The sequence below is a fragment of the Pararobbsia silviterrae genome, from assembly GCF_003628125.1.
Taxonomy (GTDB): Bacteria; Pseudomonadota; Gammaproteobacteria; order Burkholderiales; family Burkholderiaceae; genus Pararobbsia; species Pararobbsia silviterrae.
This window is the reverse complement of the sequence record NZ_RBZU01000001.1, coordinates 402,554-458,365: the sequence shown is the minus strand read 5'-3', so window position 1 is coordinate 458,365 and position 55,812 is coordinate 402,554. Positions and strand designations below refer to the sequence as shown.

At 66.2% G+C, this 55,812-nt stretch carries 58 protein-coding genes and 1 riboswitch (2 of these 59 only partly in view); of the genes, 28 read left to right on the top strand and 30 right to left on the bottom strand.

Annotated features, from left to right (window positions below):
- From bioD to D7S86_RS02035, 5 genes are all read left to right on the top strand, one after another.
- A protein-coding gene (bioD, locus tag D7S86_RS02055) for a dethiobiotin synthase (protein WP_121082788.1) crosses the window boundary here: on the top strand, positions 1-500 show its 3' portion. The gene continues 298 nt to the left of window position 1, outside the view; 500 of the gene's 798 nt are visible here — the last part of the coding sequence; its start codon lies beyond the left edge, outside the window; its stop codon occupies positions 498-500.
- Complete coding sequence (bioB, locus tag D7S86_RS02050) at positions 490-1,539, top strand: biotin synthase BioB (RefSeq protein ID WP_121082785.1); 1,050 nt, start codon at positions 490-492, stop codon at positions 1,537-1,539. Before bioD ends, bioB begins: the two co-directional genes overlap by 11 nt.
- A 195-nt stretch (positions 1,540-1,734) precedes the next feature.
- On the top strand, positions 1,735-2,661 hold the full coding sequence (locus D7S86_RS02045) for a hydroxymethylglutaryl-CoA lyase (RefSeq protein WP_276313250.1): 927 nt from the start codon (positions 1,735-1,737) through the stop codon (positions 2,659-2,661).
- 25 nt (positions 2,662-2,686) lie between these two features.
- On the top strand, positions 2,687-3,178 hold the full coding sequence (locus D7S86_RS02040; RefSeq protein WP_121082779.1) for a YbaK/EbsC family protein: 492 nt from the start codon (positions 2,687-2,689) through the stop codon (positions 3,176-3,178).
- A 251-nt stretch (positions 3,179-3,429) separates the two neighbouring features.
- The gene (locus D7S86_RS02035; protein ID WP_121082777.1) at positions 3,430-3,876 is read left to right on the top strand and encodes a MaoC family dehydratase; all 447 of its coding nucleotides are present in this window, start codon (positions 3,430-3,432) and stop codon (positions 3,874-3,876) included.
- A gap of 474 nt (positions 3,877-4,350) precedes the next feature.
- On the opposite strand, the gene D7S86_RS02025 is transcribed toward D7S86_RS02035, so the two are convergent.
- Complete coding sequence (locus tag D7S86_RS02025; protein ID WP_240647958.1) at positions 4,351-5,103, bottom strand: alpha/beta fold hydrolase; 753 nt, start codon at positions 5,101-5,103, stop codon at positions 4,351-4,353.
- A 388-nt stretch (positions 5,104-5,491) separates the two neighbouring features.
- On the opposite strand from D7S86_RS02025, the gene D7S86_RS02020 reads away from it, so the two are divergent.
- Complete coding sequence (locus D7S86_RS02020; protein WP_121082771.1) at positions 5,492-6,454, top strand: NAD(P)H-dependent flavin oxidoreductase; 963 nt, start codon at positions 5,492-5,494, stop codon at positions 6,452-6,454.
- A gap of 186 nt (positions 6,455-6,640) precedes the next feature.
- Here D7S86_RS02020 and D7S86_RS02015 read toward each other — a convergent pair whose 3' ends face one another.
- The 3 genes from D7S86_RS02015 to D7S86_RS02005 form a co-directional block, all read right to left on the bottom strand.
- Positions 6,641-7,204: a YggT family protein gene (locus D7S86_RS02015; protein WP_121082769.1), complete on the bottom strand. Its 564-nt coding sequence runs from the start codon at positions 7,202-7,204 to the stop codon at positions 6,641-6,643.
- Between the two features lie 416 nt (positions 7,205-7,620).
- On the bottom strand, positions 7,621-8,649 hold the full coding sequence (locus D7S86_RS02010; RefSeq protein WP_121082766.1) for a porin: 1,029 nt from the start codon (positions 8,647-8,649) through the stop codon (positions 7,621-7,623).
- Positions 8,650-9,031: 382 nt separating this feature from the next.
- Positions 9,032-9,322: a hypothetical protein gene (locus D7S86_RS02005; protein ID WP_147432198.1), complete on the bottom strand. Its 291-nt coding sequence runs from the start codon at positions 9,320-9,322 to the stop codon at positions 9,032-9,034.
- 413 nt (positions 9,323-9,735) lie between these two features.
- Here D7S86_RS02005 and D7S86_RS02000 point away from each other — a divergent pair, with 413 nt between their 5' ends.
- Both D7S86_RS02000 and D7S86_RS01995 read left to right on the top strand, forming a co-directional pair.
- A complete protein-coding gene (locus D7S86_RS02000; RefSeq protein WP_121084206.1) occupies positions 9,736-10,743 on the top strand; it encodes a bile acid:sodium symporter family protein in 1,008 nt (335 codons plus the stop codon).
- Positions 10,744-10,915: 172 nt separating this feature from the next.
- On the top strand, positions 10,916-11,668 hold the full coding sequence (locus D7S86_RS01995; RefSeq protein WP_158601838.1) for a PIG-L deacetylase family protein: 753 nt from the start codon (positions 10,916-10,918) through the stop codon (positions 11,666-11,668).
- Between the two features lie 73 nt (positions 11,669-11,741).
- Here the strand turns inward: D7S86_RS01995 and D7S86_RS01990 are convergent, their stop codons facing one another.
- From D7S86_RS01990 to D7S86_RS01965, 6 genes are all read right to left on the bottom strand, one after another.
- A complete protein-coding gene (locus D7S86_RS01990) occupies positions 11,742-11,951 on the bottom strand; it encodes a hypothetical protein (protein WP_121082756.1) in 210 nt (69 codons plus the stop codon).
- A 237-nt stretch (positions 11,952-12,188) separates the two neighbouring features.
- Positions 12,189-13,106 (bottom strand): flagellar brake protein, encoded by a 918-nt coding sequence (locus tag D7S86_RS01985; protein WP_121082753.1) that lies wholly within the window; start codon positions 13,104-13,106, stop codon positions 12,189-12,191.
- A gap of 37 nt (positions 13,107-13,143) precedes the next feature.
- On the bottom strand, positions 13,144-14,349 hold the full coding sequence (locus tag D7S86_RS01980; protein ID WP_420813200.1) for an ROK family transcriptional regulator: 1,206 nt from the start codon (positions 14,347-14,349) through the stop codon (positions 13,144-13,146).
- Positions 14,350-14,557: 208 nt separating this feature from the next.
- Positions 14,558-15,400 (bottom strand): ATP-binding cassette domain-containing protein, encoded by an 843-nt coding sequence (locus D7S86_RS01975; protein ID WP_121082750.1) that lies wholly within the window; start codon positions 15,398-15,400, stop codon positions 14,558-14,560.
- A 24-nt stretch (positions 15,401-15,424) separates the two neighbouring features.
- Positions 15,425-16,411: an ABC transporter permease gene (locus D7S86_RS01970; RefSeq protein WP_121084202.1), complete on the bottom strand. Its 987-nt coding sequence runs from the start codon at positions 16,409-16,411 to the stop codon at positions 15,425-15,427.
- A gap of 113 nt (positions 16,412-16,524) precedes the next feature.
- A complete protein-coding gene (locus D7S86_RS01965; protein WP_121082747.1) occupies positions 16,525-17,493 on the bottom strand; it encodes a sugar ABC transporter substrate-binding protein in 969 nt (322 codons plus the stop codon).
- Positions 17,494-17,834: 341 nt separating this feature from the next.
- On the opposite strand from D7S86_RS01965, the gene D7S86_RS01960 reads away from it, so the two are divergent.
- Positions 17,835-18,854, top strand: coding sequence for a GlxA family transcriptional regulator (locus tag D7S86_RS01960; protein WP_121082745.1), 1,020 nt, complete (start codon positions 17,835-17,837; stop codon positions 18,852-18,854).
- A 7-nt stretch (positions 18,855-18,861) separates the two neighbouring features.
- Here D7S86_RS01960 and hutC read toward each other — a convergent pair whose 3' ends face one another.
- The 5 genes from hutC to D7S86_RS01935 all read right to left on the bottom strand — a co-directional run bounded on the left by hutC (position 18,862) and on the right by D7S86_RS01935 (position 22,843).
- Positions 18,862-19,629: a histidine utilization repressor gene (gene hutC, locus D7S86_RS01955; protein ID WP_121082743.1), complete on the bottom strand. Its 768-nt coding sequence runs from the start codon at positions 19,627-19,629 to the stop codon at positions 18,862-18,864.
- Positions 19,626-20,522 carry an amino acid ABC transporter ATP-binding protein gene (locus D7S86_RS01950; protein WP_420813185.1) on the bottom strand — a complete coding sequence of 299 codons (897 nt, stop codon included), beginning with the start codon at positions 20,520-20,522 and terminating at the stop codon, positions 19,626-19,628. Before D7S86_RS01950 ends, hutC begins: the two co-directional genes overlap by 4 nt.
- Positions 20,523-20,558: 36 nt before the next feature.
- On the bottom strand, positions 20,559-21,224 hold the full coding sequence (locus D7S86_RS01945) for an amino acid ABC transporter permease (protein WP_121082740.1): 666 nt from the start codon (positions 21,222-21,224) through the stop codon (positions 20,559-20,561).
- A gap of 9 nt (positions 21,225-21,233) precedes the next feature.
- Complete coding sequence (locus D7S86_RS01940) at positions 21,234-21,884, bottom strand: amino acid ABC transporter permease (RefSeq protein WP_121082737.1); 651 nt, start codon at positions 21,882-21,884, stop codon at positions 21,234-21,236.
- A gap of 122 nt (positions 21,885-22,006) precedes the next feature.
- Positions 22,007-22,843, bottom strand: a complete 837-nt coding sequence (locus D7S86_RS01935; protein ID WP_121082734.1) for a transporter substrate-binding domain-containing protein — start codon at positions 22,841-22,843, stop codon at positions 22,007-22,009.
- A 275-nt stretch (positions 22,844-23,118) separates the two neighbouring features.
- Between D7S86_RS01935 and D7S86_RS01930 the strand changes: the two genes are divergently transcribed.
- From D7S86_RS01930 to D7S86_RS01915, 4 genes are read left to right on the top strand one after another with little or no spacing between them, the layout of a single operon-like run.
- On the top strand, positions 23,119-24,099 hold the full coding sequence (locus D7S86_RS01930) for an isopenicillin N synthase family dioxygenase (RefSeq protein WP_121082731.1): 981 nt from the start codon (positions 23,119-23,121) through the stop codon (positions 24,097-24,099).
- On the top strand, positions 24,096-25,493 hold the full coding sequence (locus D7S86_RS01925) for an FAD-binding oxidoreductase (protein ID WP_121082728.1): 1,398 nt from the start codon (positions 24,096-24,098) through the stop codon (positions 25,491-25,493). Before D7S86_RS01930 ends, D7S86_RS01925 begins: the two co-directional genes overlap by 4 nt.
- A gap of 21 nt (positions 25,494-25,514) precedes the next feature.
- The gene (pip, locus tag D7S86_RS01920) at positions 25,515-26,600 is read left to right on the top strand and encodes a prolyl aminopeptidase (RefSeq protein WP_121082725.1); all 1,086 of its coding nucleotides are present in this window, start codon (positions 25,515-25,517) and stop codon (positions 26,598-26,600) included.
- Between the two features lie 44 nt (positions 26,601-26,644).
- Positions 26,645-26,887 (top strand): hypothetical protein, encoded by a 243-nt coding sequence (locus D7S86_RS01915; protein WP_121084198.1) that lies wholly within the window; start codon positions 26,645-26,647, stop codon positions 26,885-26,887.
- 175 nt (positions 26,888-27,062) lie between these two features.
- On the opposite strand, the gene D7S86_RS01910 is transcribed toward D7S86_RS01915, so the two are convergent.
- The 5 genes from D7S86_RS01910 to D7S86_RS01885 all read right to left on the bottom strand — a co-directional run bounded on the left by D7S86_RS01910 (position 27,063) and on the right by D7S86_RS01885 (position 33,174).
- On the bottom strand, positions 27,063-27,800 hold the full coding sequence (locus tag D7S86_RS01910; protein WP_121082722.1) for a DNA-3-methyladenine glycosylase I: 738 nt from the start codon (positions 27,798-27,800) through the stop codon (positions 27,063-27,065).
- Positions 27,801-28,029: 229 nt separating this feature from the next.
- Entirely contained in the window at positions 28,030-29,043 is a 1,014-nt protein-coding gene (locus D7S86_RS01905; RefSeq protein ID WP_121082720.1) for a sodium:calcium antiporter, read from the bottom strand.
- Between the two features lie 2 nt (positions 29,044-29,045).
- Positions 29,046-29,221, bottom strand: a riboswitch (yybP-ykoY riboswitch).
- A gap of 321 nt (positions 29,222-29,542) precedes the next feature.
- The gene (map, locus tag D7S86_RS01895) at positions 29,543-30,328 is read right to left on the bottom strand and encodes a type I methionyl aminopeptidase (RefSeq protein WP_121082716.1); all 786 of its coding nucleotides are present in this window, start codon (positions 30,326-30,328) and stop codon (positions 29,543-29,545) included.
- Positions 30,329-30,423: 95 nt separating this feature from the next.
- On the bottom strand, positions 30,424-32,457 hold the full coding sequence (locus D7S86_RS01890; protein WP_240647956.1) for an AI-2E family transporter: 2,034 nt from the start codon (positions 32,455-32,457) through the stop codon (positions 30,424-30,426).
- A gap of 285 nt (positions 32,458-32,742) precedes the next feature.
- Complete coding sequence (locus tag D7S86_RS01885; RefSeq protein ID WP_121082713.1) at positions 32,743-33,174, bottom strand: surface-adhesin E family protein; 432 nt, start codon at positions 33,172-33,174, stop codon at positions 32,743-32,745.
- A gap of 158 nt (positions 33,175-33,332) precedes the next feature.
- Here D7S86_RS01885 and D7S86_RS01880 point away from each other — a divergent pair, with 158 nt between their 5' ends.
- Positions 33,333-33,821 (top strand): hypothetical protein, encoded by a 489-nt coding sequence (locus tag D7S86_RS01880; protein ID WP_121082710.1) that lies wholly within the window; start codon positions 33,333-33,335, stop codon positions 33,819-33,821.
- 96 nt (positions 33,822-33,917) lie between these two features.
- Complete coding sequence (locus D7S86_RS01875) at positions 33,918-35,144, top strand: low temperature requirement protein A (RefSeq protein WP_121082706.1); 1,227 nt, start codon at positions 33,918-33,920, stop codon at positions 35,142-35,144.
- A 52-nt stretch (positions 35,145-35,196) separates the two neighbouring features.
- On the opposite strand, the gene D7S86_RS01870 is transcribed toward D7S86_RS01875, so the two are convergent.
- Positions 35,197-35,433: a hypothetical protein gene (locus D7S86_RS01870; RefSeq protein WP_121082703.1), complete on the bottom strand. Its 237-nt coding sequence runs from the start codon at positions 35,431-35,433 to the stop codon at positions 35,197-35,199.
- A 286-nt stretch (positions 35,434-35,719) separates the two neighbouring features.
- On the bottom strand, positions 35,720-36,889 hold the full coding sequence (locus D7S86_RS01865) for a TIGR03364 family FAD-dependent oxidoreductase (protein ID WP_240647955.1): 1,170 nt from the start codon (positions 36,887-36,889) through the stop codon (positions 35,720-35,722).
- 144 nt (positions 36,890-37,033) lie between these two features.
- On the opposite strand from D7S86_RS01865, the gene D7S86_RS01860 reads away from it, so the two are divergent.
- Positions 37,034-37,789: a DeoR/GlpR family DNA-binding transcription regulator gene (locus D7S86_RS01860; RefSeq protein ID WP_121082700.1), complete on the top strand. Its 756-nt coding sequence runs from the start codon at positions 37,034-37,036 to the stop codon at positions 37,787-37,789.
- Between the two features lie 354 nt (positions 37,790-38,143).
- Here D7S86_RS01860 and D7S86_RS29745 read toward each other — a convergent pair whose 3' ends face one another.
- Complete coding sequence (locus D7S86_RS29745; protein ID WP_166444076.1) at positions 38,144-38,464, bottom strand: hypothetical protein; 321 nt, start codon at positions 38,462-38,464, stop codon at positions 38,144-38,146.
- Between D7S86_RS29745 and phnS the strand changes: the two genes are divergently transcribed.
- From phnS to D7S86_RS01820, 7 genes are all read left to right on the top strand, one after another.
- Positions 38,391-39,482, top strand: coding sequence for a 2-aminoethylphosphonate ABC transporter substrate-binding protein (gene phnS / locus D7S86_RS01850; protein WP_121082694.1), 1,092 nt, complete (start codon positions 38,391-38,393; stop codon positions 39,480-39,482). The two genes, D7S86_RS29745 and phnS, sit on opposite strands and share 74 nt — an antisense overlap.
- A gap of 34 nt (positions 39,483-39,516) precedes the next feature.
- Positions 39,517-40,632 carry an ATP-binding cassette domain-containing protein gene (locus tag D7S86_RS01845; protein ID WP_420813184.1) on the top strand — a complete coding sequence of 372 codons (1,116 nt, stop codon included), beginning with the start codon at positions 39,517-39,519 and terminating at the stop codon, positions 40,630-40,632.
- Positions 40,610-41,548 carry a 2-aminoethylphosphonate ABC transporter permease subunit gene (locus D7S86_RS01840; protein ID WP_121082687.1) on the top strand — a complete coding sequence of 313 codons (939 nt, stop codon included), beginning with the start codon at positions 40,610-40,612 and terminating at the stop codon, positions 41,546-41,548. The genes D7S86_RS01845 and D7S86_RS01840 overlap by 23 nt, the downstream gene beginning before the upstream one ends.
- Positions 41,526-42,377, top strand: coding sequence for a 2-aminoethylphosphonate ABC transport system, membrane component PhnV (gene phnV, locus D7S86_RS01835; RefSeq protein WP_121082685.1), 852 nt, complete (start codon positions 41,526-41,528; stop codon positions 42,375-42,377). The genes D7S86_RS01840 and phnV overlap by 23 nt, the downstream gene beginning before the upstream one ends.
- A 264-nt stretch (positions 42,378-42,641) precedes the next feature.
- A complete protein-coding gene (gene phnA, locus D7S86_RS01830; protein ID WP_121082682.1) occupies positions 42,642-43,904 on the top strand; it encodes a phosphonoacetate hydrolase in 1,263 nt (420 codons plus the stop codon).
- Positions 43,904-45,355: a phosphonoacetaldehyde dehydrogenase gene (gene phnY, locus D7S86_RS01825; RefSeq protein WP_420813183.1), complete on the top strand. Its 1,452-nt coding sequence runs from the start codon at positions 43,904-43,906 to the stop codon at positions 45,353-45,355. The genes phnA and phnY overlap by 1 nt, the downstream gene beginning before the upstream one ends.
- A gap of 53 nt (positions 45,356-45,408) precedes the next feature.
- Entirely contained in the window at positions 45,409-46,002 is a 594-nt protein-coding gene (locus tag D7S86_RS01820; protein WP_121082676.1) for a phosphonate degradation HD-domain oxygenase, read from the top strand.
- A gap of 192 nt (positions 46,003-46,194) precedes the next feature.
- On the opposite strand, the gene pyrE is transcribed toward D7S86_RS01820, so the two are convergent.
- Positions 46,195-46,710, bottom strand: a complete 516-nt coding sequence (pyrE, locus tag D7S86_RS01815) for an orotate phosphoribosyltransferase (protein WP_121082673.1) — start codon at positions 46,708-46,710, stop codon at positions 46,195-46,197.
- Positions 46,711-46,877: 167 nt separating this feature from the next.
- Here pyrE and D7S86_RS01810 point away from each other — a divergent pair, with 167 nt between their 5' ends.
- From D7S86_RS01810 to D7S86_RS01800, 3 genes are all read left to right on the top strand, one after another.
- Positions 46,878-47,645 (top strand): CDP-diacylglycerol diphosphatase, encoded by a 768-nt coding sequence (locus tag D7S86_RS01810; RefSeq protein ID WP_121082670.1) that lies wholly within the window; start codon positions 46,878-46,880, stop codon positions 47,643-47,645.
- Between the two features lie 415 nt (positions 47,646-48,060).
- Entirely contained in the window at positions 48,061-49,377 is a 1,317-nt protein-coding gene (gene shiA / locus D7S86_RS01805) for a shikimate transporter (protein WP_121082667.1), read from the top strand.
- 194 nt (positions 49,378-49,571) lie between these two features.
- Complete coding sequence (locus D7S86_RS01800; protein ID WP_121082664.1) at positions 49,572-51,647, top strand: FUSC family protein; 2,076 nt, start codon at positions 49,572-49,574, stop codon at positions 51,645-51,647.
- A gap of 21 nt (positions 51,648-51,668) precedes the next feature.
- On the opposite strand, the gene D7S86_RS01795 is transcribed toward D7S86_RS01800, so the two are convergent.
- The 4 genes from D7S86_RS01795 to D7S86_RS30065 form a co-directional block, all read right to left on the bottom strand.
- Positions 51,669-52,076: an FKBP-type peptidyl-prolyl cis-trans isomerase gene (locus D7S86_RS01795; protein ID WP_121082661.1), complete on the bottom strand. Its 408-nt coding sequence runs from the start codon at positions 52,074-52,076 to the stop codon at positions 51,669-51,671.
- A 240-nt stretch (positions 52,077-52,316) separates the two neighbouring features.
- On the bottom strand, positions 52,317-52,619 hold the full coding sequence (locus D7S86_RS01785; RefSeq protein WP_240647954.1) for a transposase: 303 nt from the start codon (positions 52,617-52,619) through the stop codon (positions 52,317-52,319).
- Positions 52,620-52,771: 152 nt separating this feature from the next.
- A complete protein-coding gene (locus D7S86_RS01780; RefSeq protein ID WP_240647953.1) occupies positions 52,772-53,128 on the bottom strand; it encodes an ArsR/SmtB family transcription factor in 357 nt (118 codons plus the stop codon).
- Between the two features lie 12 nt (positions 53,129-53,140).
- Positions 53,141-53,578: a hypothetical protein gene (locus D7S86_RS30065; RefSeq protein ID WP_121082653.1), complete on the bottom strand. Its 438-nt coding sequence runs from the start codon at positions 53,576-53,578 to the stop codon at positions 53,141-53,143.
- On the opposite strand from D7S86_RS30065, the gene D7S86_RS01770 reads away from it, so the two are divergent.
- Positions 53,573-54,475, top strand: a complete 903-nt coding sequence (locus tag D7S86_RS01770; protein WP_121082651.1) for a cation diffusion facilitator family transporter — start codon at positions 53,573-53,575, stop codon at positions 54,473-54,475. The genes D7S86_RS30065 and D7S86_RS01770 overlap by 6 nt on opposite strands.
- Before the next feature lie 256 nt (positions 54,476-54,731).
- On the opposite strand, the gene D7S86_RS01765 is transcribed toward D7S86_RS01770, so the two are convergent.
- Entirely contained in the window at positions 54,732-55,001 is a 270-nt protein-coding gene (locus D7S86_RS01765) for a GlsB/YeaQ/YmgE family stress response membrane protein (RefSeq protein ID WP_121082649.1), read from the bottom strand.
- Between the two features lie 252 nt (positions 55,002-55,253).
- Here D7S86_RS01765 and D7S86_RS01760 point away from each other — a divergent pair, with 252 nt between their 5' ends.
- Positions 55,254-55,676 (top strand): hypothetical protein, encoded by a 423-nt coding sequence (locus D7S86_RS01760; protein WP_121084192.1) that lies wholly within the window; start codon positions 55,254-55,256, stop codon positions 55,674-55,676.
- A gap of 29 nt (positions 55,677-55,705) precedes the next feature.
- Here the strand turns inward: D7S86_RS01760 and D7S86_RS01755 are convergent, their stop codons facing one another.
- Positions 55,706-55,812, bottom strand: partial view of a diguanylate cyclase domain-containing protein gene (locus tag D7S86_RS01755; protein ID WP_121082646.1) — the 3' end only. The gene runs 1,894 nt beyond the window's last position; 107 of the gene's 2,001 nt are visible here — the last part of the coding sequence; the start codon falls outside the window, past its right edge — the gene reads right to left on this strand; its stop codon occupies positions 55,706-55,708.

Genomic DNA, 55,812 nt, shown 5'->3' with positions numbered 1-55,812 from the left:
TCGCCGCGCGCGAGGGCGCGACGCTCGACATCGCGCGTATCGTCGCGTGTCACGACGATGCGCAGGCGCGCGCCGACTACGTCGTCGTCGAAGGCGTCGGCGGGTTTCGCGTGCCGCTCGACGAGCAGCTCGACACAGGCGATCTCGCGGTCGCGCTCGGCTTGCCCGTCGTGCTCGTCGTCGGCATGCGGCTCGGGTGCCTGAGCCACGCGCTGCTGAGCGCCGAAGCCATCGTCGCGCGCGGACTCACACTCGCGGGCTGGGTCGCGAACCGCATCGACCCGGACTTCGCGCTCGCCGACGCGAACATCGACACGCTGCGCCGCCGCTTCGCGTCGCCGGGCGTCGCGAGCGGGCCGGGCCGCCTCCCCTATGCCGTGCCGATGCTCGGCATCGTGCCGTTTCTGAAACCGGCGCAACCGCGTATCGCGGCCGCCAGCCTCGACGTCGCACCGCTGCTCGCGGCGTCCGATCGTGAAGGAAGACCTGATGACGCTTGACACCTCCATCCCCACGCGCCCGGCCGACGCCGGCCATACGACCCGCGGATCCGCCGCCCACGCTCAGACCGCGCACGCCACGCCGAACGCCTCGACCGCGCGCTGGACCGTCGCGTCCGTCGTCGCGCTTTTCGATCTGCCGTTCAACGATCTGCTCTTCAGGGCGCAGCAAGTCCATCGCGCGCACTTCGATCCGAACCTCGTGCAGCTTTCGACGTTGTTGTCGATCAAGACGGGCGGCTGCCCCGAGGACTGCGCGTATTGCCCGCAGTCCGCGCATCACGATACGGGCGTGGACGCCGACAAGCTCATGCCGCTCGACGACGTGCTCGACGCCGCGCGCAACGCGAAAGCGCACGGTGCGACACGCTTCTGCATGGGCGCCGCATGGCGCAGCCCGAAGGACCATCATCTCGAACAGGTCGCGCAGATGGTGCGCGGCGTCAAGGCGCTCGGCCTCGAAACGTGCGTGACGCTCGGCATGCTTCGCGAGGACCAGGCGCACTCGCTCAAGCAAGCCGGACTCGACTACTACAACCACAACCTCGACACGTCGCCCGAGTTCTACGGCCAGATCATCAGCACGCGGACGTATCAGGATCGGCTCGATACGCTCGAACACGTGCGCGACGCGGGCATCAACGTCTGTTGCGGCGGCATCGTCGGCATGGGCGAATCGCGGCGCGAACGCGCGGGTCTCATCGCGCAGCTCGCGAATCTCGATCCGTATCCCGAGTCGGTGCCGATCAACAATCTCGTACAGGTCGAAGGCACGCCGCTCGCGGGCACCGCCGCGATCGATCCGTTCGAGTTCGTCCGTACGATCGCGGTCGCGCGGATCGCAATGCCGCGCGCGATGGTGCGTCTGTCGGCGGGTCGCGAGCAGATGGACGAGGCGCTGCAGGCGCTGTGCTTCGCCGCGGGCGCGAACTCGATCTTCTACGGCGACAAGCTGTTGACGACGGGCAATCCGCAGGCCGACGCGGATCGCCGATTGCTCGAACGGCTCGGCATGCGCTCGGAGACTGCGGCGAACTGAGCGGCACGAACGATGCGGGACGCGCTGAGCATGACGATCTGAACGCGATGGTCCGCATCCGGGGGCCTGAGCGCGATGAACTGAGCGCGACGGCTCAAGCCGGGTCGATCGAGTGCGGCCCGCGCGCAGTGGGCCTACAATCGAGCCTGTTCATCCCGTGCCGCGTCCGGCATGCGGATCGAGGAGGAGACAGTCATGCTGCCGCGCAAGGTCAAGCTCGTCGAGGTCGGTCCGAGAGACGGCTTGCAGAATGAAAAGGCGTTCGTCTCGACCGAGGTCAAGGTCGAACTCGTGAACCGTCTGGCCGACGCGGGGTTTCCGAACGTCGAATCCGCGTCGTTCGTCTCGCCGAAGTGGGTGCCGCAGATGGCGGACGGCGCCGACGTCATGCGCCGCATCGGACGGCGCGACGGCACGCTCTACTCAGCGCTGACGCCCAATATGAAAGGCCTCGAAGCGGCGCTCGACGCGCGCGTCGGCGAGATCGTCATCTTCGGCGCGGCGAGCGAGCCGTTCTCGCAGAAGAACATCAATTGCAGCATCGCCGAGAGCGTCGAGCGCTTTCGGCCCGTCGCGCGCGCCGCAAAGGATGCGGGCGTGCGCGTGCGCGGCGCGATCAGTTGCGCGCTCGGCTGCCCGTATCAGGGCGACGTGCCGGTCGCGTCGGTCGTCAGCGTCGCGCAGATGCTCGACGAACTCGGCTGCGACGAAATCGACGTGGCCGACACGATCGGCGTCGGCACCGCCGGCCGCGTGCGCGCCGTGTTCGACGCGGTCTCGCGCGTGATCGATCGCTCGCGTTTATCGGGTCACTTTCACGACACCTACGGTCAGGCGCTCGCGAACATCCTCGCGTCGCTCGAGGCCGGCATCACGATTTTCCATGCATCGGTCGCCGGGCTCGGCGGATGTCCGTATGCGAAGGGCGCGACGGGCAACGTCGCGACCGAGGACGTGCTGTATCTGCTCGACGGTCTCGGCATCGAAACGGGTGTCGACCTCGCGAAGGTCGTCGCAGCCGGCGCCTTCATCTCCGAGGCGCTCGGTCGACCGAACGGATCGCGCGCCGGCAAGGCGCTGTCGACCCAACACCGGGCCGCGCGCGAAGCGGCCCTCTCCTGACACGCCTCACACATTGAGCATCACGATGGAAGCCACACCGCACGACGCATTGCCCGACGCCGCACGCCGCGTCGCCGAACTCCTCGAAACGCACGGTTGCGCGAAGCCGATCGTCATGCTGCCCGCGACGGGCAAAACGTCGGCCGAAGCCGCCGCGGGCCTCGGTTGCGAAGTCGCGCAGATCGCGAAGTCGATCATTTTTCGCCGCGTGACCGATAATGCGCCGGTCCTCGTCATCGCGAGCGGCGCGAACCGCGTCGACGAAACAAAGGTCGCCGCGCATGTCGGACCGCTCGGCAAAGCCGATGCGCGCTTCGTGCGCGAGCAGACCGGCTATGCGATCGGCGGTGTCTGCCCGATCGGACACGCGACGAAGCCCGTGACGCTGATCGACGCGGATCTGCTCGGACTCGACAGCCTCTGGGCCGCCGCCGGGCACCCGCATGCGGTGTTCAATCTGTCGCCGCAGGAACTCGTCGCGTTGACGGGCGCGCCCGTCGTCGACGTCAAGGCATAGGCGGGTAGCGACGAAGGCGTGGCGAAGTCGCGGTATCGAAGCAGTCGCATCGCAGTGTGGAAGGACCGGTCGACATCGGGAGACCGATGCACGCGCGGGGAAACGCGTGCGCGACCGGCGGACCCTCGGATAGGGTCGACGTATGCAGCAGCAGGAACCGGTGCAGTCAAGGGCGTAGCGAGTGCAGTAAGCGTGTCGAGGGCGCGGATCGTGCGCGGCCTCATCCCTGTGTATCAGATGGTTCGACGACAATGACAACACATTCCAGTTTCGCGCCGAAGATCGTACGCACCGGCGAAATCCTGCATCACACGTTTCAACTCACGCCCGAGAACGTGCGCAAGTTCGCGAACGCCGCCGAGGATCACAATCCGCTGCATCACAACACGCTCTATGCGATGGACTCGCGTTTCGGCGGGCTCATCGCATCGGCGACGCAGGTCCTGTCGCTGTTTATGGCCGTGCCCGCCAGCCATTACTCGCAAGCGCATCAGCCGCTCGGCCTCGAATTCGGTTTCCAGCTGCGCAAGGCCGCGATGGCGACCGACTTGCTGATCTTCCGCTGGGTCGTGACCGATGCCACCTACAAGGACACGCTCGAAGGCGACATCGTGACGCTCGAGGGCACCGTCAAGAACGAGGCGGGCGACACGCTCGTGACCGGCAGCGCCAAAGTGCTCGTCACGGAGAAGATCTAGGTACGGACGGCGCGTGCCGCGCGTGTGCGAGGTCGGAGTTCGACATGCGCGTGTGCGACATGCGCGTGTGCGACATGCGCGTTTGCGACATGCGCGTTTGCGACGTGCGCGTGTGTGAGGTGCGCTTGTCCTAGGTGCGCGTTTGCGAGGTACGCGTGCGAGATGCGCACGCGCCGCGTAGGCGAACGTACGGCGGCGGCGCGGCGGCATGCGCTCGCCGGCTCGCGCACCCGCGTGTCACGCGCTTCGAATGGAGGTCGCTCAAGGAGGATCGATCGATTCGGAGTCCTGTGAACCATCGACCCAAAAGAAAGCCGCTCGCACAGTGGCGAACGGCCCAATTGTGACGTGATCATCCGTCGTTTTTGATGCTACGCCGCGCCCACGGGGCCAGCATCGGGACTTTCCCTGAACGCCGCATACGCCTGCAAGCTGAACGCCAAACGCGCCCGTAAGCGCGCACCGACGCGCGTTTCAGCACGCACGCGTATCGAAGAACCGCGACATCTCGTCGAGCAAGGCATCGGGCGCGCGCTCGGGGATGCAAGGCTCGCATTCGAGTGCGCGACCCGAGGTGTCGCGCGCGATCTGCTTCCAGCTCTCGATCGGCACGATGGGCCAATCCGCGCGCGCGGCCCAGAGCACGCGAACCGGACATGCGATCTTCTGCCCGCGCTCGAGATTCGCGCGCGTGCGCTCGCGCTCGTCGCGTTCGGGATCGCCGCGGTCATCGGATTCCACGAGTCGATCCGCATCGGCGGGCAGCGCCGGCGCCGTATCGAGCACCATGATCCGATCGATCCGGCCGCCGTAGTCAAGCGCGAGGCGCTGCGCGACCCGCGCGCCCGTATCGTGTCCGCAGATCATGAACTGCGCGAAACCCAGGGCATCCATCAATGCGGCGCAATCGGCCGCGATATCGCGCGCACCCTGCGAAGAGGCGCCGTGTCTCGGCACGGACGCGTGCGATTCATGCGGCGCCGAGGCGGCAGCGCGCGTCGCACGCGTTCCTTCGAAGTCGATATCGAGGACGACGATCGCATGGCGCTCGGCGAGCCGGCCCGCGATCGATTCCCAAAGCTGGGCGGTCTGCGCGTGACCATGCAATAGCAGCAGCGGCGGTCCTTCGCCCGCGCGATAGCCGCGCATCGACGCACCGCCCGTCGTCCATTCGAAATCCGTGAAATCCGCAAAACGCATCGCGTTCGTGTCCTCGAAGAGATCCATGTGCCGATCGTGCGTCGCGCCCGAGTCGCGCGCCGAGGCCGCCCATCGATCGGCATCGCCGCGCGTCGGCGTACCGGATCGTCGCGCAGCAAGTCGGGAGATTGTAGGAGGCTGGCGTGTCCGAGACTGCGTTTGAGGGCCGGTTTTCGTAGAACCTGAGTACTCGTTCGAAAACCCGTCGAGCACGATTTGCGCAATGCCCCTACAATAGAACGGTCGTTCGCAAATTGACCGAACCCCTCGTTTGCGTCATGTTGTGTGCCGGGACAGCCGGCACGCGACACGCGCGAGTCCGCTCGATCCGAACGCATCCGCCATGCGCCGCCTGCCGCGGCCGACGGGTTCGACACCCGCGCCCCGCGGCGGCCGATCAACGAGGAGACAGTAGATGGCGCTTCCATCCGTTCTGCAAAACCTGACGCTGCCGGTCATCGCGTCGCCGATGTTCATCGTGAGCTACCCCGAACTTGTCCTCGCCCAGTGCAAGGCCGGCATCGTGGGATCCTTCCCCGCGCTCAATGCGCGCCCCGCCGAGAAACTCGACGAGTGGCTCACGCAGATCGAGGAAGAACTCGCCGCGTATCGGGCCGCGCATCCGGACGCGACCATCGGACCGATCGCGGTCAATCAGATCGTGCACGCGTCGAACGCGCGTCTCGAACACGACATCCGGGTTTGCGTCGAGCATCGCGTGCCGATCTTCATCACGAGCCTGCGCGCGCCGCCGCGCGAGATGATCGACGCCGTGCACGCGTACGGCGGCATCGTGCTGCACGACGTCATCAATCTGCGTCACGCGCAGAAAGCGCTCGAAGCGGGCGTCGACGGGCTGATCCTCGTCGCGGCCGGCGCCGGCGGCCACGCGGGCATGCTGTCGCCGTTCGCGCTCGTCGGCGAAGTGCGCCGGATCTTCGACGGGCCGATCATCCTGTCAGGGTCGATCGCGACGGGCGACGCGATCCTCGCCGCGCAGGCGATGGGCGCCGATCTCGCCTATGTCGGCACACGCTTCATTGCGACGCAGGAAGCCCATGCGGCCGAGGTCTACAAGAGCGCGATCGTCGATGCGAGCGCATCGGACATCATCTACACGAACCTGTTCACGGGCGTGCACGGCAACTACATCAAGCAAAGCATCGTCAACGCGGGACTCGATCCCGAGAACCTGCCCGTGTCCGACAAGTCGAGCATGAATTTCGGCGACGGGGGTGCGAAAGCCAAGGCGTGGAAAGACATCTGGGGCGCCGGTCAGGGTGTCGGGCTCATGGACGACGTGCCGAGCGTCGCCGAACTGATCGGCCGCTTGCGGGCCGAGTACGACGCGGCGCGGCAACGCATCGCGGCACGCTGAGCGACGCATCGCAGAGGGCGGTCGCCACACTGGGGCTTCCCACTGAGGGGATTGCCGCCCTGGAGGGGCCTCCTGCCCTATGAAGATCGCCGCGCCAGGAGAATCGTTTCACGAAGGGACGGCCCATCGTGCGAGCGGACGCGCTTCAGCGTGAAGCGCGCCCTCGCGCGAGCGACAGCGTCGCGATCAGAAGCCGAACAGCGCCGTCGAGAAGGTCAGGCGCGCGAGCACGATCAGCAGCACCTGGATGATCAGAAACAGCACGAGCGGCGAGAGATCCATGCCGCCGACGAGCGGGATCGCGCGGCGGATCGGATTCAGGAACGGCGCGGTCAGTTGCATCGTGACGCCCATCGCCGGCGAGCGCGGATTGACCCACGACAGCACCGCGAGCAGCAGCGTCGTCCAGAGCAGCAACTGGAGCGCCCATTTGATGACCGTCAGCAGCGCGATCAGCAAGGCCTGCGGAAACACGCCGAGCGGCGACGCGCCCGTCGACCCGGCCAGCAAGACGAGATAAACGAGCGCCACGACGTAGGCGGCGACGAGGCTCGTCCAATCGATGTTGCGCACGTTCGGGATCGCCTTGCGCAGCGGCAGCACGAGCCAGTTGCTGAGCTGGAAGACGGTGTGGGAAATCGGATTGAACGGCGGCAATCGCACCGCGAGCATCCACGCGCGCAGCAACAGCACGGCGCCAAATAATGTGAACACGGTGTCGAGCAGAAAACTGGCTACGTCGCCGAACATTGAAGCTCCTCGTTGATCTGATGCGTCTGCGGATTGTCGCATGAGGCGCGCACCGCGCGACATCCATGCCGTCCGCCGTCAACTGTGCAGCGCCGCGCACAGTTCGGCGCCGGTCGAGGTCCGGGGTCCAAGTTCCACGGCTCAAGGTCCGGGGTCGGCGAACGCGCGTAGCCCATCGCCCGTCAGCGATCTCGACGGCCGCCGTTCACGCTTCACCGGTCGCGCATCGGCAATCGCGCGATCCACGCGCGTCCACGGGGGTCGGCTCGATCGCGGGGCCGCACGGACTGCAACGATCGCCGCCGCTCGAACTCGATCCACCGTCCCGGGCCCGCAAAACAAACAGCCCGGCGAACGGACTCGCCGGGCTGTCGATGACGACTCGCGGCCCGCGGATCGGGCGCGGACGCGCGCGCTCAGAACATCGAGCGGATCCCCACGCCATACGTCTGTCCCGTCGACTCGTCCGTGACCTTGTCGTACAGATAGGCCGCATAGACGTCGGTGCGCTTCGACAAGTGATAGTCGTAGCCGACGGCGAACGTGCTGCGGCTTTGCGTCGCGGCGCCGTTGGACTTCGAGTACGCGTAGTCGGCGAGGATCGCGCCGCCGCCGAGCGGGACCGAGAAACCGCCCGAACCCGTGTTGACCTTGAGATTGCCCGTGTTGATCGAGTTGTTGACGAACATGTACTGGCCGTAAAGCTTGACCACGCCGAAGTCGTACGACACACCGGCCTGCACGGCGTTTTGTCCCGTCATGCCGGGCGTGAGATCGTCGGCGACGTTGTTGTACTTGACGTCCTGATAGACGACCGTCGCGCCGAGCGGGCCGTGGTAATAGCTCGCGCCCGCACTCCACTTGTGCTGGCTGAAGTCGGTCGAATCGCCGAACGAGAACATGGCATTCGCCGAGAATCCGCCGAACGACGTCGACTGGTACTGCACTGCGTTGTTCCAGCCCGAATCGCCGATGAGGCCCTGGCCGTTCACGCCGATGAAGGTATGCAGCACGATCGGCGAGAACGTGAACGAATCGACGAACGGGTTGAAGATGATCGTCGAGAGGAACGCTTCGGTCGTGAGCCGGCCGACCGTGACCGTACCCCAGGTCGGCGAGACGACGCCGACATAGGAGTTGCGCGCGAAGAAATCGTCGCCCGTGAAGCGCCCGGCCGCGCCGGTATTCGCGAGGAAGAAGCCTTCGAGTGCGAAGACTGCCTGCAAGCCGCCGCCGAGATCTTCGCTGCCCTTCATCCCCCAATACGACGTCGACATCGCGCCGCTTTCGGACACCCAGGCGCGATTGCCGCCCGGCGCCGTCTGGCTGCCCGTGAACATATCGACCAATCCATAGAGTTCCACATCGTCGGCGCGCGCGGCCGAACTCAGGACGGTGCTCAAGCATGCTGCGGCAATCAGGGCCCGTTTAAACATGGGTTTCATTCCTCTTCCTCGTCGAAGTCGATCACTGGATTAAAAAAACAGGGGCCGGCGACGGTGTCGCCCGGACGGCAAGGACTACAAATTCGAAATCGGCGCGGACCCGGTGGATCCGCCATGTGGCGCGATCGTGCAGTGCACCAAACGGTTTGCAGATGCTCAGCGGTCTTTTTTTGGAAAGAATTCGAACGCCGTTATCAGCGGTATATCGATTTCGAATGGTCCGGGACGAAAGGTGAGAAAAAGAGGGAACACTCGCCGGAGCGCCTTATCCGGCGGGGCTTTAGACGAAACGAACGAGGATGCGAAAACGCCGCGGCAGCATGCGCGCGGCGTTGTTTTGACAGGCTTGACGAGGCTTTTTAATCGGGCGGTCGATCGGCCGCTAATTCGTTCGGTAACCGTTCCGGATCGGCGGCACCGGACGATTCGCGTCGCCGCCGTTCGACGGCGCGCGCGGGGTCGAGCGCTCGGCGTTGTAGCGGCTCACGTCCGTGCGGATCGAATTCGAGCGCAAGGACAGGTCATCGGGCCCGTGCGGCGCGCCGTGAAATTCCTCGCTGACCGGACGAAATCCTTCATCGGCGCGCACGCCGTTCGCCCATGCACCGGTGCAGGCGAACGCGCACGCGAGACTCCACGCGACGAATTGTTTAGACCCAGACTGCAAGGACATGGCGAGTTGACGACCGGGAGCATGATCCGGCGCGACTTGACGCGCGCCTGGTGTTCGACACGGCATCCGCGCGGAACATCGATGCGCGCAGACGCCGGGCTTTGTCGTCAATTTAGGTATCCGCCCGGGCGCTGTCGAGTCGAAAAATGTTAGGTGCGGGACGTGTGTGTAACGACGTGTTACTCGTAAAAAAACCCAATAGATGAGGGACTTAGGACTCTCGCTCACCGATCGCGCGCAAGCCGGATCCACACGGCGAACGGGCCTGATTGACAGACGTCGCGCACGCCGCCGCGCGCGGATTCCTCGCCATGAGTGCGACAACTGAATTCAAGATTGAAATGAATTTGTTAGTTGAATGATCCGCGTCCACAATGCCGGTCTGTCCGTCCATTTCGAGCCTCGCCGCCATCATGTCGCGCCCTCGCTTCCTTCCTGACAACTTCACGCTCGCGCTCGTCACGACGGTCGTCATCGCGAGTCTCGCGCCGTGCCGCGACGCGGTGGCCACCGCGTTCAACGACATCACGACGATCGCGATCGCCCTGCTGTTCTTTCTCCATGGCGCCAAGCTGTCGCGCGACGCGATCGTCGCGGGCGCGACGCACTGGCGGCTGCATCTGCTCGTCCTGTTGTCGACGTTCGTGATGTTTCCGGTCATCGGCCTGCTGCTGCGTCCGGTGTTCGCCCCGCTCGTGACGCCGGGCCTCTATGCGGGCGTGCTGTTTCTCTGCGTGTTGCCGTCGACGGTCCAGTCGTCGATCGCATTCACGTCGATCGCGCGCGGCAATGTGTCGGCGGCGGTCTGCAGCGCGTCGGCGTCGAGTTTCATCGGCATCTTCCTGACGCCGCTGCTCGCGAACGTCATCGTCAATACGCAATCGAGCGCGCATACGTCCGCGCTCGATTCGATGTTCAAGATCGTGCTCCAGTTGCTCGTGCCGTTTATCGCGGGTCATCTGTCGCGCCGGTGGATCGGCCAATGGATTGAACGCAACAAGGGCGTGCTCAAGTTCGTCGATCAAGGCTCGATCCTGCTCGTCGTCTACACCGCGTTCAGCGAGGCGGTCGTCGAGGGGCTTTGGCACCACGTGTCGCCGTTCGCGCTGCTGATGGTCGTCGTGCTCTGCATCGTGCTGCTCGCGATCGCACTCGTCGCGACGGGCTTCGCCGCGAAGCGGCTCGGCTTTAACCGGGCCGATCAGATCACGATCGTGTTCTGCGGATCGAAGAAGAGCCTCGCGGCGGGGATCCCGATGGCGAAGGTGATCTTCGCAAGCAATGCGGTCGGCGCCGTCGTGCTGCCGCTCATGCTGTTCCACCAGATCCAGCTCATGACGTGCGCGGTGCTCGCGCAGCGCTGGGGTGCGCGCGACCAGCCCGCGAACAGCGCAGTCGCGTCGGGATCCTCGCGCGCGTAACGCGTTCCGGCCCCGTTCTGCCCCGTCCGCCCCCGCCCGTCTGGCATGACGATTGCGGATTCGAGACTGACGCATCGCACGACTTCGCACCGCGGCGCGCCCCGCGGTGTCCAGAGCGCCGTGCGCGACGTCACGCTCGTACGCAAACACAGGACTTTGCTGGATGGACGCCTTGACGCACTCAGACAACGCCAAACGCGGCGCCCCCGAAAGACGTCGGCCGTCATGGGACGAGTTCGACACGCTGCCCGAACTGCAGCCCGATCGTCTCGTTCCGCTTCACGGCCGGGCCGTGTTCATCGCGCCGCATCCCGACGATGAGGTGCTCGGCATGGGCGGACTCATGGTTCGGCTCGCGCGGCTCCAGCGCAAACTCGCGCTGATCGCCGTCACCGACGGCGATGCGAGTCATCGGAATTCAACGGTCTGGACCGCCGATCGTCTGCGCGAAACACGCCCGAACGAGACACGCGAAGCGCTGCAGCGCCTGCGCGCCTATAACGTCGACGTCACGCGTCTGCGCTTCGGCGACGGCACGGTGGGCTCTTCGGAGCGCGCGTTGCAGTCGCAGATCGAACATCTGATCCATGCGGACGACGTCGTGATCACGACCTGGCGCTTCGACGGCCATCCCGATCACGAGGCGACGGGTCGCGCGGCGGCGGCGGCCTGCGTCGCGAGCGGGGCTCATCTCGTCGAAGCGCCGATCTGGGCCTGGCACGATTCGGCGCCCGGCGACACGCGCCTGCCTTGGGGCCGCGCGCGACGGCTGTCGCTCGATGCGAGCACGCACGCGCGCAAGCGCCACGCGATCGATGCCTTTACGAGCCAGCTCGAAGACGATCCGTCGAATCAGCAGAAAGCCGTATTGAGCGACGCGACGCTCACGCCGTGGCTGCGTCCGTTCGAGATCTATCTGGTTTGACGCCCGCGGCCACGCTGCGCGCCAACCGACCGTGCCAGTGCGGCGCGTAGGCGATCGCGCGACGAAGGCCGCGTCACGACGACTGACGAAACAGCTTGATCAGCTCGGGATCGCACGACGCGCGCAGGCGGCCGTCGGGCAAACGGGCGACGACGACTTCGCCGAGTTCGGGCGTGGTAATCACGACTTCGTCGCGCACGGCGAGCAGTTGGGTGAGACGACGTTCGCCCGCCAGGATCTCGACCCCCTCGGAGGTTTCCCGAATCACGATTTCGGCTGTCATGGTGCTTCCCCTTCCTTCCGCATACTGGGCTTCATGCCCCGTCCGGCTCGCGGCATCCGATGCCGAACAAAACCGGTCCGTTACCTGCGTAACGGCAGTTATCGGAAAAATCTTTAGGGCTGCGCAACGGTCGCCGATGCATCCGGAAAACGCTGCCGAATCGCACGCGGAAAAGACACAAAAAAGCCCCGTCTGTCGAGAACGGGGCTGATCGGCGCGGCTCGGATGCGACGCGGCTTAGTCCGGGATGACGGTCTGCGTGACCGTTTCAAACAGGTAATTGCGGATCGTCGAACGGCTTTCGTGGGGCATCGACACGAATTCGAGCCCGTAACGCGTGAGCCCTTCCTCGACGCGCTTGTTCCGAATGACGGTCGTCAGCGCGACCGGGCGATCCCAGCCGCCCGAATGGAGCTTGAACGAGATCTTGATGCGCTCGCCGACCTCGAACACGCTCGACGACGACGTCGCGCCCGCGCCGATCAGGCTGATGTCGGACAGGCGCGCTTCGTGAAGCTGAGGCTGCAAGCCATTCGTCAGCATCTTCGCGACGACGTCGGCCTCGACGCGGATGTGCTGGCGCACGGGAATCTGGCGCACGCGCGACGGATAGCTGAGATGCAGATATTCGAACGGCTCGACGCAGATCTTCGCGACGATCGTACGGAATTCGTAGATATGGCGGCCCGAGAACATCTTCGCGTTGAGTTCCTGGCCTTCGCGCAGCGCATCGACGGGAAAGCCCGTAAGCGGCGTCACGATGATGCTGACGTCCTTCATGACACCCAGATACGCGACGCGGAACGGCGCATTGGCCGCGTCGTTGTCGGTCAGGGCCGAGAGCTGGAACGCTTCGACGCCCTTGCGCAGCGACGGAAACGGCACTTCGTCGCGGTCGGCGCTGTCCGTGCGTTCGGGAAGCGCCTCCTCCTCGTCGGTCAGCTTCGGCTTGACCGACATCAGCAGACCCTGGGTTTTCGGACGACCGACGCCGTCCTCGCGAAACACCCCCATTTCGCGGACTTTCGCGAGCAGATCGGGGCTGTTGATGATCTGCCCGCGCTGGAGCAGCAGCTGCTTCGTTTCGGTGTAGATCGCGTACTCGAGTGGCTTGCCGAGTTGGATATCGGCGCGCGCCAGCTTAATCAACGACATGACTACTGCCCCGGTGCTATTGCTGGTCAAAGAAGCGTCAAGTATAAGCGGGTGCGGTCTTCAGGAACAATTGATGACTCGGAGCGAAGTGCGCATACAACGGCAAGATCGCTCCGCCCATCGCGCGCGCGTCGGCGCCGGCGTGTCCCTGAAGCAGCGCGGGCCGTGCAATGCCCTCCCAGCGCTGGGTTTCGAGCGCGCGCGAAGTCGCCTCGATCAGCGCCGCGATCAGATCACGGTGGAGTGACCCGTCGATGACAATCGCGTCGAGATCAAGCACCGCGGCCGACGTCGCGATCGTCGAGGCCAGCGAACGCGCGGCGTCCGCGATCCACGCATCGGTTACGCCGCGCAACGCGCTCGACAGCGCGCGCGCGTCGTGTGCGGCGCGCCCCGGCGCGCCTTGTTGGCGGATCGCCTGTTCGAGCACGAGCCCCGACGCGCGGTGAAGCAATTGCGTCGCCCCGTCGATCGGCGCGGAGCCGATCGCGCCCGCATTGCCGTTGGGGCCGTGATGCAGACGCCCGTCGATGACGAGGCCGCCGCCGATGAAGGTCCCGATATACACGTAGAGGAAATTGTGCACGCGCTGACCGTGCCCGGTGACGAGTTCGGCCGCGCAGGCGGCGGTCGTGTCCTTGGCGAACTCGATCGGCAAGCGGGTCATCTGCTGGACGCGTTCGCGGATGTCGATGCGGCTCCAGGCGTCGAGCACCTGGCCCGGCGCGCTGATCAGGTCGCGCCACCCGCCCATCCAGAGCGGCGCGGCCACGCCGATGCCGACGATCCGCGACGCATGGTCGCCGAGCATCGACTCGACGAGCGCGAGCTTGCCGCGCATGGCCGGGAAGATGATCTCGGGGTCCGGATAGTCGTATTCGACGATTTCACGGCACCGGACCTGCCCCGCGAAGTCGAGCGCGAGCACGTCGAGGCTGCGCCGCCCGAGCTTGATCCCGAGCGTAAACGCGCCGTCGGGGTTCAGCGCGATCGGCACCGATGGCTGGCCGATGCGGCCGCGCAGCCGATCCTGCTTGATGACGAGACCGTCGTTGAGCAACGCGTTGATGATGACCGAGACGGCCTGCATCGACAGACGCGTGACGCGCGCGAGTTCGGCTTTGGGCAGCGCGCCGTGCAGGCGGATCGCCTGCAGCACGATGCGCTCGTTGAACTGGCGCATGCCGACGTGATTCGAGCCGACCGTACCCACCACGTGCGGCGGACGATGCGCGGTGCGCACGGCCGCCCCCGCGGCGCGATCGGCATCGGGCGCGACGCGCTCCGTGCGCACGCGCGACATGCGCGCCGACGCGGGTCCGGGCGCCGCGTCGGGGGCCGCCTGCTCGGTCGACGCGTCGTGACCCGCCTTGGTCTTGCTCATACGGCTCGACTCTGAAAAGCACACAAAAAAGCGCGCGCCGCATCGGCGCGCGCCGCCGCTCACGCGGTCACTGCAGCGTGGCCGCGCCCGTCATGACCGCGACGGCATGATTCATATCGATGTCGCGCCGGTTCACGAGCGCGACACGCCGGCCCAGCCGCTGGATATGGATACGGTCCGCGATCTCGAAGACGTGCGGCATATTGTGGCTAATCAGTATCACAGGCAAGCCCTTGTCGCGAACGCGACCGATGAGTTCGAGCACCATGTTCGACTCCTTGACGCCGAGCGCCGCCGTCGGTTCGTCCATGATCACGACATGGCGCGCGAACGCGGCCGAGCGCGCGACCGCGACGCCCTGGCGCTGACCGCCCGACAGCGTTTCGACGGCCTGCTTCATCGAACGGATGCCGATCTTGAGGCTCGCCATATGCGCATTCGCCTCGGCGAGCATCCGGCGTTTGTCGAGCATGCGGAGCTTCTGCGCGATGAAGCCGGGCTTGTAGAGCTCGCGGCCCAGGAACAGGTTCTCGGTGATCGTCATCGCGGGCGCGACCGCGAGGTCCTGGTAGACGGTCTCGATGCCCTGCGCGCGCGCATCGAGCGGCCCGCGAAAACTGACGGGCTTGCCGTCGAGATACATCTCGCCTTCGTCGGGCCGCACGGCGCCCGAGAGCACCTTGATCAGCGACGATTTGCCCGCGCCGTTGTCGCCGATGACCGCGAGGATCTCGCCGGGCAGCAATTCGAAGTCGGCGCCGTCGAGCGCCGTGACGTGACCATAGCGTTTGACGAGCCCTCGCGCGGCGAGCACGGGCGCGAGTCCGGATTGCGGCACGGCCGCGGCGTCGCCGCGCACGCTCGAATACGACGGCTGGGCCGCGGGCGAGGTCGAATGGATCGATGACATGATGGGCTCCTGGCGACGCCGTGCTTAGCGATGGGAAATCTTGTCGGCCGAGACGGCCAGGATCACGAGGATCCCCGTGACGAGCACCTGATAGACCGACGAGACGCCGATCAGCGTAAGCCCGTTGCGGAACACCCCGACGATCAGCACGCCGAGCAGCGTTCCCATCATCGTGCCGCGTCCGCCGAACAGGCTCGTGCCGCCGAGCACGACCGCCGTGATGCTGTCGAGGTTTTCCGTCTGCCCCGATTGCGGATCGCCGACCCCGGTCCGCGCGACCGCGAGCAGCGCCGCAATGCCGTAGCTGAGCCCCGCGAGCGTGTAGACCGTGATGAGGATGCGCTGCGTCGGCAGTCCCATGAGCCGCACGGCTTCGGCGTTGTTGCCGATCGCGTAGACGTGGCGTCCCGGCGCGGTTTCGCGCAGCACGAACCAGGTCGCGAGATAGAGCAGCAGCATGAGCACGGTGCCGTAGGTAACCGTCCCCGCACCGATGCCGAACGTGTTGCCGAAGAACGTGAGCGGCGCGGGCAGGTTCGAGATGCTCTCCGCGTTCGAATAGATCTGCGTGATCGCGAACGCGATATTGAGCGTGCCGAGCGTCACGATGAACGCGGGCAGCTTGATGCGCGTGACGAGCAGTCCGTTGACGAAGCCGAACGCCGTGCAGACCGCGACGCCGAGCACGATCGACAGATACGGGTTGAGGCCGTTGGCCACCGCGACCTTGCTCATGACGACCGAGCCGAGCGCCATGACCATGCCGCACGACAGATCGATGCCGGCGGTCAGGACGATCAGCGTCTGCCCGATCGCGATGATCCCGACGACCATCGATTGCTGGAGGATCAGCGAGAGGTTCTGGACCGACAGAAAGCGCGGCGTCTGCGAAATAAAGAAGAGGCACGCGAGCACGAGCGCGACGAGCGGCCCGAGTACGGTCAGCGGCGGCAGGTGGTCGGACAGCTTCGCCTTGGGCTTGGCGATCGGTGAGGCGGGTGTGGCATTCATCATGTGCTCCTGAGTCAGGCGGGCGGCGACCGGGCCGGGGGCGCGCCGCGCTTCGACGCGCGCGGCGCAGGGCCGGCTCCGGGGCCGCGACGGCTACGGCATGCGGGTGCGCGTTACTTCGTGCCCCAGCATTCGTCGAGACCGAACTTCGTATCCTTGCTGTCGATGCCGCTCAACGGTTTGTCGGTAATCAGCGTGACGCCGGTGTCGGTATAGCCGCTCGGCTTCTTGCCGGTCTTCGCGTATTCGATGCCCGCCTGTACGCCGAGCGCGGCCATCTTGAGCGGGTATTGCTGAGAGGTCGCGGCGATCTGGCCGGCCTTGACGTTGCGTACGCCCTCGCAGCCGCCGTCGATCGACACGAGGATCACGTCCTTCGCCTTGCCCGCCGCCTGCAGCGCGCGATACGCGCCGGCCGCCGCGGGCTCGTTGATCGTGTAGACGACATTGATGCCGGGGTCCTTCTGCAGGCAGTTTTCCATCGCGGTCTGGCCCTTGGCCTGATCGCCGCGCGTGTCCTGGCTGCAGACGATGCTCGGGTCGCCGTCCTTGACGCCGAAGCCCTTGAGGAAGCCCGTGTGACGCAACACGCCGACACTGATGCCCGGCGCGAGATCGAGCGTCGCGATCTTCGCGGGCTTGCCGTTCATCGCGGCCTTCGCGTATTCGCCGATGAGTTCGCCGGCCTTGAAATTGTCGGTCGCGAACAGCGCATCGGTCGCTTCCTTGGGCTCGGTCGGCGTGTCGAGCGCGATGACGAGCACGCCCGCGTCGCGGGCTTTCTTGATGCTCGGCACTATCGCCTTCGTATCGCTCGGCGTGATCAGAATCGCCTTCGCGCCCGCGCCGACCATGTTTTCGATCGCGGTGACCTGCGTCGCGTTGTCGCCGTCGTAGCGACCCGCGGCCGCCAGCAACTTCGCGCCCCCGGCATCCGCCGCCTGCTGCGCGCCCTGCTTCATCTTGACGAAGAACGGATTGGTGTCGGTCTTCGTGATCAGGCCGATGATCGGCTGATCGGCGAATGCGACCGCGCTGGCCGTCATGGCGAGCGCGAACAGGGTGCGTTTGAGTGGCTTCATGGCGTCTTCCTCCGGTTGTTATCGACGGGTGACCGTGCGTCGCGCCGCGGGGCACGCATCGCGATACGCGCGACACCCCGGAGATTCGCCGGTCTCATCACTAAATCACTTCATGTGAATTAGTAAAACCGTTCGAGATTCGAGCGTCAAGAAACAAAGCTCAAAAGACGGGTAAACGATCAGATCGGGTCGTAAAAAATCGCCAACGCCGAGCGATCGCGCGATAGGCAAGCGCATTCAGGCGAGGTGGATCTGGCAGAAAGCTTGGACGAACTGACATTGATGCCAATCCGTCGAACGCCTAGAATCGCGCTTATTGCCCGGGTTCAGGAGTGATGTGCATGGCCACCGACGCTTCACGTCATCGCATCGTGCTCGTGGCGTTCGACGATGCTCAGATGCTCGACGTCACGGGTCCGATGGATGCGTTCGCCGAAGCCAACACCGCATGCGAGCGCAACGGACGCGCGCCCGCCTACGCGATCACGTTCGCCGGCCCGCGCGTCGGGCTCGTGCCGATGGCGTCGGGCCTCGAACTGCACGCACGCGTGAGCTTCTTCGACGAAAGCCTCGAACCCGACACGCTCGTCGTGTGTGGCGGTCGCGGCGCGCGCATGGCGGCCGACGATGCCGCGGCGGTCGCGGCGATCGGACGCCTCGCGAACAAAGCCGCGCGCGTCGTATCGATCTGCACGGGCGCGTTCGTGCTCGCGGCGACCGGGCAACTCGACGGCCGCCGCGTGACGACGCACTGGAAATACTGCGACGTCATCGCGCGGCGCTTCGCGGGCATCGAAGTCGACGCCGACGCGATCTTCATACACGACGGGAAGTTCTATACGTCGGCGGGCGTCACGGCCGGCATCGACGTCGCGCTCGCGCTGATCGAGCAGGATCTCGGCCGGCCGATCGCGCTGGCGGTCGCGCGCGAACTCGTCGTCTTCCTGCGGCGGCCCGGCGGACAGTCGCAATTCAGCGCGCATATGGCCGCCGAAGCGAGCGCGGCCGACCCCGACCGATTTGCCGAACTCACGCGCTGGATGGCCGAGCATCTCGACGGCGACCTTTCGATCGAACGCCTTGCGTCGCGCGTGTCGATGAGTCCGCGCAATTTCGCGCGCCGCTTCGCCGAAGCGCTCGGCACGCCGCCGGGCAAGTTCGTGCAGGCGCTGCGCATCGATGCGGCGCGGCGCTTGCTGACCGACGGCGACGTCCCGCTGACGACCGTCGCGCGCCGCTGCGGATTCAATTCGCTCGAGACGATGCGGCTCGCGTTCCAGCGTCATCTGAAAGTCGCGCCGCAGGATTTTCGCGCGCGCTTCCGTTCGCGCGGCGTCGTCGAACTCGCGACGCGCGGTTAGGCCGGCCTCAGCTCTGGCTCTGCGACATATCGGGGCTGAACCGGCAACCGAGCCGATAGCGCGACCCCGGATGCACGAACCGCGCGAACGTAACGGCAACACCGTCGCACCACGTCCGGCGCGCGAGCGTCAGACAGGGCACCTCAGGCGCGATTTCGAGCCATTGGGCTTCGGCCCGCGTCGGCAGTCCCGCATCGACGATATGTTCGATCTCGTGCGCGGGCACGATGCTCTTCAGATATTCCGACGGCCGGACCTGCTCGAAATCCTGTTCGAGAAACGCGGGCGCGATCGCGGGGTTCACGTAACGATCCTCGAGCTGAACCGGCAAACCGTTCTCGCGATGGATACAGATGATCCGGAACACCGACGCACCGGGTTCGAGACCGAGCGCCGTCGAAACGAGCGCGGGCGCGGCCTCGCGCGTGACGACCACGTTCGTGCACGTGTACTCGTGTCCGCGCGAACGGACCTCGTCGCCGATATCGGCGATCATGAGCAGCGTCGACTGCGGCTTGGCCTGCGCGACGAACGTGCCGACGCCCGACGTCCGCGTGAGGACGCCCTCGTCGGTCAGCTCGCGCAGCGCGCGATTGATCGTCATGCGCGACACGCCGAGCGTATCGACGAGACTCAGCTCGGACGGGATGCGATCGCCCGCGCGCCACGTGCCCGACTGAATCGTCGTGCGGATATATTCCTTGACGCGCGCATAGCGCGCGACCGGCTCCGCATGCCGTGCCCGCTGCGGCGCGCGCGAGGCCACGGATCTCATTGATCGCCACCTCGCGTCCAGAACGCGTTGCGATCGAAGTAGTTCTGCAGGAATTGCCGAAGCCGCGGATGGTCGGCGTCGTGAAAGACGTCGTGCGGCGAGCCCTGCACGGCGATCCGGCCTTCGTCGATAAACACGACCTTGTCCGCGACCTGCGCCGCGAATCCCATCTCGTGGGTGACGACCGCCATCGTCATGCCGTCGCGCGCAAGCTGCTTCATGACCTGCAGCACCTCGCCGACGAGTTCGGGATCGAGTGCCGACGTCGGCTCGTCGAACAGCATGATGTGCGGCTCCATCGCAAGCGCGCGCGCAATGGCCACGCGTTGCTGCTGCCCGCCCGAGAGCTTCGCCGGATACGCATCCGCACGCGCCGCGAGCCCGACGCGATCGAGCATCGCGAGCGCCGTGCGCCGCGCTTCGTCGCGCGAGCGTCCGCGCACGCGCTGCAGCGCTTCCATGACGTTGCCCGCCGCGGTCATGTGCGGCCACAGATTGAATTGCTGGAACACCATGCCGACGTTGCGGCGCGCGTGATTGATCTGCGCATGCGAGGCCTTGACGCGCTTGCCGTTGCGCGTCGCATACCCGAGCAATTCACCTTCGATGAGCACGTCGCCCGCATCGTATTCCTCGAGAAACGCGAGACACCGCAACAGCGTGCTTTTGCCCGACCCCGAGGGGCCGATGATGCAGACGACTTCGGACTTGCCGATGTCGAGATCGACGCCGCGCAGCACCTCGACGTCGCCGTAGTGCTTGCGCAGCCCGCGCACCTGGATCAACGCGCCGTCCGGCGCGCGCGCGGCGCTGCCCGCCGCGTCCGCGGGAGCGGCTGCATCGCCGGGCGCGCCCGCCAACGCGCTGCGCATGACGGGTTGTGTCGTGTTCATCGGGGTGTCCTCGTCCAAATTCCCAAGTTGCCAGGTTCAGCGAAGCGCGAAGCGCGACAGCCGGCGCTCGGCCCACGTGCCCAGATGCGACGTCAGCTCGACAAGCGCGAGATAGCAGACGCACAGCGCGAGCAGGGTCTCGACGAACGCGAACGACTCGGTGCCGATACCGGTCAGCACGAAGGTCAGCTCGGGCACCGTCACGATCGAGAGCACGGCCGTCTCCTTGCTGAGCACGATGATGAGGTTCGTCAACGCGGGCACGATGATCACGAGCATCTGCGGCAGCTGGATGCGCACGATGCTCTGCCAGCGCGAGAGCCCCAGGCATTGCGCGGCTTCGACATGCCCGCGCGGCACCGACTGGAATCCGCCGCGAAAGACCTCGGCAAAATAGGCGCTGCCGTAGAGGCCCAGTCCGAGCACGCCGGCCGTCAGCGGTTCGAGCGTGAGTCCGAAACTCGGACCGCCGTAGTAAAGCAGGAAGAGCTGGATCAGGAACGGCGTGCCTCGGAACAGTTCGATATAGATGCGCAGCGCGCCGCGCACGCCGGGCCCGCCGAACAATTGAACGACGGCGATCAGGAAACCGAGGACCACGCCCATCGCCACGCCCGAGGCCCATGTGCCGAGCGTCACGAGCATGCCGTGCGCGATCTCGGGCAGGTTATGGGTGATGACACCGGGGTCGAAACTCACCATGACGATCGCTCACGCCGCCCGCAGGCGATGCTCGGCGTAATGCGCGAGCAGCGCGAGCACGCCGTTGATGACGAAATAAATCAGGGCCGCCGCGAGATACGCTTCGAGCGGGCGATACGTGCTCGCCGCGATGTTCTGCGAGGTCCGCGTGAGCTCGGCGACGCCGACGACCGAGACGAGCGACGAGGCCTTGAGCAGCAGCACCATTTCGTTGCCGAGTGCGGGCAGCGTCAGGCGGAAGGCCTGCGGGACCTGGATCCGCGTGAGCATGTCGAAGCGCGACAGTCCGAGCAGGCGCGCGGCTTCGATCTGACCCGGCGGAATGCCGAGAAAGCCGCCGCGCAAAATCTCGGCGACGTAGGCCGCCGAGCACAGCGCGCAACTGCCGATCGCGGCCACCAGCGGCGGCACGTTGATGCCGACGAACGGCAGCAGGTAATAGACGAGCAGCAACTGCACGAGCAGCGGCACGCCGCGAAAGAAGAACACGTACGCGCCGCCGAACGCGCGCGCGAAGCGGTCGTGCGAGAGCCGCGCGCTGCAGACGCCGACCGCGACGAAGAATCCGATGAACAGTCCCGCCACCGAGATGCCGACCGTCGCGAGCGCCGCCTGCAACAGCAGCGGAAAGCCCTGGAGAAAGACACTGAAGCTGAACATGATGCCGTCGCGTTCGATCCGCGCCTCGACGCCCCTCGCACAGGCGCTCGCCGGCGGGCGGCGCCGCGGACCCGCTCGGCATGCGCGCCGAACCGGTCCGCGTGTGCGAGATCGCGAAGCGCTTAGTAGTTCAACGTCGGTTCCGTCGTCGGCACGTCCATCGCGGTGCCGAACCACTTCTTCTGGAGCGCCGCGAGCCGTCCGTCCTTGTTGAGTTTGACGAGCGCCGCGTTGAAGGCGTCGAGCAGCGGCTTGCTGTCGGCGTCCTTGCGCAGGCAGTACGCGAAATAGACCTTCGCGCCGAATGCGGGCTGCACGACCGCGAACGTGTCGGGCCGCTGCTTCGCGACGTAGGCGATATTCGTCAGCGAGTTCGCGACCGCCGAAATCCGGCCCGCGGCGAGGTCCGCGTAGGCCTGATTGTTGTCGACGTATTCGCGGACTTCGGGCGGCTTGGGCAACGTCGCGATATAGGTCTTGAGCTGATCGAGCTGCGCCGAGCTCTTGCCCGCGCCGACGACCTTGCCCGAGATATCGGCCGAGGTCTTGAGGCTCGCGTCATTCGCGCGCTTGAGCAGCGCGTCGGTCGCATCGGCGATCGGCAGCGAGAACGCATACCGTTCGGCGCGCGCCTTGGTCATCGTGAGCGGGCCGCCGACCATGTCGAACTTGCCGGCTTCGAGGCCCGGCAAGACGCTCGGCCACGGCAGATCGATGAAGCGAACCTTGACGCCGAGTTCCTTGCCGACTTCGGCGAACAGGTCCTTGTTGAAGCCGGCTTGCTGGCCGTTCTCGAGGAAGTCGAACGGCGCGAACTGCATTTCGGTGCCGACGACGAGTTCGCCGGCCTGCTTGACCTTCGCGAGCTCGTCTTCGGCATGTGCGCCGAGACTCACCGCGCCGGCCGCACAGACGGCCAGCATCATCAAACTGCGCTTCCAGCCTGCCAGAATCTTCATGAAAGATCTCCGTGTAAACCAGGGTATGACAGCGTGCCGCGGGCCCGCGGGGGTCGAACAGTGCGACGCAGTATATACCGCACTTTTCAGGCAAAAAAATAAAGATCAGCCCTGATCGAGCATACGTGAGCGTGCGTCACGCAGCGGTGCGTGACTCGGGGAAGCGCCGCTTGCGCGCCGCGTTTTCGCGGTATATACAGCGTGTGGATGCAAGGTGAGAAGCGCGGTCCGTCGAGGCCGTGTACGGTCGTGGTTGCCATGGGTCAGGAGCGTGTATGTCGTCGTCGAACCGGATTCCGATCATCGATTTCAGCGGACTGCGCAGCGGCGAGCCGCGCGCCCACGATCCCGCGGCGCTCGCGCGCGTGGGCCGCGAGATCCACGAGGCGTGCACGCAGATCGGCTTCTTCTATCTCGCGAATCACGGCGTGCCGCAACAGACGATCGATCGCGCCGAGCACGCGGCGCGTACGTTCTTCGCGTTTCCGGCCGACACGAAAAGCCGCGTTGCCGTCAATGCGCGCCATCGCGGCTTTCACGCGATCGGCGGCGCGACGATGTATCAGGCCAAGCGCCCCGATTTCAAGGAGTTCTTCGGCATCGGCCTCGAACTGCCCGAAGACGATCCCGACGTGCGCGCGGGACAGGCGCTGCGCGGGCCGAACAACTGGCCCGACTTCATGCCCGAATTGCAGCCCGCGCTCTACGACTACTACGAGGCGATCGGCGCATGCGGCGCCGATCTGCTGCGCGCGATCGCGTGCGGACTCGGCCTCGCGCCCGACTTCTTCGCGCCGCGCTACACGAAGCGCATGCAGCGCACGCAGATGGTCTACTACCCGCCGCAGCCGCCGATGTCCGATGCCGACCAGTTCGGCGTCGCGCCGCATACGGACTACGGCTGCATCACACTGCTCTGGCAAGACACGGTCGGCGGTCTGCAGGTCCGCGAGATCGCGAACGATACGTGGATCGACGCGCCGTCGATGCCAGGCACCTTCGTCGTGAACGTCGGCGACCTGCTCGCGCGCTGGAGCAACGACCGCTACCGCTCGACGCTGCATCGCGTGATCAATCGCTCGGGACGCGAACGCTATTCGATCGCGACGTTCTACGACCCGACCTACGACGCCAGCGTCGATCCGCGCGAACTCGGCGTCGCGGCCGATGCCGCGCGCTATGCACCGATCGCGGCGGGCGACTATATCCTCGGACGCATCAACGATTCGATGGCCTACCGGAAGCGCAGCGCATGACGCCCGACAGCGCAGCCGTGCTCGCCGCGCTGCGCGCCGCGCTCGGCGACGACGCGGTCCGGACGGGCGATGCGATCGGCGCGCGCGCGTTGACCGACTGGACGCGCATGACGCCGACGCGGCCGGCCGCCGTGCTGATGCCCGCGACGACCGAGCAGGTCGCGCGGGCGCTCGCGATCTGTCATGACGCGCATCAGCCCGTCGTACCCCAGGGCGGCATGACGGGGCTCGCGGGCGGGGCCATCGCGCGGGCGTCCGATATCGCCATGTCGCTCGAACGGCTGGCGGGCGTCGAGGAGATCGACACGGCGTCGGCGACGATGACCGTGCGCGCGGGAACCCTGCTTGAAACGGCGCAACAGGCGGCGAGCGAGGCGGGTTTCGAACTCGCGCTCGATCTCGGCGCGCGCGGCTCGTGCCAGATCGGCGGCAATCTCGCGACCAATGCGGGTGGCAATCGCGTGATCCAGTCGGGCACCGCGCGCGACCAGACGCTCGGCCTCGAAGTCGTGCTCGCCGACGGCACGGTCCTGAGTTCGCTGAACAAGATGGTCAAGAACAATACGGGCTACGACCTCAAGCATCTGTTCATCGGTTCCGAAGGCACGCTCGGCGTCATCACGCGCGCGGTGCTGAAGCTCGCGCCGCCGCGCCGCGCGCGGCATACGGCGCTCGTCGCGCTCGACGGCTACGAGGCGGCCGTCGCGCTGCTCAACACGATGCGCGCGCGTTTCGGCAATGACGTGGGCGCGTTCGAGATCATGTGGCCGGACTTTTTTGACTTCGGCGTCTCGCTGACGCCGGGCGCGCGCTCGCCGTTCGATGCGCGGCATCCGATGTACGCGTTGATCGAGCACGCGGGACTCGACCCCGAGGATCGCGGTGTGGCGTTCTCCGACGTGCTCATGCAGGCGCTCGAAGCGGGCGCGCTGCGCGACGCCGTGATCGCGCAATCGCTCGCCGAGACGCGCGCGCTCTGGGCGATTCGCGAGGCGACCGCCGAATTTCCGAGCCGGCTCGAACCCGTGAACTTCGACGTGAGCCTGCCGATCGGCGCGATCGGGCGCTTCGCCGACGCGTGCCGCGCGCGATTCGAGCAATGCTGGCCCGGTCAGGTCTCCTACTACTTCGGCCATATCGGCGACTCGAATCTCCACGTGACCGTCGATGGCCGGAGCGTGCCCGGCGTCCCGCACGACGTCATCGATCGCGAACTCTACGCGCTGCTCGCGCCCTACGCGGGTTCGATTTCGGCCGAGCACGGCATCGGCGTGCTCAAGCGCGACTTCCTGCCGGTCTCGCGCAGCGCGGCCGAGCTCGCGACGATGCGCGCGATCAAACAGGCGCTCGATCCACGCGGGATCCTGAACCCGGGTAAGCTGCTGCCCGTCTAGGTTTCTCCCGCACACACATCGATGGAAGATCTGAAGAACGACGGCCCCGCGGCCCCCGCTGCACGCCCCGGCTTTCGCGAAGGCATGCTCGACGTCGGCGACGGGCACACGATCTATTGGCGCAGCCATGGCAATCCCGACGGCCCCGCCGTCGTGATCCTGCACGGCGGGCCCGGCGGCGCGTCGAATCCGCGCTGGGCCGAGTTCTTCGACGCGACACGCTGGCGCGTCGTCATGTTCGATCAACGCGGCTGCGGACGCTCGACGCCGTTCGGCGAATTGCGCGCGAACACGCTCGCGAAGCTCGTCGAGGACACCGATGCGCTGCGTGCGGCGCTCGGCATCGAGGCGTGGGCCGTATTTGGCGGATCGTGGGGCACGACGCTCGCGCTCGCGTACGGCGCGCGCTACCCCGAGCGCTGCACGGGCTTTCTGCTGCGCGGGATCTTTCTCGCGCGGCGGCAGGATATCGACTGGTTCCTCTGGGACGTGCGGCGCGTGTTCCCCGACGCGCACGCGCGTTTTCTCGACGCGATCGAGCGCGCGAGCGGCCGACGGCCCGCGAACGCGGCCCAGGTGCTCGACTTCGCGCAGGCGCCGCTCACGCGTTTCGATACGGCCGGTCTGCGTCTCGCGCAGTTGTGGTCGAACTATGAATACGGGTTGTCGGCGGTCGGTCCGATGCCCGAGGACGCATCGGCGAAATCGGGCGATGACGCGCAAGACGCGCCCGCGACGGCGACGCAAGCCGCTTCCCCTGCCGTCCCCTCGTCGGCCATTTCGATGGCGCTGCTCGAACGGCACTATATGGCCGACGAACTGCCGCCGCCCGATCTGCTGCTGCAGGTCCACCGCATCGCGCATCTGCCCTGCTATATCGTGCACGGCCGCTTCGACATGGTCTGCCCCGCCGATCAGGCCCAGGCGCTCGCCGATGCGTGGTCCGGTGCGCAGTTGTCGATCGTCAAGGCCTCGGGACACTACACGTTCGAGCCCGGCATCGCGGACGCGCTCCGGCGCGACGCCGAGCGGCTCTATGCCGATACCGGTGCCGGCGCCCGCGTCGATAACCGTGTCGATACCCGCGAACACGCCGCGCGAGGATAATGCGCGAACCGTCGCATCGCGCGACGCCCGCCGAAGAGAGCCTCATGAACGAACCGACTGAAGCACAGAAACGCGCCGAAGAAGCGCAAGCGATGGAACGCGTCGTGGCCGCGACACACAAGGTCCAGGCGGCGTTCACGTCCCTGCAGTCGCAGTTTCCGCCCGAAGGCGGCGGCCAGCCGTCGAAGCTCGCGCTGCAGGTCCTCGACGCCGCGCTGCAGGAACTCGAAGACGCGCAAATGGGCTTCGACGGCCTGCTCAACGATCTGCTCGACGGCGAACGCTGAGCCGCGCGCCTCGGGGACTTGGGGGGCTGGGGACTGGGGACTGGGGAACTTTAGGATTTGGGAGCCCGAGACCTTAGGGACTCGGGGACTCAGTGCCTCAGGGACCGACGGACTAAGGGGCGCGAAGACCCAGGTTCTCGGAGAATGAGGGCCGAGCGATTCCGCTCCCGGACCTTCAAGTCGGCACCTTGAACGCCTTGCGCGCCGCGAGCGCGCGCGTGCGTGCGTCGCAGCCGTCCTGATGATCGTTGACGAGGCCCATCGCCTGCATCAGCGCGTACATCGTCGTGGGCCCGACGAACTTCCATCCGCGCTTCTTGAGTTCCTTGCTCATCGCGATCGACTCGGGCGACGTCGCCATCGTGCTCAGCAGCTCGCGCGTGAGCTTCGTCGGCCGCGTCTTCGGATCGGGTTCGAAGCGCCAGAGAAAGGCCGCGAGCGAGTTTTCGGTTTCGAGCAATTCGAGCAGGCGTTGCGCGTTGTTGATCGCCGCTTCGATCTTGCCGCGATGGCGCACGATGCCCGCGTCGGCAAGCAGACGCTCGATATCCCGCTCGTCGAAGCGCGCGACCTTGCGCGCGTCGAAGTTCACGAACGCGCGCCGGAACGCTTCGCGCTTGCGCAGGATCGTGATCCAGCTCAAACCCGACTGAAACCCTTCGAGGCAGATCTTCTCGAACAAACGCCGGTCGTCGTCGACGGGAAAGCCCCACTCGTGATCGTGATAGTGCTGATACTCGGGAATCTCGCCGCACCAGTGACAACGCGCGACGGCGGCGACGGATCGTGTGTCGGGCGCATCGGGCGCTTTGGGCACGTCGAGCGCTTTGGGTGCTTTGGGTGCTTTGGGCGCTTTGGGTGCATCGAGCGCTTTGGGTGCGGTCTTCGTCGATGGCTTGCTTGGGGATGGCATCGGAGGTCTCCGTTCGCGAGGCCGTGCAAGTGTAAAGGGTCGTGCGACGCTCGCGCGGTCGGCATGCAGGATTCTGCCAAAGAAGACGCGTACGGCGTGTCACGCGACGCCCGCGTCATGCGCCCCCGACGGGAGCTCGGCGACACTTGCGCACACGTGCACGCACACCGCACCGCACCGCACCGCACCGCACCGCACCGCACCGCACGAAAGCATCGTTCACGCGCGCTCAGCGCGCCAGCGTGATCGCGAGATACGCGGCGTAGAGCCCGCCGTTGACGAGCAGCGCCCAGACGCGCACGCCGCGCGTGCGCGAATGCAGACGCACCCAGATCGCCGCGGCAAGCGTGATCGTGACGCCGGTCAGCACCTCGATGCGCGGCTCCCATGGGGTGAGCAGGATGCCGATCGCGGGCAACAGCGTGCCCTGGAACACCATCGCGCCCGTGATGTTGCCGAACGCGAGCGTGTCCTTGCCGCGCCGGATCCAGAGAATGCTGTTGATCTTCTCGGGCAATTCGGTCGCGATCGGAATGATCAGCAGCGACAGCAGCAGCGCCGACACGCCGAGCGCCTTCGATACGCCCTCGACGCCATGGATAAACCCCTTCGCGCCGCCGACGAGCAACGCGACCGCGATCGCCAGTTGCGCGACGATCGTCACGAGCGTCGTCGGCAAACCGAGCCGCGCGAGCAGCATCGTGCCCTCGGCCTCCGTGCCGTGCCCGGCCTCGACGAGCGTACCCGACGCACGCAGCGTCGACGCCACATAGCCGACATAGACGCCGACGAGCGCGAGCGAGATCAGCGCGCGCACGATCAGGTTCTGATGCGGCACGAACATCGCGGCCGTCGCGAGCACGAAGGCGCCGATAAAGAAGTTCAGATCGCGCTCGAATCCCGAGCGCTCGGGCGCGATGCGTCCCGACAGCGTGCGCACGCGCAGCACGGCGATGGTCATCAAAAATGTCGAGAGCGTCGCGAGCATGAGGGGCGCGCCGAGAATCGCGCCGACGCCGATCTCCTCGTTGACGCGTCCCGTCGCGCCGTCGCCGGACAGGATCGCGAGCAAGGGCACGGTCGTTTCGGGCAGGGCGGTGCCGACCGCCGCGAACAGCGAGCCCGTGACACCTTCGGAGATCTTGAGCCGCTCGCCGAGATGTTCGAGGGCGTTGGTGAACAGTTCTGCCGCGGCGAGAATCATCACCAGCATCAGCAGCAATTCGAGAACGAGAGAAGTCACGCGAGCCCCTGTGGCCGGACGCGATTTCCATGACGCACCGCTTCCGTCCGGCCAGAACGAAACAGCGCGTCAATGGTCTCGCCAAACCGTGAAGGTCGAACGCGCCACGGCCGCGGCCGATGATGTTGACGCGCTCTCTTCCTTGAGAGGAAGAAGACTACTCCCCAATGACGGAGCGCATTCTAGCGACCGGCGAAGCTTTCGACAAGATTTCAATTTTCGAGCAAAGAGCGGCGGCGACGCGTCGATTCGGCACGCGCATGTGCATGTGCATGTGCATGTGCATGTGCATGTGCATGTGCATGTGCATGTGCATGTGCATGTGCATGTGCATGTGCATGTGCATGTGCATGTGCATGCGCGCATGTTCGATCGCGCTACGAAGACGCCGCGCGGACGCGCGCCCTCCGCGCTCTGACACGCCGCGAACACAACACGCACTCACGAACGCTACGCAATGCCACGCCTCGCGACAAAAAACGCATTGCACTGCAACGCGTCAGGGCACCGGATATTCGCCCGTGCCGTCGGGCCAGGACGTCAACACCTCATAGCCGTCGTCGGTCACCGCGATCATGTGTTCCCACTGCGCGGACCACGACTTGTCGCGCGTGATGACGGTCCAGTTGTCGTCGAGCACCTGCGTAGCCGCGCGCCCGAGATTGACCATCGGCTCGATCGTGAACACCATGCCGGTCTTCAAGCGCAATCCGGTGCCGGGCTGGCCGTAGTGGAGCACCTGAGGCTCCTCGTGGTAGATCTTGCCGATGCCGTGTCCGCAATACTCGCGCACGATCGAATAGCCCTCGCGATGCGCGACGCGCTGGATCGCATGGCCGACGTCGCCGAGCGTCGCGCCCGGACGCACCTGCCGAATACCGGCGACCATCGCCTCGTAGGTCGTCTCGACGAGCCGCTTCGCTTTCGGGCTCGGCGCGCCCACGAAGTACATCCGGCTCGTGTCGCCGTAGTAACCGTCCTTGATGACCGCGACGTCGATATTGATGATGTCGCCGTCCTTGAGCGTCTGCTTGGCGCTCGGAATGCCATGGCACACGACATGGTTGACCGAAGCGCAAATCGTCTTCGGAAAGCCGTGATAGCCGACATTGGCCGGAATCGCGCGCTGATGGTTGACGATGAAGTCGTGGCAGATCGCATCGAGCTCATCCGTCGTCACGCCGGGCCGCACGTGCGGCGCGATCATCTCGAGCACGTCGGCGGCGAGACGCCCCGAAATGCGCAGCTTCGCGATGTCGTCCGGGGTTTTGTAGGTAAGGGCCATTCAAGCTCGACTGTATGAAGCCGCGCGGACGATTCCGCGCGGACGTCGCGCTATTTTATCGACCATCGCGCAGGACTGCTTGGAGCGCGCCGCGCTCAATGCGACGTCGCATGCGCCGTCGCGGATGCCGCACCGGCCGCCGCATCGCGCTCGGCATCGCGCTCGCCGTCGGCCTCCGGGTCAGCGTCGCGCGGCCGCACCGGCAGACGCTCGCCGGGTCCGAGTTGAGCGGCCAGCACGCAGGCCTCGATCAGCTCGCGCAGCGTCGCGACGAGATTCGCGTTGCCGAGGTCGGCGAGCGGTCCGCTCGCCTTCGGCATCGACGGCGCCCAGTCGCGTCCGAGTCCGAACACGACGGTCGCGTCGGGCACGCGCTGCTCGATGCGCCGCGTCAGGTACCGCAGATAGAACGGCAGGTATTCGGCGTCGAACGACAGAATGCAGATGACCTCGGCGCGCACGACCTGCTCGACGGCCTGACTGTCGCGCGGCAGCGTATCCGACGCGACGTGCGTCACGTCGAGGCCGTGCTTGCGCAGCAACTGCATCGCGATCGACACCATGAGCTCGTCGAGTTCGCCGCGCCCCGAAATGCAGAGCACCGCACGACGCGCGGCCGTGTGCTCGGGCACGGATGCGGGCGCCGCGCGCGGCGCGCCCTCGAGGCGTTCGGGCAGCAGGTCGCCGATCGCGGGGCCTTCGCCGGCCTGCGTCACATGCGCGCTCCGGTCGGCGACGTCTTCGAGTCCTTCGATGAGGTCGCGCGTGGCCTGCTTGATCCGGCGCAACTGCGTTTCGGTGACCACGCCGCGCGCCATGTCGTTGTAGGCGAGCCGCAGGCCCTTGATCGACACCTCGTCGTAGTAGGCCGTCAGCGCGTTCTCGCGCAGCAGGACCTCGGCTTGCGCGAGGGCTTCGTCGGGATCGCCCGCGAGAATGCGCTGATAGAAGTTCTCGTCGGGCGTCAGCGCGGGTCGATCGCCGAATAGCACTTCGAGGAACTGCAGCCGGTCCACGTGCCGGCCGAGAATCACGAGGCACAGCGTCAGCGGCGTCGACAGGATCAGGCCGATCGGCCCCCAGATCCAGCTCCAGAAAATCGCCGCGACGATGACGGCGAACGGCGAAAGTCCCGAACTGTGCCCGTAGAGCACCGGCTCGATGACCTGCGACGCGAGGATTTCGATGAATCCGAACAGCACGATGGTCCAGACGAACAGCGTCCAGTTCGGCTGAACCGCCGCGGCGAGAATCGCCGCGGCCGCGGCCGCGAGCCACGATCCGACGTACGGCACGAAGCGCAGCAATGCGGCGAGCACGCCGAACAGCAGCGCCCCCGGTACGCCCATGACGACGAGCCCGAGCGCGATCACGAGGCCCACGCCCGCGTTCATCGAGAGCTGCGCGACGAAATACCGGCTCAGCCGCCGCGCGGCTTCGTCAAGCGCGGTCGTCGTCCGATGCAGGTCGCTCGACCCGACGAGCCGGATCAGGCGGTCGCGCAAATCGCCGCGCTGGATCAGGATGAAGATCGCGACGACGAGCACGATGCCCGACGTCGCGAGCGGGTCGAACACCGGCGACAGATAACGCTGCGCGAGTTCGAGCGGCGACGCGTGGCGCTCGTGGACCTCGACCGGCAAAGGCCGCACGTCGGTATCCGCATCGTTGGGGCCCGGCGTCGTGCTGTCCTGCACATGCTGTCCGGATTCCTTGAGCGCGTGCGCGGCGCGCGTGAGCAGATCGTCGGCGCGGCCGAGCGTCTTCTCCTGGACCGTCTCGATCTTGTCCTCGATCGTGGCCTGGTAGCGCGGCAGCGACGACGCGAGCTGCGCGACCTGCACGCCGATCAGACCGCCGACGCCGAGCACGACGAGCAACGCGAAGACGATCGCCGAGATCACGGCCGGAATCCGGCCGAGCCCGATCGAGCGCAGGCCGTCGACGAGCGGCGCGAGCAGAAAGCTCAGCAGAATCGCGAGCGTGATCGGGATCAGCACCGTGCGCCCGAAATAGAGCGCGCAGACGATGATGACGGTCGCGATCAGCGTCGTGAGGACGCGGATGCCCGGAGCTTCGACCGGCGCGACCTGTGCGGGCGGTCGCGGCGGCTTGGGTACGCCATTCATAAATTTCCCACTCTAAGCGCCGGTAAGGCTGGCGGCGGTTCGATCGTGCAACAGGGTTCCGACAGGGTTCCGCGCGCGGCAATGCCCGACGATCGCGCATCGCCGCGCATCGCCGCGCATCGTCGAGCAAGCGGCATTCCCGTGCCGGCCACGGCGCAATAACGGCAACGCCCGCGCGGCTTCCCGGGTTCGCGAGGACCGCGTACTGAGCCCGCATACGCGGTCCGCGCGGCGCGGTCCTTATAACGAGTCTGATTTGCGGGACCGCTCGCCGGGACCGCTTGTTCAGTCTGCTTTCTTCTTCGGCTTCCCGGGCAGGCAGACGACCTGTTCGACGAGCGCGGGCGCCGAATCGGGTTCGATCGGGCTGTACGGCGCGTCGGGCACGTCGTCGGCATACGCGATCTCGCCGCTCGCTTCGATGAAATCGGTGTGGACGATCTTCGCCTGATGCTTCTTACAGTCGAACACGATACGCGCGATCGTGGTCGTGAACTCGATGCCGCCGGCCGACTGCGGCGCCTGATACGCTGTCTTGACCAATGCGCGGCGCGTGCCGTCCGGGTAGATCTCGGCGGCCGTGCGTTTCATCAGCAGCGTTTCGGATTGGCTTTGCGCGATCGGAATCCAGTCTCCGAGCGGCTGGGCGCCCACGGTCGCCGATGCGACAACAAGCGGAACGGCGGCGCAGAGCACCGGCAACAACACATTTCTCATGGCACTCCTCAAAGGCGAACCGCAAGTCTAGCCGACTCGGCACGGTACGGTGCGTTTGTGCGCCAACACGCACGTAACGGCACGTAAAACGCCGTGACAACCTCCGCGAGCACACGCCGCTAGAATCCTCGCGACGCCATTCTTCCGCGCTTCTTTTCATGCTCAAGCCTTACCTGTTTTCGTCGTGCGCGCGGCCTGCGAACGCCGCTTCGTCGCTCCACGCGCACGCGCGCCGCGACCTCGCCCGATCGCGCACGATTCGCGCGCGAATCGCCCAGGCCGCGCTCGCGTTCGCTGCGCTGGGCGCGGCGTCGTCGGCCTTCGCGCAAGCGAGCGAACCGGTCCAAAGCAGCGTGTTCACGCATCGCGTGACGGTCGACGACGGTCCGCAGAGCGGCGCGATCAACGACAACTGGAAATTCATCACGAATCCGCCCGCGAAACCGGTCGCGGCCAGCGACCCGGCGGCGGACTCGGGCAAGCACGGCCACGGCCGCGGTTCCGGTTCGGGCGGCGGACGCGGCACGCGCGGCACGTCGAGCGCCTCGAACGACAGCGCCGCGTCGGCGCCCGCGGGTACGCCGCCGATGGCGCCCCCCGACGCCGCCCCGGCCCCGAACGCCGGCGCAGCCTCCCAACAACAGTAGCGCGCGGACACGCGCGGGCGCATTGCCAGCGGTCGTCGCTTTGCTGCATGCTGATGCGGCACGGCGCACCGCCGACAACGACAAGGAGCCCGCCCGATGCCCGAATCCCTGCGCCGTCCGGCGCGCTATCTCCGCGAGCGCACAGGCGAGGAAGCGCGCGTGACGAACGTCGAACTGTTCTTCGACCTCGTCTATGCGTTCGCCGTGACCCAGCTTTCGCACAAGCTCGCGGGCGACCTCACGTTGCTCGGCGGCCTGCAGACCATCGTGCTCTGGTTCGCCGTCTGGCTCGGATGGCAATACACGTGCTGGGTCACGAACTGGTTCGACCCCGACCGTCTGCCCGTGCGCGTGCTGCTGCTCGCGATCATGCTGATCGGCACGGTCATGTCCGCGAGCCTGCCGCTCGCGTTCGACGACCGCGGCCTGACGTTCGCGCTCTGTTATGTCGTGATGCAGGTCGGCCGCAGTCTCGTGGCCGTGCGCTTTCTCGGCCACGGCCATGCCTTGAGCGACAACTTCAAGCGGATCACGGGCTGGCTCTCGATCTCGGGCGTGCTCTGGATCGCCGGCGCATTGGTCGAGGGGCCGGCGCGGCTCGCGCTCTGGCTCGCCGCGGTGGTCTGCGAATACGTGTCGCCGATGTTCGGCTTCGCGCTGCCGGGGCTCGGACGTTCACGGTCGAGCGACTGGCAAAGCGCCGAAGGCAGTCATATCGCCGAGCGATGCCAGGCGTTCGTGATCATCGTGCTCGGCGAATCGCTGCTATCGACGGGCGGCACGCTCAGCGAGACGCGGCAGTGGGATGCGCCCGGCATCATCGCGTTTCTCGTCTGCTTCCTCGGCACCGTCGCGCTCTGGTGGATCTACTTCGATACGAGCAGCCGCGCCGGTTCGGAACGGATCGCGCGCGCGGAGCGGCCCGGGCAGATGGCCGCCTATTTCCACTACGTCCACGCGATTCTCGTGGCGGGCGTGATCGGTGTCGCGGCGGGCGATGACCTCGTCATCGAACACCCCGACGAGCGGATACGCTTCGCGACCGCATGCGTGCTCGTCGGCGCGCCGATGGTCTATGTCTTCGGCAATGCGCTGTACAAGCGCATCGTCTATGGTGCGTTTCCGCTCTCGCACCTCGTCGGCATCGGTCTGTTACTGCTGCTGTTTCCTTTTGCGTTCGAGACGGACAGGCTGATGGTCGCGGGACTCACGACGCTGATCCTCATCGTCGTCGCCGCGTGGGAAAGCGTGTCGCGCAGACGAGGCGCCGAGCCCGAGATCGGGTCGGAGGTCGCGTCAGAGACGCGCACGCCGGCGCGCTGACGTTCGAACGCACGCGATCTCGTCGTCACCCGTGTCCGGGCCGGGCGCCGCGTCAATGCGTCCCGCATTCGCCGCGCTCGGCACGCGCTTCGGCGCGCTGAAGATCCTCGGGGTAGTAGGGATCGAACGCCTTGGGCACGTATCCGCACGCTTCGAGTTGCTTGAGTTCGGCCTGATTGCGCTGCCAGACCGGATCGTTCGTCGCGCATCCGGCGATCGAGATCGCACCGATCGCGGCCAGCGCGATCGCCAGGGCGCCGCGCGCGCCGATCCACACTCTACGGCTCATTGTTCACCTCTTGAACGCAAGGGCCAGCGCGTCATCGCGATGGCACGGCGCATCGATCGAGGCGGTCAATCCACCGCTGCGACGTATCCGGCGCCGATAGACCGTATTTTAGGCGCGCGTCCGATATCGCGCCCTCCGTCGACCGGACCCGGCCGACACACGGCGCGCGCGGCACCGACTCGTGCACCGACTCGTGCATCGATTCACGCCGCGATTCACGCGCGCTTCATGCCGCAATTCACGACACGCTGCGCGCCGCTATTCGCGGCACATTGCATGCTGCCGCTCACGCCGCGCTTCGCATGCGGTGCTCGACGATCTCCGCCATCACGGACTCGCCGAGTCCCGGGCCGACGCTCATGCCCACGCCCGTATGCATCCAGACACCCGTGACGCCGCGCGATGCCTTGAGCACGCTGAACGGCCGCTCGTGCCGCGCGCGCGATCCGTAGACACCCTGCCATCGCTGGACGACGGCGAGCGGCTCATCGAATAGACGCTCGGCCAAATCCAGCAGATGCCGATCGACGCGCTCGTCGTTGAACGGCATCGGATCGGAGTTGTAGTCGTGTGAATCGCCGATGATCACGCTGCCGTCGGGCGCGGGGCTCGCGAGCAAATGAATGCCCGCGTCGAGCAGCTCGGGCGCCGTGCGCCGGACGTCGTCGAGCAACGCGCGCGCGGACGGCAGATCCGAAAACGCGCCGTAATGCAAGCAGCTGAGTCCCGTGAGCAGTGCGTGGCGAAGCGCGATCTCGCGCGTCGGGCGCACGCGCAGCATCTGCAAACGACAGACGCGCGGTCCGATCTCGGCGAGCGCATCCGAGAGCAGCGTCAGATAGTCGTGGCCCGAGCACACGACGATATGCGCCGCGCGACATGCACCGGCCGTCGTATCGAGGTAGCCGTCGTCGACATGCCTGACGAGCGTGTCGAACACGAACTCGACGCCGAGGCGATCGCGCAGATACGCGATGATCGCGGGCAACGCCTCGCGTGAAAACACCTGCATGTCCTCGCGCCCGTGCAGCGCGGCCCGATGATGCGCGAAGCGGCCGTCGTAGAGTGCGCCGAGCGCCGCCTGGTCGAGCCGTGCGACGTCGTAACCGCCGCTTTGCGCGCGCGTTTCGACGAACTCGTCGATGACGGCGACTTCGCAGTCCGTGCGAGCGAACAGCAAGCACCCCGCCTCTCGCGCAAAGAACCCCGCCTGCGATGCCCAGTGTTGCCAGATCGCGCGCGATGCCTTCGCGAGCGCGAGCATGGGGCCCGGCGGCTGGCCGGTCACGAGCACTTGTCCGAAGTTGCGGATCGAGGCGCCCGTCGGCGTGCCCGTGCGCTCGAAGACGGTCACGCGAAGACCGCGCAACGCGGCCGCATACGCATGAGACAAGCCGAGTATTCCCGCTCCGACAATCGCGATGTCGGTTTCGCGAACAGGTTTGACAGCATCCAATCTGAAGCTCCTTGCAAAAGACCGCAGACGCATGCGCGCGCGCATCGCGCGTCGCGCCGTGCATGCGGCATACCGCATCGCGCAGGCCGTATAAAATAGCCGCGCTTCCCAACCCCATCGTCATCCACGCCCCCGCCCGCGCCCATGCTTGCGAAACAGAGACAGCAACGGATCCTCGAACAGCTCGGCCGCACAGGCGCCCTGTCGGTCGCCGAACTCGTGCACGAACTCGACGTCTCGCGCGAAACGATCCGGCGCGATCTCAATGCGCTGGCCGAGCGCGGCCTGCTCGTCACGACGCATGGCGGCGCGCTGACCGCCGATCGCACCGAGCCCGACGTCGACACGCGCGAAGCATCGAACGCCGCCGCGAAACGCGCGATCGCGCGCCGCACGGCCGAACTCATCCCCGACGGCGCATCGCTCGTCATCGATTCGGGCAGCACCACGCTCGCGGTCGCGCGCGAGCTCCTCGAACGCCGCAATCTCACGATCTACACGAACGACTGGCGCATCGCGCTGCTGCTCGGACGCCGCAACGACAACCGTCTCACCGTGCTCGGCGGCGAACTCTCGGATCACGAGGACGCCACGTTCGGACTCGACACGCTCCATCAGTTGCGCCAGTACCGCACGGACATCGCGATCGTCGGCGCGGGCGGCATCTCCTCGAATGCTCAATTGACCGACTACACGCGCATGGCGGCCGAAGTCCGCGCGTGCATGCTCGTCGCCGCGCAGACCGCGATCGTCGTCGCCGACCATTCGAAGTTCGGCCACGTGACGCCCGTGCGCGTCGCGAACTTCGAATCCGCGCGATACCTCGTCACCGAACTCGCGCCCGACAAGGCGCTGCGCAAAGCGTTGTCGGCCGCCGGACCGGAACTGCTGATCGCCTGATCGCCTGATCGCCGGACCGCTCGATCTCCCGACCGCTCGGTCTTTCGACCATCCGATCTGTCGGTCTTTCGATCTCCTTATCGCCTGATCACTTCGTCGCTTGACGGCGCGCCATCGCGATTGCGCGCGAAGCGCCGGCCGCGCACGCATCACGCGCGTCTCGACGCCAAGTCATCGCACGCAAATCATTCGCGCACACCACGCTCCATTCACCTCTGACGCAACACACCGTCCGTGCGCGGGGCACGCAAACGCACGTGCGCGCCGCGCCGGCGGCCCTTCCCGCCGAATTCACACGCCACATTTTTCGTCGCTTGCCCGTTTCGAGCCCGTGTAGTTTAGTGGCGAAATGTGTCAGTTGTTGGAATTTTTTTGCATCGTCATCGTTGCGTCATACGATGCGATGAAGCTTGGACCTGTCTGATCCCACGTCGCACCGAGACGCCGGCCATCGAGTTCGAGCGCGCTTGCGAACATGGGATCGAATCGAGATTCGTCGGCGATCGCGCGCACCGCAGCCTCGACACGCACGATCTTCGACACGCATTCATCCGGCCGATTCGCCGGCCACCAGCGTCCCGACCCACGGAGAAACCGAGCCATGACCACCCTCACCGAACCGCGCGCATCCCGCCCGCTGGCCCGCACCTTGCGATGCGCCGCCGCGATGCTCATCACGCTCGGCGTCGCGCCCCATGCATTTGCCGCGGGCGAAGTCGTGCTCTATACCGCGGACGGCCTCGAGAATCTCTACAAGGACGTCTTGCCTGCCTTCGAGAAAAAGGAAGGCGTCAAGGTCGCGATCGTGACGGCCGGCAGCGGCGAAGTCGTGAATCGCGCCACGGTCGAGAAGGATTCGCCGAAGGCCGACGTGATCGTCACGTTGCCGCCTTTCATCCAGCAGGCCGCGCAATCGGGCCTGCTCCAACCGTACCAAAGCGCGAACTACAAGAACGTGCCCGAGATCGCGAAATCAACCGACGGCGCATGGTCGACGTTCGTCAACAACTACTTCTCGTTCGCGATCAATCCCGACAAGGTCAAGCCGGACCCGAGAACGTTCGACGATTTGCTGAACCCCGCCTATGCGGGCAAGGTCGCCTATTCGAATCCGGCGACGGCGGGCGACGGCATGGCCGTCATCATCCTGACGAGTTCGCTGATGGGTGAGGACAAGGCCTTCGACTACCTGAAGAAGCTCGAACAAAGCGTTAAATTCCACACGAAGGGCACGGGCTATCTCGACGTGCTGCTCTCGCGCGACGAGTTGTCCGTCGCCAACGGCGATCTGCAGATGGACCTCGACGATGCGGCCAACGGCGGTCTCTCGCTGAAACCCGTGTTTCTGTCGGTCAAGCCGGGCGGCAAGCCGACGACGTTCCAGTTGCCCTATGCGATCGGCTTGATCAAGGGTGCGCCGAACGCCGACGAGGGCCGCAAGCTGATCGACTATCTGATGTCGTCCGAGGTCCAGGCCAAAGTGCCCGATATCTTCGGCATTCCCGCGCGCACCGACGTGCCGCTCACGGGCAAGAACGGCGAAGCCGTCAAGCAGGCGATCACGGGCGTCGAGCTCATTCCCGTGGACTGGAACGCGGTCATGGCGAAGAAGGCGGATTGGGTCACGCGCTGGAAAAGCAATGTGATCGCCGATTCGGGCAAACCGCTCGACGTCGTCAAGCCCAAGCAGTAAGGCCCGCTCGCACGACATGCAGGAGATCGAACCGGTGAATTTTGCCAGCCCTCCCTCGACGTTGAGCGCGGAACCGCGCGCGCTCGACCGCGACCGCGACCGCGCCGCGGCGCGCGACACGACACGCGCAGCGGGCGTGCAGATCGACCGGCTCACCGTGCGCTTCGGCGAGCGCGCGGTGCTCGACGATTTGTCGTTGACGCTCGAACGCGGCGAACTCCTGACGGTGCTCGGACGCAGCGGCTGCGGCAAGACTACGTTGCTGCGGTTCATCGCCGGTTTCGTCGAGGCCGACTACGTGACAGGTCGCCTGACGGTCGCCGGGCGCGACCTCACGGACGCGCCGCCGCATCAGCGCAATCTGGGCCTGCTGTTCCAGAGCTATGCGCTGTTCCCCCACTTGAGCGTGTTCGACAACGTCGCATTCGGACTGCGCGCGCGTCGCGTCAAGCGCGGCGACATTGCGCGCCGCGTCGCCGATGCGCTCAAGCTCGTGCAGCTCGGCGACGCGGGCCATCTGATGCCCGCGCAGCTTTCGGGCGGCATGCAACAACGCGTCGCGCTTGCGCGCGCGCTCGTCATCGAACCCGATGTGCTGTTGCTCGACGAGCCCTTGTCGGCGCTCGACGCGAATCTGCGCGCATCCGTGCGCTCCGAGCTCAAATCGCTTCACGAGCGTCTGCCCGATCTCACGATCGTCTGCGTCACGCACGATCAGGACGACGCGCTCGTGCTGTCGGACCGCACGCTGCTGATGCGCGACGGCCGCATCGCGCAGCTCGGCACGCCGCAAGCGCTGTACGAAAACCCGGCCGACGGCTTCGTCGCGCGCTATCTCGGCGCGGCGAACCTGCTCGCGCCTTCGCTCGTCTTTCCGATCGGCGACGCGCGTCACGCCGAGCGCGAAAAACTCGCCTGCCTGCGTCCCGAACAACTGAAGATCGATGCCTTGGGCTCGAGTCCGCTGCACGGCACGATCAGCGCCGTCGATTGGTACGGCGCGACGTTGTCGGTGGCGGTCGAGCTCGATGCGATGCCCGGCGTCCCGGCGCTCGTGTCGATGCAGCACGGCGCCGGGCGCACACCGATACGCGGCGATCGCGTTTCGCTTCGATATGAGGTCGACGATGTCGTACTCATCCGTCCGTGAACCAAATGCGGCGCTCGCCGAAGCCGCGGTCGCCGACGCATTGAACCCGCATGTGCCGCGTCAGACGCTCATGCGCCGCCGCCGCGAACGCGCCGCATGGTGGCAGATGCTGTTCCTGCTCGTGTTCGCGCTCGGGCCGATCATCATCTACCCGCTGTGCCGCCTGATGATCCTCAGCGTGACGGGCGAGCACGGAGCGAGTTTCGCGCCGTACGCGCGCTTCTTCGGCACCGGCGACGCGGGCGGCATCATCCGGACCACGCTCGGCATTCTCGTGACGAGCGCGGGCATCGCATCGATACTCGGCGTCTCGATCGCCGCGCTGCTGCACTTCAAACCGTTCCCGGGCGCACGCCTGCTGACGCGCTTTCTTGAGCTGTTCGTCGCGTTTCCGTCGTTTCTCGTCGCATTCACGCTGATCTTTCTCTATGGCACCCAGGGATCGGTCAGCATCGCGCTCGCGCAGTGGCTGCATCTCGACGTCCCGCCGCTCGATTTCCTGTTCGGGCGATGGGGCGTCGTGCTCGCCGAGGTCGTCTTCTTCGCGCCGTTCGTCGTGCGTCCGACGCTCGCCTCGTTCGCGTTGCTCGACATGCGCCTGATCGAGGCCGCGCGCAGCCTCGGCGCGAACGGCGCGATGGTCGCCCTGCGCGTCGTACTGCCGCTCGCGTGGCCCGGCATCGCGGCCGGCACGATCCTGTGCTTCCTGCTTACGCTCAACGAATTCGGCATCCTGCTCGTACTCGGCAGCGCGCGGCTCGTGACGTTGCCCGTTGCGATCTTCAGCTCGGCGACGGTCGATCTCGATCTCAACGCGGCCGCGGCCGGCGCGGTCCTCATGCTCGCGATGTCCGTATCGCTCTACATGCTTTATCGCCAGGTCAATCAACGCCATGTCCAACGCACATCCCGCTGACGCCGCGCCGCCACGCGTGACGCCTCGACGGCACCGGGCGCGCCGCGCGCTGTCCGCCCTCGGCGTCGGCCTCGCCGCGCTGGTCTGCTTCTGGCTCTTCGTGCTGCCGGTCGTCGTGGTCGGCTTGTCGAGCGTGGCCTCGCACTGGTCGGGCACGATCCTGCCGACCGGCTTCAGCCTGCGCTGGTTCGAACGGCTCGGCGGCAGCGATCTCGATGCGCTGACGACGAGCATCGTCGTCGGCTTCGCGGTCGCCGGACTCGGCACGCTGCTCGGCGTCTGGCTCGCGCTCGCGCTCGAAGGCCGCGACCGCAAGGGGCTCGGTGCGCTCGTCGATACGATCGCGATGCTGCCCAACGGCGTGCCGAGCGTCGTGCTCGGCCTCGCGGTGCTCATCGCGTATCACAAGCGCCCCGTCGATCTGTCGAGTTCGTCGGCCATCGTCGTGCTCGTGCAGCTCGCGCTCGTGCTGCCGTTCTGCTATCGCTGCGCGGCGGCCGCGTTGCGTCCCGAACTCACGGTGCTGCGCGAAGCCGCCGCGAGTCTCGGGGCGCCGCCGTCGATGGTGCTGCGCGCGGTCGTGCTGCCCCAACTCGTGCCCGCGTTGCGCGCCAGCCTCGCGCTCGGTTTCGCGCTGTCGCTCGGCGAACTCGGCGCGACGCTGACCGTCTATCCGCCGGGCTTCGCGACCGTACCGATCGTCGTCGTCGGCCAGGTTGAACGCGGCTATTACCTGCCGGCTTCGGCGTTGTCGCTGATCATGCTGGTCGCCTCGCTCGCGGCGCTCTCGTTGATCGCGGTCCGGATGCCGCGCCGACGCGCGGCGTGAGTGCGTGATGAGTTTGAAGTAAGCGCGGCGCCGGCCCGCGTCGCGCATCCGCCCGCATGTGCGGGCGATCCCGGAGGGGCCGTATAGACGCACCCGAGCGGGATCGCGGACTCGGATCTGCCATCCCGCATCACACCCGAAAATGTGGCAAACCGTGTATATATGTTGCACAATGCGGCAATCTATTCAATCTCTCGCGAGCGGCGCATCGGCAAGCCGCATCGAATGAACGAACACTGAATCGCCGCACTTGAGGATACGAGCATGACTGCACGCGACCCTGCGTCCGAAATCACCGTCAACGGCCGCGCCTACCGGCTGCCCGTCACGCCGACGGTCATCGTCTGCGTCGACGGCTGCGAGTACGACTATCTCGAAGCGGCCGTCGCGGCCGGCGTCGCGCCGTTCATCGGTTCGATGCTCGCGCGCGGCACGGCGCTCAAATGCGACTGCGTGATCCCGTCGTTCACGAATCCGAACAACCTGTCGATCGTGTGCGGCGCGCCGCCGTCGGTGCACGGCATCTGCGGCAACTACTTCTGGGATCCGGCCGCGAACGACGGCCGCGGCGCCGAAGTCATGATGAACGACCCCGCCTATCTGCGCGCGGGAACGATCCTGGCCGCGGCGGCGCAGGCAGGCGCCCGGGTCGCGGTCGTCACCGCGAAGGACAAACTTCAGCGCTTGCTCGGCGCCGGACTCGACGGGATCTGCTTCTCGGCCGAGAAAGCCGATCGAGCGAGCCTCGCGGACAACGGCATCGACGACGTGCTCGAACTCGTCGGTCAACCCGTGCCCGACGTCTACAGCGCCGCGCTGTCCGAGTTCGTGTTCGCGGCCGGCGTGCGTCTGCTCGAAACGCGTCCGATCGACCTCATGTATCTGTCGACGACAGACTACGTCCAGCACAAATGCGCGCCGGGCAGCGAGGGCGCGAACGCGTTCTACGCGATGATGGACCGCTATCTCGCGCGTTTCGATGCGCTCGGCGCGCGCATCGGCCTGACCGCCGATCACGGCATGAACGCGAAGCACGACCCCGCGTCGGGCCAACCCAACGTGATCTATCTGCAGGATGCGCTCGACGGGTTTCTCGGCGCCGCGCGTTCGCGCGTGATCCTGCCGATCACGGACCCGTATGTCGTGCATCACGGCGCCCTCGGCTCGTTCGCGACGGTCTATCTCGACGACCGCGCCGACGCCGACGTGAAGCGCGTGGCCGCATGGATCGCGACACGACCGGGCGTGCAACTCGTGCTCGATAACGCGGCCGCGGCCGAGCGCTTCGAGCTGCCCGCCGATCGCATCGGCGATCTCGTCGTGATCGCCGACGTCCATGTCGTGCTCGGCACGCGCGAAGCCGATCACGATCTGTCGGGGCTCACGGTGCCGCTGCGCTCGCACGGCGGCTTGTCGGAGCAGACCGTGCCCTTGATCTTCAATCGCGCCGCGACGCTCGCGCCGAACCGCGCGCGGCTGCGCAACTTCGATGTCATCGAGATTGCGCTCAATCATCTGGACGCATGATGTCGACCGCCACTCACGAACACCCCGCATTCCGCGCCGCGTCGATGCTGATCGGTGGCCGGCGCGAACACCGCGCGCGCACCCTCGATGTATGCGATCCCTTCTCGGGCCAGCGCGTCGGCACGGTGCCGATGGCGAGCGTCGACGACGTGCGCCGCGCGATCGAGACGGCCGATGCGTACCGCGCGCACCTCACGCGCTTCGAACGCGCGCAGATCCTCGAACGCGCGGCCGCGCTCGTGCGCGAGCGCATCGAAACCGCCTCGGATCTGATCACGCGCGAATCGGGACTCTCGAAGAAAGACACGCGATACGAGATCGGACGCGTGGCCGACGTGTTCCAGTTCGCCGCGAAGGAAGCGCTGCGTGACGACGGCCAGGCGTTCTCGTGCGATTTGACACCGCACGGCAAGGCGCGCCGGGTGTTCACGCAGCACGAGCCGCTCGACGGCGTCATCGTCGCGATCACGCCGTTCAATCACCCGATGAACCAGGTCGCGCACAAGGTCGCGCCCGCGATCGCGACGAACAATCGCGTCGTACTCAAGCCCTCGGAAAAGGTCCCGCTGTCGGCCTACTATCTTGCCGAACTCCTCTATGAAGCCGGCCTGCCTGAACCGATGCTTCAAGTCGTCACGGGCGACCCCGGCGAGATCGCCGACGAGCTCGTCACGCACGCGCGCGTGCAGCTCGTCACGTTCACGGGCGGCGTGGCGATCGGCAAACGGATCGCCGCGCGCGCCGGGTATCGCCGTGTCGTGCTCGAACTGGGCGGCAACGATCCGCTGATCGTGCTCGAGGACGCCGATCTCGATCGCGCGGCCGCGCTCGCGGTCCAGGGTTCGTATCGGAATTCCGGACAACGCTGCACGGCCGTCAAGCGCATGCTGGTTCAGCGCTCGATCGCGCCGGCCTTTACCGAGCGCGTCGTCGACTTGACGCGACGTTGGACGTACGGCGACCCGTTCGACGAAAACAAGGAAATGGGGACGGTCATCGACGAACGCGCGGCGGCGCTGTTCGAGGCGCGCGTCAACGAAGCGCTCGCGCAAGGCGCGCGCCTGCTCGCGGGCAACGTGCGACACGGCGCGAACTATGCGCCGACCGTCATCGACCGCGTCGATCCGGCCATGACCGTCGTGCGCGAAGAGACGTTCGGGCCCGTCTCGCCGATCATCGCGTTCGATACGATCGACGACGCGATACGTATCAGCAACGGCACGGCATACGGCCTGTCGTCGGGTCTATGCACCGACCGGCTCGATCTGATCCGGCGCTTCGTCGACGAGCTTCAGGTCGGCAGCGTCAACGTATGGGAAGTGCCCGGCTATCGAATCGAATTGTCACCATTCGGTGGTATCAAGGATTCGGGGCTCGGGTACAAGGAAGGCGTGCAGGAAGCGATGAAGAGCTTTACGAACCTGAAGACGTTTTCCTTACCCTGGGGCTGACCGAATCCGGACAGGGCCTGGCGACAGGCCCGGGGCACTTTGGAAAACACAGCATGGCATTGAGTATCGACGACATCCGCCAGCTTTACGGCTCACATGGCGGCATTGCCTATAGCGGCGAACCGGTCACGCAGCTCGAGCACGCGCTGCAATCGGCGATGCTGGCCGAGCAGGCCGGCGCACGCGAGGAACTCGTCGTCGCGGCCTTCCTTCATGACCTCGGCCATTTGCTGAACCTGCAAGGCGAATCGCCGACCGTGCAGGGCATCGACGACCAGCATCAGTACTTCGCGCTGCCGTTCCTGCGGCGCGTGCTGCCCGAGGCCGTGCTCGAACCGATTCGGCTCCACGTCGATGCGAAACGCTGTCTCTGCGCGATCGACGACGGATATTTCGCCAAGCTTTCGGCGGATTCGGTCCGCAGCCTCAAGCTGCAGGGGGGCGTCTTCAGCATCGAAGAGGCCCAGGCGTTTCTCGCGAAACCCTACGCGCACGATGCGCTGCAATTGCGGCGCTGGGACGACCAGGCGAAGGTCGAAGGACTCGATACGCCCGATCTCGAACACTACATCGCGCGTGTGGCGAGCGTGTCGGCGCGCTATATGCAGGACAAACAGCAGGACAAGACGGCGACCGGACTCGTCTGAATGCGACGCCGGCATGCGATGCCTGAATGCGCCGCTGGCACGGTGGCCGCGCGTGCGGCGCGGCGATGTCGAGCGAGGGTCGCCGCCGATGCCGCACCGCGTTCGATCGCGCAATGCGGCCGAGCCCGACGGGACCGGAACCGCGACCGGAACCCATCGGTCCGGTGCGTTCGATGCGTCCGGTGCGTCCGACTATTCGGCGCCGTCGATCTCGGAGAACGTATAGAGCCCCTTGAGCTCGATGCCGATCGCCGCGAGATTTTCCTTCCCGCCCGTTTCGCGATCGATGACGCAGAGCGTCAGATCGACGGGCACGCCATCGCGGCGCAGCTTTTCAACGGCATCGGAAATCGCGCCGCCGCTCGACACGACGTCCTCGATGAGCACGATCTTGCGGCCCTTGAGTTCGGCGCCTTCGGCGTACTGGCACGTGCCGTATTCCTTGGCTTCCTTGCGAATGAACGCGGCGGGCAGTCCCGTGACCTGACTGAGCATCGTGACGATCGGAATGCCGCCCATTTCAAGGCCGCCGAGCACTTCGGTGCCGGCCGGGATCAGCGGCGCCATCGCCTCGGCGATCGCCTTGAGCAGGACCGGATCGGATTCGAAACGGTATTTGTCGAAGTAGACGTTGCTCCGCTTGCCGGACCGAAGCAGGAAGTCGCCGGTCAGCTTCGAGACTTCGCGGATGCGTTTGGGAATGTTCATGGACGCCCTTTCTATTGCGATATGACGGTATTTGCGCGGGCAAGAATTTACCATGGACGGGCGCGCGCCTTCCGTCCGCGCGCCCTGCCATGCCCTGCCGCGCCGTTGCGACAATGGCACGATGCCGATCGCGGCCGCGCGCTCGCGTCCTTCAAACACTTTTCGCCATGATCTTGAATCGCCTCAAACGAACCGCCTGCGCCGCCGGCGCGCTGTGTCTGACGGGTCTCGTCGCGCTGGCGGCCCACGCCGCGAACCCCGACGCGCTCTGGCAGATCGTGAGCCAGAAATGCGTGCCGGCCGCCGAGACGGGCGCCGGCCAGAACGCGTGCGCGTACGTCGATATGCGCGGCGGCTATGCGCTGCTCAAGGACATCAACGGCGTCGCACAGTACCTGCTGATCCCGACGCGGCGCGTGAGCGGCATCGAAAGTCCCGCGCTGCTCGACGCCGATGCGCCGAACTACTGGCCCGATGCGTGGCATGCGCGCAGCTATGTCGAGCAGAAACTCGACGTACCGCTGCGGCGCGACGAAGTCGGACTCGCGATCAACTCGGCGAGCGGCCGGACGCAGAATCAGCTGCACATCCATATCGACTGCATGCGGCCCGACGTCGCCGATGCGCTCGCGGCGCAACGCGGCACGCTCGACGCCGCATGGCGCACGCTGCCCGTCGCGCTCGAAGGACATCGCTACCGCGCGCGCGTGATCGACGAGGCGACGCTCGAACGCGACGACCCGTTCAAGGCCCTCGCGGCCGACATCGCATCGCGCGGCGAGGCCATGGGCGACCAGACGCTGCTCGTGACGGGCACCACGCTCGCCGACGGGCAGCCCGGCTTTATCGTGCTCAACGATCGCGTGGACGGTCTGGACCGCGCGTCGTCCGAAGAACTGCTCGATCACGATTGCACGATCGCACGACGGCATTGAAGCCGTGCCGCGATCGTGACGGTCGCCGCGCGTGCCGCGACGAGCCGCGCGGCACGAACGCGGCCGCACGCGCCCATACCGCGTCGCACCATGCCTGCAGGCCGTCCGGCCGCGCTCGACCCCGCCTCGCGCCCTGCTCGGCATAACCCGCGTTTCGTTCGATAAACGCGCCCCATCGTTCGATAAACGATCGTCTGTCACAAATATCACTTGTGCGAAACGATCGCCGTGGCTACCTTCTGGCATCCGGATGTCCCGCCAGCCCCGCGCTGCCGAAGGCAAACCGGCAAACGCTGCGCGCCTTCCCGATCCCGAGCGATCCACCCGGCCACCGATGCCCCGCGCGCAGACCGCACCGACGCATGACGAAGCCCGCGCAACGCTCGCTCATGCATGGACATGGATTGGAGACAGCATGACCCTCGCGATAAACACCCCCGTTTCGGCGTCGGCCGGCACGTCAGCCTCGCGCGCGCGCAAGGCCGCGCTCGGCAGTTTTGTCGGCGCGGTCGTCGACTGGTACGACTTTTTGCTCTACGGCATCGTCGCCGCGCTGATCTTCAACAGCGAATTCTTCCCGAAGGTCAGCCCGGCGATGGGCACGCTCGCGGCGTTCGCGACATTCGGCGTTGGCTTCCTGTTCCGCCCGCTCGGCGGCATCGTATTCGGCCACTTCGGCGACCAGCTCGGCCGTAAGCGGATGCTCGTGCTGACCGTCATGATGATGGGCCTCTCGACAGCCGCGATCGGCCTGCTGCCGACGTTCGCGACGATCGGCTGGTGGGCGCCGGCGCTGCTCGTGCTGCTGCGCGCGATCCAGGGCTTCGCGGTCGGGGGCGAATGGGGCGGCGCCGCGCTGATGGCCGTCGAAAGCGCGCCGACGAACCGCAAGGCGTTCTTCAGCAGCGGTGTGCAGGTCGGTTATGGCGTGGGTCTGATCCTGTCGACGGGCATCATCTCGCTGCTCAGCGCGACGATGGAGAACGCCGCGTTCAAGTCCTGGGGCTGGCGCCTGCCGTTCCTGTTCAGCGTCGTGCTCGTGCTGATCGGCCTCTGGGTCCGGTCGAGCATGGAGGAATCGCAGGAGTTCGTCGACACCGTCGAGCGCGGCCACAAGAAGGTCCGTCTGCCGGTCCTGCAGGCGCTGCGCAATCATCCGAAGGCCTTCTTGCTGATCATCGCGCTGCGGCTCGCCGAGCTGTTCACGATGTACATCGTCACGGCATTCGCGCTCAGCTATTCGACGACGAATCTCGGCATGCCGCGCGAGTTCTTCCTCAACATCGGCCTGCTCGTCGGCGCCGTGAGCTGCGTGACGATTCCGATCTTCGCCCTGTGCGCCGACCGCTTCGGCCTGCGCCGGATCTATATGATCGGCGCCGTCATCGGTCTTGCCTCGGCGGTGCCGTTCTTCCTCGCGCTCGATGCGCGCTCGACCGTCTGGATCGTGATCTTCGCGGTCATGCTCGCCAACGGCGCGCACGACCTCATCGTCAGCGTTCAGCAGCCGCTGTTCACCGAACTCTTCGGCACGGCCTACCGCTACAGCGGCGCGGGCGTCGGGTATCAATTCGCGAGCGTCGTCGGCGGCGGGTTCACGCCGTTCATCGCGGTCGGGCTCGTGAGCCTGGCCGGCGGTTCGTGGCATCCGGTCGCCGCGTATCTCGCGGGCGGCTGCCTGATCTCGCTGATCGTCGCGGCCTGCATGAAGCGCCCGGAAGGCGCGGAATAAGCCGGTCGAGCCGGCTGCACTGACCCTCCCGGCGTCGATCCGAACGACGCCGCGTCGCGCGCGAATGCGGCGGCATCTCCCACCGTCGCCGCGAGGCAAGCCCTCGCGCGACGTCGGAAAAAATTGCGTCCGAGCCCTGCACGGCGCCATCGTCCGCCCGCATACTCTGCGGATCGTCGAATCGATCATTGGACATGACGCTGCCCTCGACCCGAGACTGGATTTTCTCAATCAAGACGTTCGTCGCCGCGATGCTCGCGCTGTATATCGCGCTCGCGTCGGAGTTGCCGCGGCCCTACTGGGCGATGGCCACGGTCTATATCGTCTCGAATCCCTTCGTCGGCGCGACGACATCGAAGGCGCTCTATCGCGCGCTCGGCACGCTGCTCGGCGCGGCCGTCTCGGTGCTGCTCGTGCCCCCGCTCGTCGAAATGCCGTTCGTGCTGAGCCTGGCGTCCGCGCTCTGGATCGGCGTCATGCTGTATCTCGCCATGACCGACCGGACCGCGCGGTCCTACGTGTTTCTGCTCGCGGGCTATAGCCTCGCGCTCATCGCGTTGCCGACCGTCAACGCTCCCGAAGGCATCTTCGACGTCGCGATCACGCGCTCGGAGGAGATCATTCTCGGCATCACGTGCGGCGCGGTCGTCAATTCGATCGTGTTTCCGTCGAAGCTCGCGCCCGTGCTCGGCGAACGCACGGCCGCCTGGTTCCGCGACGCGGCCGTCTACGCACGCGAAACGCTCGCGGGACGCACGGCCGAGAAAGCCTCGACCGACAGCCGCCAGCGCATGGCGACGATGATCAACTCGCTCGAATTCCTGCTGAGTCAGCTTTCGTACGACGGCACGCGGCCCGACATCGTGCTTCAGGCGCGCGAGCTGCGCGCGCGCATGTCGCTGCTGCTGCCGATCATCTCGGCGCTCTCCGACCCGCTGCGCAGCCTGCTCGCCGAGCCGACGCGCGAAGCCGCGACGATGCGCGACGTCGTCGAGCGCCTGTCGGTCTGGATCGAGGACACGCGGCGCAAGCCGGGTTCGCACGCGGACAGCACGGTACGCCTCGTCGCGCGTGAGCTCCGCGAAGAGATCGCAAGCCTCGAACCGCCGCGCGAAACGCTCGAACACTGGCACGCCGCGCTGCTCTCGACGGTGTTGTGGCGGCTCAAGTTCATGGTCGACATCTGGGAAGACTGCGTCACGCTCCAGCACGCGATCAGCGTCGACGAAACGCGCTCGTGGGCGCCGCAGTTCCGCCATTGGCGCATCGGCGTCGTCAAGCCGTACTTCGACTACGGCATGATGCTGTTCTCGACGCTGTCGACCGTGCTCGCGGTGCTCGTCGGCTCCGTGCTCTGGATCGAAACGGGCTGGGTCGACGGCGCGGGCGGCGTCTCGCTCGGCGCCGTCGCCTGCTGCTTTTTCGCGGCGCTCGACGATCCCGCGCCGCAGGTGTTTCGCTTTTTTATCGCGTCGTCGATCAGCATCGTCGTCGCGGGCGTCTATCTGTTCGTCGTGCTGCCGAACATCCATACGTTCGAGATGGTCGTCGTGGCATTCGCCGTGCCGTTCATCTGCATCGGCACGCTGATACCGAATCCGAAGTTCAGCCAGACCGCGGGCGTCGTGGCGTTCTCGACCGCGACGTTCATCAGTTTGCAGAGCGCGTACGAAGCCAACTTCGAGACGTTTCTGAACGGCAATCTGTCGGCCGAAGTCGGGCTGCTGTTCGCGTATCTCTGGGTCCGCGTCACGCGACCGTTCGGCGCGGAGCTTTCCGCGCGGCGGCTCACGCGGTCGAGCTGGAACGATCTCGTGCTCGCGGCCTCGCCTCACGCGCTGGCGACGCAGCGCGAGATGGCGGCGCGCATGCTCGATCGGCTGCTGCAATTGCTGCCGCGGCTCGCGTCGACCGATGCGCCCGATCGTCTGCACCCGCAGGTCGAGACGTTTCGCGATATGCGCGTCGGACTCAATGTGCTGGATCTTCAGGTCGAACGCGAAATCGCCGATCCGCGCCTGCATGCCGCGATCGACGATGTGCTCGTCGGCGTGCGCGCGCATTTCGAACGCTGCGTCGAGCACAACACGCGGCAGATTCCGCCGCATAGCCTGCTCGAGGCCATCGACGCGGCGCTCGATCGGTCGATCGAGCCCGCGGCGCGCGGCGAGCCCGCGAAGGTCATGCACACGCTGATTTCGCTGCGGCTCGCGACGTTTCCGGATACGCCGCCGCCGACGTCGTTGCGTGTCGCGGCGAGCCCGGCTTAGCTTGGCCTGGTTCGGCCGATCTTAGTTGACGATGCCGACGAGCTCGACTTCGAACGTCAGCTGGCTGTTCGGCGGGATCGGGCCGATGCCGCGGTCGCCATAAGCGGTCGCCGCCGGGCACGTGAGCTTGGCCTTGCCGCCGACCTTGACGGTCTGCAGGCCTTGCGTCCAGCACGGGATCACGTGATCGAGCGGAAACGTCGCCGCGCCGCCGTGCTTGGCCGAGCTATCGAACTCCGTGCCGTTCGCAAGCGTGCCGCGATAGTTGACCTTGACCGTGCTCGATGCGGCGGGCTTCGGGCCGTTGCCGTCGACGAGGTGCTCGACGATCACGCCCGAGGGCAGTTTTTCGATCGTACCGGCCAGTGCGCTCGTGGCGCACGCGGCGGAGACGATCATCGAGACGAGCAGGGCCACGCGAGACTTCATGGAGTTCTCCAATCGGAAAGGAAGAGGGGCGCCTATTGTATCGGCCGTGCGTGTCATTCAAACGCACGATCGGTACGCGGCCGCGCGCCGCCGACGAACGTGCGTCGAGCATCGACGGCTTCGACTTTCCGAAGGATTCGAATCGCGCATCGGACGCCCGGAGACACCGCGCGTCGCGCGGCGAGCCTCGATGCCCCAGACGCGCCTCGCGCACGCGGCGCGCGGCGCCGACCGCGCGTTTCAGGCCGCCTGTTGACGCGCCGGCTCGACCGACGCGTCGTCTTGCGCAACCGTGCCGAGCAGACGCTCGACCTCGGCGATTCGGCCGTCCTTGCGCCACTGAAGGAATTTCATATAGCACGTCTGCTGGGGGGGAAACGAGGCAGGGAGATGGAGCCAGCGTTCACCCGTCTGCTCGACCCAGCGGATCGCGTCGAGAATCGCGCGCGGATTGGCGCACGGGCGTCCGGCGCCCTTGCGCGAACGCGGTTCGTCGAACAAATGTGCGATACGCGCCCATTCGGCATCGTCGAGATGAGTCATGTTGGCCCCCTGGTGAACTCGCTGTCTTTGCAGCCCTGCGTTCAACATTACGGCCGGAAAGTCTCCGATTCGTCCTATTTACCTACAAATGAAAATGGGCCTGCGGATCGGAACGATCCTGAACGGTTTCGACGCGATATGACCAGATTGATCTAGTCAGATCGCATACCGTCTTCGAGATCCGAAGCCGGGTGTTCGCAAACGTGCGCGGCCATGTCGTCGATGACGCGCGTGACGTGCTCGTCGGCCGCCTCGTAGAACATCTGCTTGCCCTTGCGTTCGGCGCGCAGCACGCGCGCGGCGCGCAAAAGCCGCAAATGATGGCTCACGAGCGGCTGCGACAGTCCAAGCCGCGCCGCGAGGTCCGACACATAGGTCGGCTCGGCCAGGCAGGCCGCGATGATCCTGAGACGGCTCGGATCTCCCATCAGGCGAAACATCTCGGCGAGTTCGACGATCTGATCGTCGCTCAAGTCCGCTGCGCGCATCGTCGCTCCAGATTTATTCATATCAACGAACGTTTATACGTCTATATAATGCGTGCTTGACGTATTGATCAAGCGAGATTTGCCATGGCCGATGACCTGCATCGCGCGCCCGCCACGAAACCCATGACACAGCCCCCGCGCGCCGAAGAAGACCACGACGCGCAGGGTCATGCACATGACCCTGCGCATGATGATCGCGACGGGGATCATGCGGACCACCGCCACGCCGACCACGGCCAAACGGGCCACAATCATTCGGGTCGGGGCCAAGCAGGTCACGATCACGCCGACCACGATCACACGGGTGACAGACACGCGGATCACGCGTGCGCCGATCACCGTCATGCCGATCACGATCACGTGGGTAACAACCAAGTCGATCACGCGCACGCCGATCACGATCACGCGGGGCACCGTCATGCGGGCCATCATCACGCCGGTCATAGCCATGCGGGCCACGACCACTTGCATGGCGTCACCGATCAGCGGCGCATCGGCTGGGCCTTCGCGATCATCGCGGCGTTCATGATCGTCGAGGTCGTCGGCGGTGTGCTGTCGGGGTCGCTCGCGCTGCTCGCCGACGCCGGTCACATGATCAGCGACGCCGCCGCGCTCGGCTTCAGCTGGCTCGCGATTCAGTACGGCAAGCGCCCCGCGACGGCCGAACTCTCGTATGGCTACAAGCGGCTCGAAATTCTCGCCGCGTTCGTCAATGGCTGTGCGCTGTTCGTGATCGCGGCCTGGATCGTCTATGAAGCGATCGCGCGCTTCGCGGCGCCCGTGCCCGTCGCCGGACGCACGATGTTCGTCGTCGCCGTCATCGGTCTCGCGGCCAATATCGCGGCGTTCATGATCCTGCACGGCGGCAATCGCGAGAATCTGAATCTGCGCGGCGCATGGCTGCACGTGCTCGGCGACATGCTCGGCTCCGCTGCCGCGATCGTCGCGGCCGTCGTGATTCTCTTCACGGGTTGGACGCCGATCGATCCGATCCTCTCGATCTTCGTCGCGCTCATCATTCTCAAAAGCGCGTGGGGTATCGTCAAATCGTCGGCGCACATCCTGCTCGAAGGGACACCCGAAGGCATCGATCTCGCGGAGATCAAGGCCGATCTCGAACATCACGTCGACGTCGTACGCGACGCACACCATATTCATGCGTGGTCGATCACGGCCGAACAGCATCTGCTCACGCTGCACGTGCACCCGATGCCCGGCGCGACGGCGCGCGAGGTCGTGATCGCGGTGCAGCGGCGGCTGGAGCAGCGTTACGGCATCACGCACGTGACCGTGCAAATCGAGGACGAAGACTGCATCGACGCGGGGCACGCACACGACGAACACGATGCCCGGCCGCATTGCGCTTAGGGTCACATCGAGCACGGATCAGCCGCGCGGATCAGCCACGCGAATCGATGCACTGCGATGCGAATCGATACATATCGAAGCCGAATCGGCATACCGCGCGCCGATTCGGTTCAAACCGGGCCGCACGCGCTTCGCGCCCGATATTCAGTGATACGCCAGGTATTCAAGCCGCACGTCAGGCACGTCCGAACGGACCTCAAGACGCGCTGCTTACCTGCTTCGGGCGCCCATCTCGAACGCCCGCGGCGCATCCGTACTAAGCGCTGCGCCCTCGCCCGAGCAGCCGCAGGATCGCGAGCAGCACGACCGCGCCGATCAACGCCGTGAGCAACGATCCGAGGATACCGCCGCCGAGACTGATGCCGAGCACGCCGCCGAGCCAGCCGCCGATAAACGCGCCGACCACGCCGACGATGATGTCCATCAGAATACCGAACCCGCCGCCATCGACGATCCGTCCTGCCAATGCGCCTGCAATACCGCCGATGATGATCCAGAAGATGATGCCGTGCGAAGCGTGTTCCATGGTTACCTCCTACCTGGGAAGAGACTTGAAATGCGGAGTTCGGGGCTTCATTGACTTCGCCCGGCTAGAGGCCGGACACGGCTATCGTACTACTGAATCCGACCGCCCCCGGGCAATTCCCGCACAATAGACGATCGTGCCGACGGCATCGCCCGCCGCTCCGCGTGCATCGGGCCGTTCGCGATGGCCTCACGGCGCGCCAACACCGCCTGCACGCCGTGCGCCTCCCGCTGGCCCTACACGAGTCATCCGATGAAACCGATCGACCTGAATCCCAAAGTCCGGCGCGTGAGCCCGCTGTTCTGGGTCTTCGAATCGCTCGAAGACGATCCCGGCTTCATGACGCGCAAGTTCTTCATGATGGACGCCGCATATCTCGACGGCCTGCTGTGTCTCGCGGTCTCGCAAGGCGAGGAACCCTGGAACGGCCTCGCCGTCTGCACATCGCAGGATCATCACGCGAGCCTGCTCGACGACGTTCCGGAACTCGTCGTCCATCCCGTGATCGGCAAGTGGCTCTACGTATCGCAAACCCATCCGGAATTCGAATCGATCGCGCTCAAGCTCGCGCGTCTCGTCGGGCGCCGCGACGCACGCATCGGCGTCGAGCCCGGATCGCGCAAACGCAGCGGCGCCGCATCGCGCGCGCGCAAAACCCCACGGAAAAAACCGTAAGCCCGCCGACACGGAGCCGGTCCGCGCCGTCAGACCGCGCGAGCGCGATGGTGGTCGAACAAGGTGTATTGGCCCTTGCCCGCATGCTTTGCGGCATAGAGCGCGGTGTCGGCGCGCATGAACAGCTCATTGGGCG

Bases quoted from the DNA above. Each gene is read 5' to 3' on its own strand.
- bioB (WP_121082785.1), top strand. From the start codon at position 490: ATGACGCTTGACACCTCCATCCCCACGCGCCCGGCCGACGCCGGCCAT.
- D7S86_RS02045 (WP_276313250.1), top strand. From the start codon at position 1,735: ATGCTGCCGCGCAAGGTCAAGCTCGTCGAGGTCGGTCCGAGAGACGGC.
- D7S86_RS02040 (WP_121082779.1), top strand. From the start codon at position 2,687: ATGGAAGCCACACCGCACGACGCATTGCCCGACGCCGCACGCCGCGTC.
- D7S86_RS02035 (WP_121082777.1), top strand. From the start codon at position 3,430: ATGACAACACATTCCAGTTTCGCGCCGAAGATCGTACGCACCGGCGAA.
- D7S86_RS02025 (WP_240647958.1), bottom strand. From the start codon at position 5,103: ATGGATCTCTTCGAGGACACGAACGCGATGCGTTTTGCGGATTTCACG.
- D7S86_RS02020 (WP_121082771.1), top strand. From the start codon at position 5,492: ATGGCGCTTCCATCCGTTCTGCAAAACCTGACGCTGCCGGTCATCGCG.
- D7S86_RS02015 (WP_121082769.1), bottom strand. From the start codon at position 7,204: ATGTTCGGCGACGTAGCCAGTTTTCTGCTCGACACCGTGTTCACATTA.
- D7S86_RS02010 (WP_121082766.1), bottom strand. From the start codon at position 8,649: ATGAAACCCATGTTTAAACGGGCCCTGATTGCCGCAGCATGCTTGAGC.
- D7S86_RS02005 (WP_147432198.1), bottom strand. From the start codon at position 9,322: ATGTCCTTGCAGTCTGGGTCTAAACAATTCGTCGCGTGGAGTCTCGCG.
- D7S86_RS02000 (WP_121084206.1), top strand. From the start codon at position 9,736: ATGTCGCGCCCTCGCTTCCTTCCTGACAACTTCACGCTCGCGCTCGTC.
- D7S86_RS01990 (WP_121082756.1), bottom strand. From the start codon at position 11,951: ATGACAGCCGAAATCGTGATTCGGGAAACCTCCGAGGGGGTCGAGATC.
- D7S86_RS01985 (WP_121082753.1), bottom strand. From the start codon at position 13,106: ATGTCGTTGATTAAGCTGGCGCGCGCCGATATCCAACTCGGCAAGCCA.
- D7S86_RS01975 (WP_121082750.1), bottom strand. From the start codon at position 15,400: ATGTCATCGATCCATTCGACCTCGCCCGCGGCCCAGCCGTCGTATTCG.
- D7S86_RS01970 (WP_121084202.1), bottom strand. From the start codon at position 16,411: ATGAATGCCACACCCGCCTCACCGATCGCCAAGCCCAAGGCGAAGCTG.
- D7S86_RS01965 (WP_121082747.1), bottom strand. From the start codon at position 17,493: ATGAAGCCACTCAAACGCACCCTGTTCGCGCTCGCCATGACGGCCAGC.
- D7S86_RS01960 (WP_121082745.1), top strand. From the start codon at position 17,835: ATGGCCACCGACGCTTCACGTCATCGCATCGTGCTCGTGGCGTTCGAC.
- hutC (WP_121082743.1), bottom strand. From the start codon at position 19,629: ATGAGATCCGTGGCCTCGCGCGCGCCGCAGCGGGCACGGCATGCGGAG.
- D7S86_RS01950 (WP_420813185.1), bottom strand. From the start codon at position 20,522: ATGAACACGACACAACCCGTCATGCGCAGCGCGTTGGCGGGCGCGCCC.
- D7S86_RS01945 (WP_121082740.1), bottom strand. From the start codon at position 21,224: ATGGTGAGTTTCGACCCCGGTGTCATCACCCATAACCTGCCCGAGATC.
- D7S86_RS01940 (WP_121082737.1), bottom strand. From the start codon at position 21,884: ATGTTCAGCTTCAGTGTCTTTCTCCAGGGCTTTCCGCTGCTGTTGCAG.
- D7S86_RS01935 (WP_121082734.1), bottom strand. From the start codon at position 22,843: ATGAAGATTCTGGCAGGCTGGAAGCGCAGTTTGATGATGCTGGCCGTC.
- D7S86_RS01930 (WP_121082731.1), top strand. From the start codon at position 23,119: ATGTCGTCGTCGAACCGGATTCCGATCATCGATTTCAGCGGACTGCGC.
- D7S86_RS01925 (WP_121082728.1), top strand. From the start codon at position 24,096: ATGACGCCCGACAGCGCAGCCGTGCTCGCCGCGCTGCGCGCCGCGCTC.
- pip (WP_121082725.1), top strand. From the start codon at position 25,515: ATGGAAGATCTGAAGAACGACGGCCCCGCGGCCCCCGCTGCACGCCCC.
- D7S86_RS01915 (WP_121084198.1), top strand. From the start codon at position 26,645: ATGAACGAACCGACTGAAGCACAGAAACGCGCCGAAGAAGCGCAAGCG.
- D7S86_RS01910 (WP_121082722.1), bottom strand. From the start codon at position 27,800: ATGCCATCCCCAAGCAAGCCATCGACGAAGACCGCACCCAAAGCGCTC.
- map (WP_121082716.1), bottom strand. From the start codon at position 30,328: ATGGCCCTTACCTACAAAACCCCGGACGACATCGCGAAGCTGCGCATT.
- D7S86_RS01890 (WP_240647956.1), bottom strand. From the start codon at position 32,457: ATGAATGGCGTACCCAAGCCGCCGCGACCGCCCGCACAGGTCGCGCCG.
- D7S86_RS01885 (WP_121082713.1), bottom strand. From the start codon at position 33,174: ATGAGAAATGTGTTGTTGCCGGTGCTCTGCGCCGCCGTTCCGCTTGTT.
- D7S86_RS01880 (WP_121082710.1), top strand. From the start codon at position 33,333: ATGCTCAAGCCTTACCTGTTTTCGTCGTGCGCGCGGCCTGCGAACGCC.
- D7S86_RS01875 (WP_121082706.1), top strand. From the start codon at position 33,918: ATGCCCGAATCCCTGCGCCGTCCGGCGCGCTATCTCCGCGAGCGCACA.
- D7S86_RS01870 (WP_121082703.1), bottom strand. From the start codon at position 35,433: ATGAGCCGTAGAGTGTGGATCGGCGCGCGCGGCGCCCTGGCGATCGCG.
- D7S86_RS01860 (WP_121082700.1), top strand. From the start codon at position 37,034: ATGCTTGCGAAACAGAGACAGCAACGGATCCTCGAACAGCTCGGCCGC.
- phnS (WP_121082694.1), top strand. From the start codon at position 38,391: ATGACCACCCTCACCGAACCGCGCGCATCCCGCCCGCTGGCCCGCACC.
- D7S86_RS29745 (WP_166444076.1), bottom strand. From the start codon at position 38,464: ATGAGCATCGCGGCGGCGCATCGCAAGGTGCGGGCCAGCGGGCGGGAT.
- D7S86_RS01840 (WP_121082687.1), top strand. From the start codon at position 40,610: ATGTCGTACTCATCCGTCCGTGAACCAAATGCGGCGCTCGCCGAAGCC.
- phnV (WP_121082685.1), top strand. From the start codon at position 41,526: ATGTCCAACGCACATCCCGCTGACGCCGCGCCGCCACGCGTGACGCCT.
- phnA (WP_121082682.1), top strand. From the start codon at position 42,642: ATGACTGCACGCGACCCTGCGTCCGAAATCACCGTCAACGGCCGCGCC.
- phnY (WP_420813183.1), top strand. From the start codon at position 43,904: ATGTCGACCGCCACTCACGAACACCCCGCATTCCGCGCCGCGTCGATG.
- D7S86_RS01820 (WP_121082676.1), top strand. From the start codon at position 45,409: ATGGCATTGAGTATCGACGACATCCGCCAGCTTTACGGCTCACATGGC.
- pyrE (WP_121082673.1), bottom strand. From the start codon at position 46,710: ATGAACATTCCCAAACGCATCCGCGAAGTCTCGAAGCTGACCGGCGAC.
- D7S86_RS01810 (WP_121082670.1), top strand. From the start codon at position 46,878: ATGATCTTGAATCGCCTCAAACGAACCGCCTGCGCCGCCGGCGCGCTG.
- shiA (WP_121082667.1), top strand. From the start codon at position 48,061: ATGACCCTCGCGATAAACACCCCCGTTTCGGCGTCGGCCGGCACGTCA.
- D7S86_RS01800 (WP_121082664.1), top strand. From the start codon at position 49,572: ATGACGCTGCCCTCGACCCGAGACTGGATTTTCTCAATCAAGACGTTC.
- D7S86_RS01795 (WP_121082661.1), bottom strand. From the start codon at position 52,076: ATGAAGTCTCGCGTGGCCCTGCTCGTCTCGATGATCGTCTCCGCCGCG.
- D7S86_RS01785 (WP_240647954.1), bottom strand. From the start codon at position 52,619: ATGACTCATCTCGACGATGCCGAATGGGCGCGTATCGCACATTTGTTC.
- D7S86_RS01780 (WP_240647953.1), bottom strand. From the start codon at position 53,128: ATGAATAAATCTGGAGCGACGATGCGCGCAGCGGACTTGAGCGACGAT.
- D7S86_RS30065 (WP_121082653.1), bottom strand. From the start codon at position 53,578: ATGCAAGTGGTCGTGGCCCGCATGGCTATGACCGGCGTGATGATGGCC.
- D7S86_RS01765 (WP_121082649.1), bottom strand. From the start codon at position 55,001: ATGGAACACGCTTCGCACGGCATCATCTTCTGGATCATCATCGGCGGT.
- D7S86_RS01760 (WP_121084192.1), top strand. From the start codon at position 55,254: ATGAAACCGATCGACCTGAATCCCAAAGTCCGGCGCGTGAGCCCGCTG.